The organism is Mesorhizobium sp. M0771 (assembly GCF_040320155.1).
Classification (GTDB): Bacteria; Pseudomonadota; Alphaproteobacteria; order Rhizobiales; family Rhizobiaceae; genus Mesorhizobium.
In genome coordinates this window covers 1-57,135 of record NZ_JAMYPC010000028.1, presented here as the reverse complement: position 1 = coordinate 57,135, position 57,135 = coordinate 1, and the positions used below count along the sequence as shown (strand labels likewise).

Annotated in this window: 49 protein-coding genes, 1 tRNA gene, 1 other RNA gene and 1 pseudogene (1 of these 52 only partly in view); 28 read left to right on the top strand and 24 right to left on the bottom strand. The window is 62.8% G+C overall.

The features are described from left to right. The 3 genes from NKI05_RS29035 to NKI05_RS29025 all read left to right on the top strand — a co-directional run. On the top strand, positions 1–14 hold the end of the coding sequence (locus NKI05_RS29035; protein WP_023806313.1) for an IlvD/Edd family dehydratase. 1,792 nt of this gene lie to the left of the window's left edge; only the last 14 of its 1,806 coding nucleotides appear in the window; its start codon lies beyond the left edge, outside the window; it ends in the stop codon at positions 12–14. Between the two features lie 331 nt (positions 15–345). Beyond that, positions 346–1,827, top strand: coding sequence for a flavin monoamine oxidase family protein (locus tag NKI05_RS29030; protein WP_023745243.1), 1,482 nt, complete (start codon positions 346–348; stop codon positions 1,825–1,827). A gap of 110 nt (positions 1,828–1,937) precedes the next feature. Further along, positions 1,938–2,300 (top strand): hypothetical protein, encoded by a 363-nt coding sequence (locus NKI05_RS29025; RefSeq protein WP_081727415.1) that lies wholly within the window; start codon positions 1,938–1,940, stop codon positions 2,298–2,300. A gap of 17 nt (positions 2,301–2,317) precedes the next feature. On the opposite strand, the gene NKI05_RS29020 is transcribed toward NKI05_RS29025, so the two are convergent. Next, positions 2,318–3,937 (bottom strand): trimethylamine methyltransferase family protein, encoded by a 1,620-nt coding sequence (locus NKI05_RS29020; RefSeq protein WP_023816158.1) that lies wholly within the window; start codon positions 3,935–3,937, stop codon positions 2,318–2,320. A gap of 206 nt (positions 3,938–4,143) precedes the next feature. Continuing rightward, on the bottom strand, positions 4,144–5,637 hold the full coding sequence (pdxR, locus tag NKI05_RS29015; RefSeq protein WP_023669484.1) for a MocR-like pyridoxine biosynthesis transcription factor PdxR: 1,494 nt from the start codon (positions 5,635–5,637) through the stop codon (positions 4,144–4,146). Between the two features lie 391 nt (positions 5,638–6,028). Between pdxR and pgi the strand changes: the two genes are divergently transcribed. Both pgi and NKI05_RS29005 read left to right on the top strand, forming a co-directional pair. Further along, positions 6,029–7,672, top strand: a complete 1,644-nt coding sequence (gene pgi, locus NKI05_RS29010; protein WP_502898773.1) for a glucose-6-phosphate isomerase — start codon at positions 6,029–6,031, stop codon at positions 7,670–7,672. Next, the gene (locus tag NKI05_RS29005; RefSeq protein WP_023816160.1) at positions 7,669–8,400 is read left to right on the top strand and encodes an HAD family hydrolase; all 732 of its coding nucleotides are present in this window, start codon (positions 7,669–7,671) and stop codon (positions 8,398–8,400) included. The genes pgi and NKI05_RS29005 overlap by 4 nt, the downstream gene beginning before the upstream one ends. Positions 8,401–8,536: 136 nt before the next feature. Here NKI05_RS29005 and NKI05_RS29000 read toward each other — a convergent pair whose 3' ends face one another. The 3 genes from NKI05_RS29000 to NKI05_RS28990 form a co-directional block, all read right to left on the bottom strand. Next, positions 8,537–8,842, bottom strand: a complete 306-nt coding sequence (locus tag NKI05_RS29000) for a hypothetical protein (RefSeq protein WP_023669488.1) — start codon at positions 8,840–8,842, stop codon at positions 8,537–8,539. Between the two features lie 262 nt (positions 8,843–9,104). After that, the gene (locus NKI05_RS28995; protein ID WP_032894559.1) at positions 9,105–9,812 is read right to left on the bottom strand and encodes a class I SAM-dependent methyltransferase; all 708 of its coding nucleotides are present in this window, start codon (positions 9,810–9,812) and stop codon (positions 9,105–9,107) included. Positions 9,813–9,840: 28 nt separating this feature from the next. Further along, positions 9,841–11,829, bottom strand: a complete 1,989-nt coding sequence (locus tag NKI05_RS28990) for a long-chain fatty acid--CoA ligase (RefSeq protein ID WP_023696765.1) — start codon at positions 11,827–11,829, stop codon at positions 9,841–9,843. Positions 11,830–12,304: 475 nt separating this feature from the next. On the opposite strand from NKI05_RS28990, the gene NKI05_RS28985 reads away from it, so the two are divergent. Genes NKI05_RS28985 through NKI05_RS28965 form a run of 5 tightly spaced genes read left to right on the top strand, consistent with a single transcriptional unit; the run spans position 12,305 to position 17,544 of the window. Then, positions 12,305–13,903, top strand: a complete 1,599-nt coding sequence (locus tag NKI05_RS28985) for an ABC transporter substrate-binding protein (RefSeq protein ID WP_023669491.1) — start codon at positions 12,305–12,307, stop codon at positions 13,901–13,903. Between the two features lie 47 nt (positions 13,904–13,950). After that, positions 13,951–14,958, top strand: a complete 1,008-nt coding sequence (locus NKI05_RS28980) for an ABC transporter permease subunit (protein WP_023669492.1) — start codon at positions 13,951–13,953, stop codon at positions 14,956–14,958. Positions 14,959–14,984: 26 nt separating this feature from the next. Beyond that, positions 14,985–15,869, top strand: coding sequence for an ABC transporter permease subunit (locus NKI05_RS28975; RefSeq protein WP_050485757.1), 885 nt, complete (start codon positions 14,985–14,987; stop codon positions 15,867–15,869). Then, positions 15,869–16,714 (top strand): ABC transporter ATP-binding protein, encoded by an 846-nt coding sequence (locus NKI05_RS28970; RefSeq protein ID WP_023696764.1) that lies wholly within the window; start codon positions 15,869–15,871, stop codon positions 16,712–16,714. The genes NKI05_RS28975 and NKI05_RS28970 overlap by 1 nt, the downstream gene beginning before the upstream one ends. After that, the gene (locus NKI05_RS28965; RefSeq protein WP_023669495.1) at positions 16,714–17,544 is read left to right on the top strand and encodes a dipeptide ABC transporter ATP-binding protein; all 831 of its coding nucleotides are present in this window, start codon (positions 16,714–16,716) and stop codon (positions 17,542–17,544) included. Before NKI05_RS28970 ends, NKI05_RS28965 begins: the two co-directional genes overlap by 1 nt. Before the next feature lie 123 nt (positions 17,545–17,667). Here NKI05_RS28965 and NKI05_RS28960 read toward each other — a convergent pair whose 3' ends face one another. The 6 genes from NKI05_RS28960 to NKI05_RS28935 all read right to left on the bottom strand — a co-directional run bounded on the left by NKI05_RS28960 (position 17,668) and on the right by NKI05_RS28935 (position 23,551). Beyond that, positions 17,668–19,464 carry an ABC transporter ATP-binding protein gene (locus NKI05_RS28960; RefSeq protein WP_027049321.1) on the bottom strand — a complete coding sequence of 599 codons (1,797 nt, stop codon included), beginning with the start codon at positions 19,462–19,464 and terminating at the stop codon, positions 17,668–17,670. Continuing rightward, on the bottom strand, positions 19,464–20,510 hold the full coding sequence (locus tag NKI05_RS28955; protein WP_023682048.1) for a glycosyltransferase family 2 protein: 1,047 nt from the start codon (positions 20,508–20,510) through the stop codon (positions 19,464–19,466). Before NKI05_RS28955 ends, NKI05_RS28960 begins: the two co-directional genes overlap by 1 nt. Continuing rightward, positions 20,507–21,619 (bottom strand): glycosyltransferase family 2 protein, encoded by a 1,113-nt coding sequence (locus NKI05_RS28950; protein WP_023669498.1) that lies wholly within the window; start codon positions 21,617–21,619, stop codon positions 20,507–20,509. The genes NKI05_RS28955 and NKI05_RS28950 overlap by 4 nt, the downstream gene beginning before the upstream one ends. Further along, the gene (locus NKI05_RS28945; protein WP_023669499.1) at positions 21,616–22,797 is read right to left on the bottom strand and encodes an acyltransferase family protein; all 1,182 of its coding nucleotides are present in this window, start codon (positions 22,795–22,797) and stop codon (positions 21,616–21,618) included. The genes NKI05_RS28950 and NKI05_RS28945 overlap by 4 nt, the downstream gene beginning before the upstream one ends. Continuing rightward, the gene (locus NKI05_RS28940) at positions 22,797–22,985 is read right to left on the bottom strand and encodes a hypothetical protein (RefSeq protein WP_023682045.1); all 189 of its coding nucleotides are present in this window, start codon (positions 22,983–22,985) and stop codon (positions 22,797–22,799) included. Before NKI05_RS28940 ends, NKI05_RS28945 begins: the two co-directional genes overlap by 1 nt. Before the next feature lie 490 nt (positions 22,986–23,475). Beyond that, positions 23,476–23,551 (bottom strand) — tRNA-Thr (locus NKI05_RS28935). Between the two features lie 351 nt (positions 23,552–23,902). Between NKI05_RS28935 and NKI05_RS28930 the strand changes: the two genes are divergently transcribed. Next, the gene (locus NKI05_RS28930) at positions 23,903–25,126 is read left to right on the top strand and encodes a hypothetical protein (protein WP_023816162.1); all 1,224 of its coding nucleotides are present in this window, start codon (positions 23,903–23,905) and stop codon (positions 25,124–25,126) included. A 7-nt stretch (positions 25,127–25,133) separates the two neighbouring features. Here the strand turns inward: NKI05_RS28930 and NKI05_RS28925 are convergent, their stop codons facing one another. After that, positions 25,134–26,732, bottom strand: coding sequence for a cisplatin damage response ATP-dependent DNA ligase (locus tag NKI05_RS28925; protein ID WP_023816163.1), 1,599 nt, complete (start codon positions 26,730–26,732; stop codon positions 25,134–25,136). Positions 26,733–26,976: 244 nt separating this feature from the next. After that, positions 26,977–27,987, bottom strand: coding sequence for a ligase-associated DNA damage response exonuclease (locus NKI05_RS28920; protein ID WP_023816164.1), 1,011 nt, complete (start codon positions 27,985–27,987; stop codon positions 26,977–26,979). Between the two features lie 105 nt (positions 27,988–28,092). Between NKI05_RS28920 and NKI05_RS28915 the strand changes: the two genes are divergently transcribed. Further along, entirely contained in the window at positions 28,093–29,025 is a 933-nt protein-coding gene (locus tag NKI05_RS28915) for a class I SAM-dependent DNA methyltransferase (protein ID WP_023816165.1), read from the top strand. Positions 29,026–29,129: 104 nt separating this feature from the next. Further along, the gene (locus NKI05_RS28910) at positions 29,130–29,489 is read left to right on the top strand and encodes a hypothetical protein (RefSeq protein WP_023669505.1); all 360 of its coding nucleotides are present in this window, start codon (positions 29,130–29,132) and stop codon (positions 29,487–29,489) included. A gap of 12 nt (positions 29,490–29,501) precedes the next feature. On the opposite strand, the gene NKI05_RS28905 is transcribed toward NKI05_RS28910, so the two are convergent. From NKI05_RS28905 to NKI05_RS28875, 7 genes are all read right to left on the bottom strand, one after another. Beyond that, on the bottom strand, positions 29,502–30,443 hold the full coding sequence (locus NKI05_RS28905; protein WP_023696755.1) for a 2-hydroxyacid dehydrogenase: 942 nt from the start codon (positions 30,441–30,443) through the stop codon (positions 29,502–29,504). Between the two features lie 19 nt (positions 30,444–30,462). Further along, positions 30,463–32,091 carry an ABC transporter ATP-binding protein gene (locus NKI05_RS28900; protein WP_023669507.1) on the bottom strand — a complete coding sequence of 543 codons (1,629 nt, stop codon included), beginning with the start codon at positions 32,089–32,091 and terminating at the stop codon, positions 30,463–30,465. Beyond that, positions 32,088–33,227, bottom strand: a complete 1,140-nt coding sequence (locus NKI05_RS28895; RefSeq protein ID WP_023669508.1) for an ABC transporter permease — start codon at positions 33,225–33,227, stop codon at positions 32,088–32,090. The genes NKI05_RS28900 and NKI05_RS28895 overlap by 4 nt, the downstream gene beginning before the upstream one ends. After that, entirely contained in the window at positions 33,227–34,324 is a 1,098-nt protein-coding gene (locus NKI05_RS28890) for a microcin C ABC transporter permease YejB (RefSeq protein WP_023669509.1), read from the bottom strand. The genes NKI05_RS28895 and NKI05_RS28890 overlap by 1 nt, the downstream gene beginning before the upstream one ends. A gap of 172 nt (positions 34,325–34,496) precedes the next feature. Continuing rightward, positions 34,497–36,365, bottom strand: a complete 1,869-nt coding sequence (locus NKI05_RS28885) for an extracellular solute-binding protein (protein ID WP_023806304.1) — start codon at positions 36,363–36,365, stop codon at positions 34,497–34,499. Continuing rightward, positions 36,365–38,242 (bottom strand): extracellular solute-binding protein, encoded by a 1,878-nt coding sequence (locus NKI05_RS28880; RefSeq protein ID WP_023669511.1) that lies wholly within the window; start codon positions 38,240–38,242, stop codon positions 36,365–36,367. Before NKI05_RS28880 ends, NKI05_RS28885 begins: the two co-directional genes overlap by 1 nt. Before the next feature lie 151 nt (positions 38,243–38,393). Then, positions 38,394–39,059 (bottom strand): c-type cytochrome, encoded by a 666-nt coding sequence (locus tag NKI05_RS28875; protein ID WP_023669512.1) that lies wholly within the window; start codon positions 39,057–39,059, stop codon positions 38,394–38,396. 193 nt (positions 39,060–39,252) lie between these two features. Between NKI05_RS28875 and NKI05_RS28870 the strand changes: the two genes are divergently transcribed. Both NKI05_RS28870 and NKI05_RS28865 read left to right on the top strand, forming a co-directional pair. Further along, complete coding sequence (locus NKI05_RS28870; RefSeq protein ID WP_023669513.1) at positions 39,253–39,978, top strand: 3-deoxy-manno-octulosonate cytidylyltransferase; 726 nt, start codon at positions 39,253–39,255, stop codon at positions 39,976–39,978. Positions 39,979–40,001: 23 nt separating this feature from the next. Continuing rightward, positions 40,002–40,865, top strand: coding sequence for a prephenate dehydratase (locus NKI05_RS28865; RefSeq protein ID WP_023682034.1), 864 nt, complete (start codon positions 40,002–40,004; stop codon positions 40,863–40,865). 7 nt (positions 40,866–40,872) lie between these two features. On the opposite strand, the gene NKI05_RS28860 is transcribed toward NKI05_RS28865, so the two are convergent. The 3 genes from NKI05_RS28860 to NKI05_RS28850 form a co-directional block, all read right to left on the bottom strand. Next, positions 40,873–41,178 (bottom strand): Dabb family protein, encoded by a 306-nt coding sequence (locus tag NKI05_RS28860; protein ID WP_023669515.1) that lies wholly within the window; start codon positions 41,176–41,178, stop codon positions 40,873–40,875. Positions 41,179–41,253: 75 nt separating this feature from the next. Next, positions 41,254–42,195: an NAD(+) diphosphatase gene (nudC, locus tag NKI05_RS28855; protein WP_023751922.1), complete on the bottom strand. Its 942-nt coding sequence runs from the start codon at positions 42,193–42,195 to the stop codon at positions 41,254–41,256. Positions 42,196–42,230: 35 nt separating this feature from the next. After that, entirely contained in the window at positions 42,231–42,650 is a 420-nt protein-coding gene (locus NKI05_RS28850; protein WP_023669517.1) for an HIT domain-containing protein, read from the bottom strand. 157 nt (positions 42,651–42,807) lie between these two features. Here NKI05_RS28850 and ffs point away from each other — a divergent pair. The 12 genes from ffs (at position 42,808) to NKI05_RS28790 (ending at position 54,496) form a co-directional block, all read left to right on the top strand. Then, positions 42,808–42,904: signal recognition particle sRNA small type (gene ffs / locus NKI05_RS28845), an RNA gene on the top strand. Positions 42,905–43,108: 204 nt separating this feature from the next. After that, positions 43,109–44,920: a DNA polymerase III subunit gamma/tau gene (locus tag NKI05_RS28840; protein ID WP_023669518.1), complete on the top strand. Its 1,812-nt coding sequence runs from the start codon at positions 43,109–43,111 to the stop codon at positions 44,918–44,920. A 31-nt stretch (positions 44,921–44,951) separates the two neighbouring features. Continuing rightward, on the top strand, positions 44,952–45,275 hold the full coding sequence (locus NKI05_RS28835; RefSeq protein WP_023669519.1) for a YbaB/EbfC family nucleoid-associated protein: 324 nt from the start codon (positions 44,952–44,954) through the stop codon (positions 45,273–45,275). Positions 45,276–45,490: 215 nt separating this feature from the next. Next, positions 45,491–46,459 carry a cell wall hydrolase gene (locus NKI05_RS28830; RefSeq protein ID WP_023816167.1) on the top strand — a complete coding sequence of 323 codons (969 nt, stop codon included), beginning with the start codon at positions 45,491–45,493 and terminating at the stop codon, positions 46,457–46,459. Positions 46,460–46,555: 96 nt separating this feature from the next. Further along, positions 46,556–47,161, top strand: coding sequence for a recombination mediator RecR (gene recR / locus NKI05_RS28825; protein WP_023669521.1), 606 nt, complete (start codon positions 46,556–46,558; stop codon positions 47,159–47,161). Between the two features lie 175 nt (positions 47,162–47,336). Then, positions 47,337–48,614, top strand: a complete 1,278-nt coding sequence (locus NKI05_RS28820) for a lytic murein transglycosylase (protein WP_023816168.1) — start codon at positions 47,337–47,339, stop codon at positions 48,612–48,614. A gap of 264 nt (positions 48,615–48,878) precedes the next feature. After that, on the top strand, positions 48,879–50,522 hold the full coding sequence (locus NKI05_RS28815; RefSeq protein ID WP_023725785.1) for an ABC transporter substrate-binding protein: 1,644 nt from the start codon (positions 48,879–48,881) through the stop codon (positions 50,520–50,522). Between the two features lie 19 nt (positions 50,523–50,541). Continuing rightward, positions 50,542–51,609: an ABC transporter permease gene (locus NKI05_RS28810; RefSeq protein ID WP_023669524.1), complete on the top strand. Its 1,068-nt coding sequence runs from the start codon at positions 50,542–50,544 to the stop codon at positions 51,607–51,609. Beyond that, complete coding sequence (nikC, locus tag NKI05_RS28805) at positions 51,606–52,526, top strand: nickel transporter permease (protein ID WP_023682024.1); 921 nt, start codon at positions 51,606–51,608, stop codon at positions 52,524–52,526. Before NKI05_RS28810 ends, nikC begins: the two co-directional genes overlap by 4 nt. 10 nt (positions 52,527–52,536) lie before the next feature. Further along, positions 52,537–53,373 carry an ABC transporter ATP-binding protein gene (locus NKI05_RS28800; RefSeq protein ID WP_023682023.1) on the top strand — a complete coding sequence of 279 codons (837 nt, stop codon included), beginning with the start codon at positions 52,537–52,539 and terminating at the stop codon, positions 53,371–53,373. Beyond that, positions 53,370–54,119 carry an ABC transporter ATP-binding protein gene (locus NKI05_RS28795; protein WP_023669527.1) on the top strand — a complete coding sequence of 250 codons (750 nt, stop codon included), beginning with the start codon at positions 53,370–53,372 and terminating at the stop codon, positions 54,117–54,119. The genes NKI05_RS28800 and NKI05_RS28795 overlap by 4 nt, the downstream gene beginning before the upstream one ends. A gap of 38 nt (positions 54,120–54,157) precedes the next feature. After that, on the top strand, positions 54,158–54,496 hold the full coding sequence (locus tag NKI05_RS28790; protein ID WP_023696743.1) for a DUF2185 domain-containing protein: 339 nt from the start codon (positions 54,158–54,160) through the stop codon (positions 54,494–54,496). Positions 54,497–54,508: 12 nt separating this feature from the next. Here NKI05_RS28790 and NKI05_RS28785 read toward each other — a convergent pair. Beyond that, positions 54,509–55,277: pseudogene (locus NKI05_RS28785) on the bottom strand (efflux RND transporter permease subunit); the annotation flags it as partial. A 195-nt stretch (positions 55,278–55,472) separates the two neighbouring features. Here NKI05_RS28785 and NKI05_RS28780 point away from each other — a divergent pair. Beyond that, entirely contained in the window at positions 55,473–56,750 is a 1,278-nt protein-coding gene (locus NKI05_RS28780; RefSeq protein WP_023816169.1) for a 4-aminobutyrate--2-oxoglutarate transaminase, read from the top strand. Positions 56,751–57,135: the final 385 nt, after the last annotated feature.

Below are 57,135 nucleotides of genomic sequence, written 5' to 3'. Positions count from 1 at the left end.
GGGACAACCACTGAGCACCCGCTTGATATGAAAATGCCGGCCTGATCGGGCCGGCATGAAAGCCTTGGCGTAAGCTTGTTTGGATGGCGGCCTCAGGGTGGAGGCGGGCCGGACGAAGCGGCGATGGCTGTGATGCCGGAGAGTCGTCCTGCCTTGCGGATGACTGGTGTGTGATACTGTTTCTTCATGGGACCCGTTGCCCGTTTAGATCACTGCTCGCACGCCAACTGATCCCACCTGTCAGTATGACATTGCAGTCCTCGTCAGTTTCGGGTTTTTTGACACGAAATCAAGAGGGGTCCAGAGAGTCGTCCATGATGATGGTTTTCCGCCACGGGCGTATCCTTGCCGCCTAGCCCGATCGACATTGCCCCGGTCGACATTGCTATTGTCGGCGCGGGCATGGCCGGTCTCTTCCTGGCGTGGCGCTTGTCCCAAAGTGAAAAGCCCGCAAGGATCGCTGTTTTCGAATCCGCCGGTCGCGTCGGCGGTCGGGCCTCCACGGTCTCATTTCCCGGAGAGCCGAACTTCGGCATCGATCTCGGCGCGATGATGCTGATGCCGCAACATCGGCTGCTCAAAAAACTCATGGCGACGCTGGATGTAAAGCTGTCGGGTATGGACGTCGTCACCGGCGCCAACCGGCTCCATCTGCGCGGTAGGAGCCTGCCCTACGCCGCTATATCGCGCTTTGCGCCGCGCCGCCTGTTTGCCTATGACGTGACGCGTCGGCTGCAGGAAAAAGGCCCGTCCCGCCTGCTGCGAAAGGCGGCAGCACTGATCCTGCCGGGTTCGGAGGCCTTCGGCAGCGCCGAATGGAACGGCGCCGCAGGCTTCGTTTATCGCGGCCGCAAGCTGGCGGATTGGGCGACTTGGGATGTGCTGGCGACGGTCTTGACCCCGGAGGAAATGGCTTTTGCCGAGGACGCGGTGGGCTATTCGTTGCTCCTGCGTGGACCAAACGCCGCCGAGACGTTCAGGCTTGCGCTCGGCGAGCTGAGCGGCGGCCGCTCCTATTGTTCCCCCGATGGCGGGTTCCAGCCGGTTGCGGAGCGAATGGCCGGGCGGATCGCTGTCAGCGGCGGCGCCGTCCATCTCGATCACACCGTGACCGCCATCGCCCGCTCGGCGCAAGGGATGGTCTTGTCTGTCGAGGGGCAGGGCGGGACGGTCGAGGCGCGCAAGGTCGTGCTGGCGTTACCGGTCCGCCCCCTGCGGACCCTGCTGGAAAAGTCCGGCATCGAGCAGCCCAGCGATCTGCCGGCACCGGAACCCTGGCCGATGCTCACGCTGGCCGCCTGCTATGCCAGCCCGTGGTGGGCTCGAAACGGCATCGCGGCCGGCCACAGCGTGACCGATCTGCCGGCTCGCCAGATATGGCAGTTCACAAAAGCGGACGCTCGCGACGCGACGATTCGTCGGAGCGTCGCCATGGCCTATTGCGATGGCAAGCACATGGTATTCTGGCGCTCACTGCTGCCTGAGCTCGCTCGGCGCCACGGCTTTGCGGTTTTGGCCGAGGGACATTCCGCGCTCGAGGCCTTTCACGGCCAGATGGTCGAAGTCCATGGCAAACACGGCGCCATCTCGAAACCCATCGGCGGGTTTGCGCAGGATTGGGGTGCGCCGGCCTATGGCGGCGCGTCGCATGTCTGGGACCGTGGCATAGATATCTCCGGTATAAAACTGGCGAGCCATACGCTCGCTCCGGGCATTCATGTCTGTGGCGAAGCGTGGTCCAACAATCACGGCTGGATCGAGGGCGCGCTGGAAAGTGCGGAAGACCTGTTGCAGCGGGAATTCGGGCTCGACGCCTGGTTTGCCTGAGACTCCGGAAAGGCGATGAAAAACGATCCTACATTCCCATATGAGTGGTCGGCTATCGGACGGAAAGTATCAACGTGACTAAACGGCGCTCTTCCCTCGGTTTCCTCGGCATGTTCGGCCGCTCGGGTGACTTGCGGGAACTGGACAACGCGCTGCGCGGCGCCGACCTTCACCCGGCACTGGTGCCAGAGGGAGTAAAGCTCACCATCGTCAATCTGATGAAGGATCACTGGCCGGACGAGCCCCCGCCAGAGGCTTATCGGTCCGTGGCGCAGCTGTTTGGTTATTGCATCGCAGGCCCACAAACCTTTGAGCAGGCCAATGGGCCGGAGCGGGGGCTGGACGCTGAGCGCCGCATCGAGGCAGCGCTTGAAACCGGCGACAGCCTGGATGCCCAGATCGTGCTGATGGCGCTGCATGGCAAGCTGATCAGCGCCGAAGTCGTCGAGCGCTTTGGGCTAAGTGCGGACTGACCTTCGTAAGGTGAAGCTTACCCGCCCATGCCGCTGCGTGGCAGCTTGATCATCTCGCCGAAGCGGGCGCGCAATTTGTCGTCTAGCAGCTTCGGCACATGGCGCGGGAAGCGCTCGGCAAGCACGCGCTTCTTTTCGATGATCGCCCGCTGCAAGATGTCGGGCCGGCCCTTCTCGTTCCATTCCTTGGGCGAAAAGCGGTCGCCGACGGCCGGATAAAAATACTCGGTCTGCATCAGGCGCAGCGTCTGCTCGTTGCCGAGATAGTGGCCTGGGCCATTCATGCAGACTTCGGTGATGGTGTCGATCGACAGCGCTTCGTCGGTCACTTCGATGCCCCGCACGCAGCGCAGGCAGTGGCCCAGCATGTCATTGTCTATGATCAGGCTCTCCAGGCAAAAGCCGAGCAGCGAGGCGTGCATGCCCGCCGATTCATAGACCAGATTGAGGCCGGCAAGACCGGCCATCACGTCGGTGATCCCCTTTTCATAGCCGGACTGGATGTCGGGCAGTTTCGAATCCGTCATGCCGGCGGCCGAGCCGCCCGGCAGGTCGTAGAACTGCGCCATCTGCGCGCAGGCCGAAGTCAGTACTGCCTGCTCGGCCGAGCCGCCCGACATGGCGCCGGTCCTCAGGTCGGAGACGAACGGCCAGGTGCCGAAGATCGCCGGATGCCCGGGCTTGATGGCGTTGACGTAGATGAGGCCGACCAGCACTTCGGCCACCGCTTGCACCACAGCGCCGGCAATCGCCGCGGGAGCGGTGGCGCCGGCCTGGCCGGCCGATAGAAGCAGGATCGGGATGCCGCCGTCGACACAGGCTTCGAGCACGCCGCAGGCGTCCTCGGCAAACTTCATCGGCGGCACGACGAAGCAATTGGAGTTTGACACGAACGGCCGGGCGCGAAAGTTCTCCTCGCCGCCGGCGATCGCATAAAGCATTTCCAGCGCCGGCTGCACGTTCTCGCGCACCGTGAACGAGGTGCCGACATGCTTCGACGTGCCCATCACGCAGGCGTAGAGCGTGTTGAAGTCCATTTCGAGCGGATCGGGAATGTCGCGCGGCACCATCGGCCGCTGGAAGAAATGGATGTTGTCGAGCCCTTCGACGAGGCGAGCGGCATCATAAATGTCCTGCACCAGCGACTCGCGGTATTCGCGCTTTTCGACATCGACCAGATGCACCGCCGCACCCGCCGTGCCGTAATGCACGCGCTTGCCCTGGATCAGCATGTCATGCCTGGGGTCCTGGCCGTGCAGCGTAAAATTTCGCGCGGCTCGTCTGATCGTGTCCATCACAAGCCCGCGTGGGAAACGGACGCGGCCGTCATCGCCGTAAACGGCGCCGACCCCGGTCAGCGCCTCGACGCAGGAGGGAATGGCATTGGCGAAGCCGACGGTCTCCAGCAGCGTCAGCACCGCTTCATGGATGCGCTCCTGGTCGTTCCGGTTGAGCGGGCCGTAACTGCCGCCTTCAAGCCCGGCACGTACCGGCCTGATGTCGTCGGCCAAAGGTGCTGCCCGCATGGCGCGGCGCGCTTCGCGCCCGCCGGATCGTCGCGAACGCTGGTCGGCTGATGTATCTTTAGGAGCCGCATCCTTAAGAGCCGCATCCTGCTGCTCAACAGCCGCTGACATGGGGGGCACTCCACCTTTAGCTTGCGAAACACGACGCGGTGATTGGTCCACCGTCGGCCTGCTTCGTCCCTCTGTCAGCCGACTATGCCGTTGCCATTGGCCCAGCCTATGGGCCAGTCAACGCAGCCGAGTATGCCAGAGAGCTAATGCAGAATGTTGGTGATCATGCCAAGGGCCGGGCTGTTCAAAGCCCCGGCACAGGCAAATCAGGCTGCAGCGGGCCTGCGTCCGGCTGCGGTCGCGAGCTCGCGAATACCCGGCTCGATGTGCTGCAGTGCGATCGAGGAAATGCCCAAGCGCATGAAACGCGACGGCTTTTCGGTGCGATCGAAGAAGCGATCGCCCGGCTCGATGATGACGCTGCGCGAGGCCGCGGCCTCGGCCAGTCCACGTGAATCGGTGCCGCGCGGGCCTTCCAGCCAGAGCGATGTGCCGCCGGCCGAATCGGTCGAGCGCCATTCCGGCAGGAATGCGGAAATCGCATGGACCAGACGCTTGCGCCGCTCGTCGAAGGCCGACGACAGCCGCCGCACCAGGGCTTCGTGATGGCCGAGCGACAGGAACAGCGCGACCGCGCGCTGGTTGTTGGCCGGCGGGTGCCTGAGCATGAAGCGACGCAGCGCCCTGAGCTCGGAGATTAGTCCAGCCGAAGCGACGATGTAGCCAAGCCGCAGGCCCGGAGCCAGCGTCTTCGACATCGAGCCGACATAGACGACGCGACCCGAGCGATCGAGGCTCTTCAGCGCCTGCTGCGGCGCCTCGTCGAGAAGCTGGCTGTCATAGCCGTCCTCGATGATGATCTGGTTGTGGCGGTTGGCGCGCGCCAGAAGGTCCTGCCGCCGCTCCGCCGACAGCGGCACCATGGTCGGGCAGTGGTGGCTGGGGGTGACGAAGACAAAGCCGGAATCGTTGGGAATGGACGAGGTGACGATGCCGGACTGATCGACCGGAACCGGCTGGATTTCCGCGCCTGCCAAGCGGAAGATCGAGCGCGCGTCGGGGTATCCCGGGTCTTCCATCGCGACCTTGGAGCCCTTTGTCATCAGCAGTGTCGCCAGCATATAGAGCGCGTTCTGGGCGCCCAGCGTGACGATGATCTCGTCCGGATTGGCGAAGATGCCGCGCCGCGGCAACAGCCGCGCCTGGATCTGCTCGATCAAGAGCGGATCGTCACGATCGACCATGTCGGAGGCCCAGTTGCGGATTTCGAGCACGGCCAGCGCCATGCGGTTGCACTCGCGCCATTCGGCTGTCGGGAACAGCGCCGGGTCGAACTGGCCGTAGACGAAGGGGTAGGAGGACTTGATCCAGTTGTCGTGCTTGGCCGGTGGCGGCATGTCGCTGGCGGCGATCTGCCGGCGTGCCTTCCAGTCGATCTCGTTCTGCTGGTCGGGCGCCTTCTGGTGCGGCTTGGCGGGGGTGGCCAGCACATCCGGATTGACGAAATGGCCGCGCCGTTCGCGCGCCACCAGGAAACCTTGGTCGACCAATTGCTGGAACGCCAGCACCACAGTGCCGCGCGCGACGCCGAGTTTTTCAGCCAGGATGCGGCAGGACGGAAGCGGCATCGAAGCGGCGATCTGCCGGTCGAGAATGGCGGCGACGATCGCCTGACGGATCTGCGCCTGCAGGGTCTGGCCCGATTCCGCCGAAATCCGGAACAGGCCGGACCATATGGCCGTGTCGTTACGCTGTGGCATGGAAGGTGTTCCTCGATGGCCAGTCTTTTTTGCTTGGCTGGACCAGCGGAAGGTAACCGTGGCACAAGGGGTTGCGCCAATCAATTTTTCTGATCGCTGGGATTTATGCCAGTGATCTATGCGCGACGCGCAGCGTCGTCGCATCCCCGGGTGACGCTTGCGTCATCCCGCAGCGCGGACGCCCGCGCGATGCGAAGCGTCGTCGCTACTCCCATCAAATCATCCAGGGCGGCGCGCAGCGTCATAGCTCCATCACATCGCACTATGCTGCACTGCGTCATCCCCACGCATTGAAACATGCGGAATTCGGCTCGATAACGTCACCCCGACGACACGCGCCGGAAACATCCGGTCTGATAAGATGTCGTGAAAAAACTATCAGGAGCCGGCAGTGGATCATTCCTCCTTCGACAAACAGCTTGTCGCCTTGCGTGCTGCGCGCGCGGCGGCATCGGGCACGATGCGCGAGGCTTTTGCCGCCGACCCCAAGCGCTTCGAGACATTTTCGGCCAGCGACGGCGACCTTTTGCTCGACTGGTCGAAATGCGCGGTCGACCGGCGCACGATGGAACTGCTCGAGAAGCTCGCCGCCGCCGCCGATCTCGAAGGTCGCCGGGCCGCAATGTTTTCCGGCAAGAAGATCAACATCACCGAAGACCGCGCCGTGCTGCACACGGCGCTACGCAACCTCGCGGGCAAGGGCGTCACGGTCGACGGCCAGGACGTCAAGGCGGATGTGCTGTCCGTGCTCGACGCCATGGGCGCTTTCGCCGATGCCATTCGCTCCGGCAAGGCCGCCGGCGCCACCGGCAAGAAAATCACCGATATCGTCAACATCGGCATTGGCGGCTCCGATCTCGGCCCGGCCATGGCGACGCTGGCGCTGGCGCCCTATCACGACGGCCCGCGCGCGCACTACGTCTCCAACATCGACGGCGCCCATATCCACGACACGCTGAAGGGCCTGTCGGCCGAAACCACCCTGTTCATCATCGCCTCGAAGACCTTCACCACGGTCGAGACGATGACCAATGCCGAGACGGCGCGCGAATGGGTGCAGAAGGCGCTCGGCAAGGAAGCCGTCGGCAAGCATTTCGCCGCCGTCTCGACCGCGCTCGACCTGGTTTCCAAGTTCGGCATCGAAGCGGATCGCGTGTTCGGCTTCTGGGACTGGGTCGGCGGCCGCTATTCGCTGTGGGGCGCCATCGGCCTGCCGGTGATGATCGCCATCGGCCCGCGCAATTTCCGCGCCTTCCTGGGCGGCGCGCATGAGATGGACGAGCACTTCCGCACCGCACCCCTGCAGAAGAACCTGCCTGCGCTGCTTGGGCTGGTCGGCTGGTGGCATCGCGTGATCTGCGGTTATCCGGCGCGTGCCGTCATCCCCTATGACCAGCGACTGTCCAGGTTGCCGGCCTATCTACAGCAGCTCGACATGGAATCGAACGGCAAGGGCGTCACCCTCGACGGCACGCCGGTGACGACGCCGACCGGACCGCTGGTCTGGGGCGAGCCCGGCACCAATGGCCAGCACGCCTTCTTCCAGCTGCTGCACCAGGGCACCGATTTCATCCCGGTCGAGTTCCTTGCCGCTGCCGTCGGCCATGAGCCTGATCTCAAGCACCAGCACGATCTACTGCTTGCCAATTGCCTGGCCCAATCGGAAGCGTTGATGAAGGGCCGCACGCTGGACGAGGCGCGCGCGCAGATGCTGGCCAAGGGCATGAAGCCGGCCGATGTCGACAGAATAGCCCCGCACCGCGTCTTCTCCGGCAACCGCCCATCGGTGACGATCCTCTACCGCAAGCTCGACCCGCGCACCTTCGGCCGGCTGATCGCGCTTTACGAGCACCGCGTCTTCGTCGAAGGCACTCTGTTCAACATCAATTCCTTCGACCAATGGGGCGTCGAGCTCGGCAAGGAGCTGGCGACCGGCCTGTTGCCAGTCGTGGAAGGCAAGGAGAGCGCCGACAAGCGCGACGCATCGACCGCCGGGCTGGTGGCGCGCATCCAGCAACTGCGGGGGGCTCAATGAAAAATCCGGCCGACATCAAGGGCATCTTGTTCGACAAGGACGGCACGCTTGTCGATTTCAACGCGACCTGGCTCGGCATCGCCGATTTCATGGCCATGGATGCCGCCGAGGGCGATCGCTGGAAAGCCGACAGGCTGCTTTCAGCGGCGGGCTTCGATTTTGTCGCCAAGCGCTTCAAGCCGGATTCCATCTTCGCCTCGGGCACCAATATGGATGTCGTCGAACTGTGGTTCCCGCGCCTGTCCGACGAGGACCAGATGCTGGCCGTCGCCCGCTTCAACGAGATCACCTCGGTGCAAGGCTCGTCGATGGCGGTGGCCTTGCCCGGCGTCGTCGCGGCGCTGACGGCTCTGCACAAGCGTGCCTACCGGCTCGGCGTCGCCACCAACGATTCGACCGCCGGTGCCGAAAAGACCATGGTCACGCTCGGCGTCGCCCAGCTGTTCACCGCCGCCTATGGCTATGACGCGGTCGCCAATCCGAAACCGGCGCCGGACACGATCGTCGCCTTTTGCGACCTGACCGGGCTGAGGCCGTCAGAGATCGCCATGGTCGGCGACAACCGCCACGACCTGGAGATGGCGCGTGCCGGCGGCTGCGGCCAGGCGGTCGGCGTGCTCTCCGGCACCGGCACGCGTGAATCGCTGTCCTCGATCGCCGATGTCGTTCTCGATTCTGTTGCCGACCTGCCGGACTTTCTGTCGGCGCGGGTCAAGGAGGCGATCTGACGGGGGAAGTTAGGGCAAGGCGAAAGTCAGCTGGGCTTTCCCGCCAATGGCCGAGATTGGTGGAAAGCGGAACGGCCGATTTCGGATTGGTTAAAGAAGAAGCAGTCTTCAGTAGCTCAACGCTTTCCCGGTTCCCCTAGCGGCGGCGTCCGCGCTCCGAATGCTTGTCGAAGGTTTCTTTGAATTCACGGTATTGGTGATAGAGCTTCGCAACGTATTTCTCATGGTGGCGCAGCAGGTAGAGCACAAAGAGACAGAACGCGACCGAGCCCGCCCAGAGCAAAATGCCAGTCGAATAGCACCAAAAGGCCTCGCATGTCCTCCAGCTAGTGAACCTGCCTTTCCATCGGCCGGTTGTGACAAGCAATATGAGCCGCCAGCTGGAGAAGGCGAGAACCACCAGAACCACGGCGTAGGAGATGATCTTCGCTCTCTTGGTCATCCGACTGCCCCCTCTATAGTATGGCCCCGAAAGCAATTGCCAAGGCCGGGCTCCGGTTCATGACATAGCCCGGGCCGAAGACGGCGGCGAGGGCGTCGGGATCGACACAGCGCACACTGGTACAGGAACCACCTCGCGAAACCGTAAAGATCGCAGTCGGAATCCGAGTTATCAGCGGCGGCGTGCGGCCTCCGGCCATGAACGGCAGAGATGGGGGCGAACTCACTCATTTCGACTGATCTGTTTTTGATCCTGGCGCTAGCTAGCAGTCTTCCTGCTCGAACGAAAACACCCCGCTCGGCCTGGTCACAGCACCCCTCACGTCGCCGAAATCCAGCACCTGATATTCGGCCAGCAACCGCAGCCGGGCTAGCGGCAGGTCGGCGCGGCGGGGATCGCCGACCAGCACCTCGATGCCGGCTGCCAGGCAGCGGTCGAGGAACGGGATCACCCGCAGAGCAACCTCGCGGCCGTAGAACACGTCGCCGGCAAGCACGAGGTCGACGGCCGGCGGCGGGCCTGTGGTGATGTCCTTGTCGACAATGGTGATCTCGACGCCGTTGGCCGCGGCATTGATGCCGATCGCGGCGACGCCGTTGCGGTCGATCTCGGCCGCGATCACCGCGCTGGCGCCGGCCTTGGCGGCGGCGATGCCGACAAGGCCCGAGCCGGCGCCGAGGTCGAGCACGCGGCGGCCGGCCACGCTTTGCGGATGGTCGAGTATATAGCGCGCAAGCACGGCGCCGCCGGCCCAGGCATAGGCCCAGTAGGGCGGCTGCGGCTCAGCTTCGTGCTCCTTGGTTTGGCTGCCGTCTTCCGGTCCATGAGCTCGCCACTCGACAAGCCGCCTCAGGCCGCTGCCGGGATGAGCCGTATAGAGCTGGATTTCACGAAGGGCGGGAACGGGCGCAAGCCGCAGGTTCGCCTTGATGAACACTACTGCATCGGGACGCCGACTATCGTCCGCCATCCCGCCGTCGCCAGGCTCGCCGTTCAAACTATTCCCGCAGCGCCCGGCGCAAAATCTTGCCCACCGGCGTCTTCGGCAGCTCGGTCCTGAACTCGATGTATTTGGGTCGCTTGTAGCCGGTCAGGTTCTCGCGGCAATAGGCGGTCAGTGCCTCGACGGTCAGCGCCGGGTCCTTCTTGACCACGAACAGCTTCGGCACCTCGCCCGAATGCTCGTCCGGCACGCCGACCGCCGCCACTTCGAGCACGCCCGGATGCTGGGCGACGACTTCCTCGAGTTCGTTGGGATAGACGTTGAAGCCGGAGACCAGGATCATGTCCTTCTTGCGGTCGACGATCTTGGTGTAGCCGCGCTCGTCCATGAAGCCCATGTCGCCGGATTTGAAAAACCCGTCCTTGGTCATCACCTTGGCGGTCTCGTCCGGCCGGTTCCAGTAACCGGCCATGACCTGCGGCCCGCGAATGCAGATCTCGCCGACCTCGCCGAGCGGCAGGTTGTTGCCGTCATCGTCGCGGATGACGATCTCGGTCGACGGCAGCGGCAGGCCGATCGTGCCGGTGAAATTGCTGTCGCTGAACTTGTTGGCGGTCGCCACCGGCGAGGTCTCCGACAGCCCGTAGCCCTCGGTGATCGAATTGCCGGTCAGCGCCTTCCAGCGCTCGGCAACCCCCTTCTGCACCGCCATGCCACCACCCAGCGTCATGATCAGCGGCTTGAAGTCGAGCTTGCGGAAATCCTCGTTGTTGAGCAGCGCGTTGAACAGCGTGTTGAGGCCGGGGAAAATGTGCATCGGGTATTTCTGCAGCTCCTTGACGAAGCCGGGAATGTCGCGCGGGTTGGGAACGAGCACGTTCTGGGCGCCCTGCTGCATGCCCATCAGCGCGTTCACCGTCAGCGCGAAGATATGGTAGAGCGGCAGTGCGCAAATGAAGTTGAGATGCGCCGGTTTCGGCTTGATCGCATAGGCGTCCTGCAGCCACAGCGTGTTCTGCGCGACATTGGACAGCACATTGGAGTGCAGCAGCACAGCACCTTTGGAAATCCCCGTGGTGCCGCCTGTATATTGCAGGAAGGCGACGTCGCTGGCTTCCATCTTGGCCGGCTTGAAGGCGATGCCGGCGCCGGCCTTCACCGCCGCATTGAACTTGACATGGCCGGGCAGCGACCAGGCCGGCACCATCTTCTTCACCCGGCGCACGACGAGGTTGACGATCGTGCCCTTGAGGCCGAGCATGTCGCCCATCGCCGCGACCACCACATGCTTGACCGCCGTCCTGGCAATCACCGCGTCCAGGGTGCTGGCGAAATTCTCCAGAATGACGATCGCCTGCGCGCCGGAATCCTTGAGCTGATGTTCGAGCTCGCGTGGCGTGTAGAGCGGATTGATGTTCACCACGACATAGCCGGCGCGAAGCACGGCCATCATCGCCACCGGATATTGCAGCACATTCGGCATCATCAGCGCCACGCGTTCGCCCTTCTGCAGGCCCTTCGATTGCAAATAGGCGCCGAAGGCGGCCGATTGCCGCTCGAGTTCGGCATAGGAGATCGACTTGCCCATGCAGACGTATGCCGGCTGGCCGGAAAACTGCTTGCAGGCGCCGACGAGGAAGTCGCCGATCGAACTGTAGGGCAGGGCGCCGATCTCCGCCGGCACGACTTTCGAATAGCTTTTTAGCCATGGCTTTTCCGGCAAGCCCGCGGCAAGCGCCGTCAGCGTATTCGGCAGTTTTTTGGCCACGCCCGTCGACGGCTTCGAGGCGGGCTTCGCCGCGGCTGTCTTGGCGGCTGGCGGCTGGGCGGGCTTTGCAGCGGGTGCTGTCTTCGCAGCGCGGTTGACCGCAGGTTTCGCTGCCGGCTTGGCGCTTGCCTTCGCCGGCGTCGAGGTTGCCGTTGGCTTGACGGCGGGAGTGGCTTTGGCCGGTGGCGCTTTCGACTTGGCGGCAGCGGCGGCCGGTTTTGAAGCTTTCGCCGCTTTTGCTTTCGCCGGGGCCGTTGACTTTGTTGCTTTCGCCACCTCTAGCCTCCCTAAGTCGTTCTGTTGCCTGCTCCATGCTGCGCCGCCTCGATGTGGTGAGGCGTCCTCCGCTGCAGCGATGTCGCGGATCCCGGAAAATCCAGCGTGTCATCTATCTATTGCGACTATCGGCGGCCGTGCAAGTCTTGCCCCAGCGGCAGGACGGCAAAGATTTGCCGTCGAAATCCTTCCCGCGACGCCGGCTCGGCAATGCCGTCCTGTCGTGTCGGTGGCGAAACCCAGGCTTGTGGATTTTTGGCTTACGATTGCTGCGATCAATGAAAAAATGCGGTCGTTAACAATCCCGTGATTAGCAGATTTTGCTATTTGTTTCTGCAGTTCGTCAAAGACCGAGAAATATTTTCTGCTTACGGTGGGGTAGGCAAACAGGGTGTTCCAAAGCCGGAAAAACGGTGCTTATATGCGCGCTTCGCGAGCCTATAGAGGGGCTTGGAAGAACATCAGGGAGTGCTCAATGAAAAAGAAACTGACTTTTGCAGCCGCGTTGCTGGCTGCAAGCGTCCTCGGCGGTGTGGCCAATGCCAAGACGCTGGTCTATTGCTCGGAGGCCTCGCCGGCCAACTTCGACCCGGGTACCACGACGGGCGGCAACGACTTCGACGCCTCGTCGCGCACCGTCTATTCGCGCCTGGTCGAGTTCAAGCATGGCGGCACCGAAGTTGTGCCCGGTCTCGCCGACAAATGGGAGATTTCGGACGACGGCCTGGTCTATACTTTCCACCTGCATCCGGGCGTGAAGTTCCAGACGACAGATTTCTTCAAGCCGACGCGTGATTTCAATGCCGACGACGTCGTCTTTTCGTTCGATCGCCAGTTCAACAAGGAAAACCCCTGGAACGGCGAGAAGTACCTGCCGAACCTGACCTGGGACTACTACACCGGCATGGACATGCCGAAATACGTCGCCAAGTGGGAAAAGGTCGATGACCTGACCGTGAAGCTGACGCTGACCGAGCCGAACGCGCCGATGCTGGCCAATCTCGGCATGGACTTCGCCTCGATCGTGTCGAAGGAATATGCCGACCAGCTGGAAAAAGACGGCAAGATGGCCGACTTCTCGACCAAGCCGGTCGGTACAGGTCCGTTCCAGTTCGTCGACTACCAGCTGGATTCGGTCATCCGCTATGCGGCCAACCCGGACTACTTCAAGGGCAAGGAAAAGATCGACGATCTCGTCTTCGCGATCACGCCTGATGCCACCGCCCGCATCCAGAAGGTGCTCGCCGGCGAATGCGATATCGCGCCCTATCCGAATCCTGCCGACATCGGCACGATCAAGGCCAACGCCGACGTGACCCTGATGGATCAGGCTGGCCTCAACATCGGCTATATGAGCTACAACACCACCATCCCGCCGCTCGACAAGCCTGAAGTGCGCCATGCGCTCAACCAGGCGATCGATCGGGAATCGCTCATCAAGTCGCTGTTCCAGGACGCCGGCGCCACGCCGGCCGTAAACCTGATCCCGCCGACCATGTGGTCGTGGAACAAGGACGTGAAGTCCGACGCTTATGATCCGGAAGCAGCCAAGAAGGTGCTGGCCGATGCCGGATTGAAGGAGATCCAGCTTTGGGCCTCCGACCGCGTCCGTCCCTACAACCCGAACTTCCAGCGCGCCGCGGAACTGATCCAGGCTGACTGGGCCAAGGTCGGCGTCAAGGCGGAGATCGTCAGCTACGAGTGGACGAAGTACCGCGAAGAAGGCAAGAAGAAGGAGCGCCCGGGCGCCTTCCAGATCGGCTGGACCGGTGACAATGGCGATCCGGACAATTTCTTCGCCACGCTGTTCGCCTGCTCGGCCATCGGCGTGTCGAACTACTCCAGCTGGTGCGACAAGGACTTCGAGGATCTGATCCAGAAGGCCAAGAAGACCAGCGACCAGGCCGAACGCACCAAGCTCTATGAAGAGGCGCAGGTTGTCTTCCAGAAGCAGGCTCCGGCCTTCCTCATGGCACACAGCCAAGTCTACGCAGTCGTGCGCAAGAATGTCAGCGGCTTCATGATGGACCCGCTCGGCATTCATCGCTTCGACGGCGTCGACAAGGCCGAATAGAACTGTTAGGCGGGCGGCGCGCAATCAGGCGCCGCCCGCTTTTCAAGATGCTCCGATATCTCCTAAACAAAATCGTCTTGGTGCTGCCGACGCTGATCGGCATCACCATCTGCGCCTTCGCTTTCGTCAGGCTGCTGCCCGGCGATCCCATTCTTGCCATGGCCGGCGAGCATGGCGTGTCGCCCGAGCGTTACGCGGAACTGAAGGAACAGTTCGGCTACAATTTGCCGATCTGGCAGCAATACGCGCATTATGTTCGCGATGCCGCGACCGGTAATTTCGGCGTGTCGATTTCGTCCAAGCGGCCGGTCATCGAAGATTTCATGACGCTCTTCCCGGCAACCATCGAGCTCTCAGTCTTCGCCATGATCTTCGCCATGGTGCTGGCCATCCCGGCCGGCATCATTGCTGCGGTCAAACGCGGCTCCTGGTTCGACCAGGGGCTTATGGGCACCGCCCTCGTCGGCTATTCCATGCCGATCTTCTGGTGGGGCCTGCTGCTGATCATCTTTTTCTCCGGCTATCTCGGCTGGACCCCGGTTTCAGGCCGCATCGGCCTTCAGTTCTTTATCAAGCCGATCACCGGCTTCTTGACCCTCGACAGCCTGCTCTACGGCAAGTGGGATGCTTTCCGCTCGGCATTGAGTCACCTGGTGCTGCCGACAATTGTGCTCGGCACCATCCCGCTGGCGGTGATCGCGCGCCAGACGCGCTCGGCCATGCTCGAAGTGCTGGGCGAAGACTATGTGCGGACCGCCCGCGCCAAGGGCCTGTCGTCGTCCCGCGTCATCGGCGTGCATGCGCTGCGCAATGCGCTGATCCCGGTGGTCACCACCATCGGCCTGCAGGTCAGTACCCTGCTCGCCGGCGCCATTCTCACAGAAACCATCTTCGCCTGGCCGGGCATCGGCAAGTGGATGGTCGAATCCATATCCAAGCGCGACTATGTCGTCGTGCAGTCAGGCTTGCTGTTGATCGCCCTTATCGTCATGGCGGTGAACCTGATTGTCGACGTGCTTTATGCCGTCATCAACCCGCGCATCAGGGCGGCGTGATGAGCCAGTCGACCGAAATCGCCCCGATGGCCGCCGGCAACCCTGACCGTCTGACCGGCTTCAGGACCTTCTGGCACTATTTCTCGGTAAACCGCGGCGCCGTCATCGGCCTGTTCGTCTTCATCCTTTTGGTGCTGGCCGCGCTCTTTGCACCGCTGCTGGCACCCTATGCGCCCGACATCCAGGACAAGACAGCTTTCCTGCGTCCGCCGGCCTGGCAGGCAGGCGGCAGCATGGAATATCTGCTTGGCACCGACGCCGTCGGCCGCGACATGCTCTCGCGCCTGCTCTATGGCGCGCGTTTCTCGCTGCTCATCGGCGCCGTCGTGGTCACGCTGGCGCTTGTCGGCGGCATCACGCTGGGCCTTTTGGCCGGCTATTTCCGGGGCTGGGTCGACGTGGCGATCATGCGGGTCATGGATCTGATCCTGTCCTTCCCGTCGCTGCTCTTGGCGCTGGTTCTGGTCACCATCCTCGGCCCCGGCCTGTTCAACGCCATGCTGGCCATCGCGCTTGTCCTGCAACCCCACTTTGCCCGTCTGGTGCGCGCTGCCGTCATGGCCGAAAAGAGCCGCGAATATGTGGTCGCCGCCAAGGTCGCCGGCGCCGGCCATATAAGGCTTATGCTGCGCACCATCCTGCCCAACTGCTTGGCGCCGCTGATCGTCCAGGGCACGCTGTCCTTCTCCAACGCCATCCTGGAGGCGGCCGCTCTCGGCTTTCTCGGCCTTGGCGCCCAGCCGCCGACACCGGAATGGGGAACCATGCTCGCCTCGGCGCGTGAATTCATCCTGCGCGCCTGGTGGGTGGTGACCTTCCCCGGTCTGGCCATCCTCATCACCGTGCTTGCCATCAACCTGATCGGCGACGGTCTGCGCGATGCGCTCGATCCGAAGCTGAGGAGGTCGTAATGGCGCTGCTCGACATCCGCAATCTCGTCGTCGAGTTCCAGACCGCATCCGGCCCGTTCCGCGCGGTCGATGGCGTCTCGCTCCATGTGAACGAACGTGAAGTGCTGGCCATCGTCGGCGAATCCGGCTCCGGCAAGTCGGTGTCGATGTTGGCTGTGATGGGGCTGTTGCCGTGGACGGCGACGGTCACTGCCGACGAGATGAGCTTCAACGGCCGCGATCTCCTGAAGATGAGCCCGGCCGACCGGCGCAAGATCGTCGGCAAGGACATGTCGATGATCTTCCAGGAGCCGATGGCCAGTCTCAATCCGTGCTTCACCGTCGGCTTTCAGATCGAGGAGGTGCTGCGCTTCCATATGGGCATGGACAAGGCCCAGCGTCGCGAGCGCGCCATCGAATTGCTGACGCAGGTCGGCATTGCCGAGCCGGCCGAACGGCTGAACTCGTTTCCGCACCAGATGTCGGGCGGCCAGTGCCAGCGCGTGATGATCGCCATCGCCATCGCCTGCAATCCGAAGCTTCTGATCGCCGACGAGCCGACCACCGCGCTCGACGTCACCATCCAGAAGCAGATCCTCGACCTGCTCGTGTCGCTGCAGGTTAAATACGGCATGGGCCTGATCATGATCACCCACAATATGGGCGTGGTCGCCGAGACGGCCGACCGCGTCATCGTCCAGTACAAGGGCCGCAAGATGGAAGAGGCCGACGTGCTGTCGCTGTTTGAATCGCCGAAGAGCAATTACACCCGCGCGCTGTTGTCGGCGCTGCCGGATAATGCCGTCGGCGACCGGCTGCCGACCGTCTCGGACATGCTGTTCGAACCAGCTGCCGGGGGCGTCTGATGAGCATCAAGGTCGTCGAAGGCAAGGACATCGTGCGCGACTATCACGTCGGCGGCGGCCTGTTTCGCGGCGCGCGCACCTTGCATGCGGTCAAGGGCGTCTCGTTCAGCGTCGACAAGGGCAAGACGCTGGCCATCGTCGGTGAATCGGGCTGCGGCAAGTCAACGCTGGCGCGCATCATCACGCTGATCGATCCGGCAACGTCGGGCGAACTGTTCATCGACGGCAACAAGGTCGACATCGCAAGGAACGGCCTGACCAGGGAGATGCGCCGCAAGGTGCAGATCGTCTTCCAGAACCCTTACGGATCGCTCAATCCGCGCCAAAAGATCGGCGATGTGCTGGGCGAGCCGCTGCTCATCAACACCGACAAGCCGGCCGAAGAGCGGCGCGACCTCGCCATGAGGATGCTGAAGAAAGTCGGCCTCGGAACCGAGCACTACAATCGCTATCCTCACATGTTCTCGGGCGGCCAGCGCCAGCGCATCGCCATTGCCCGCGCGCTGATGCTGAACCCGAGCCTGCTGGTGCTTGACGAACCGGTCTCCGCGCTCGATCTTTCGGTGCAGGCGCAGGTGCTCAACCTGCTCGCCGACCTGCAGGACGAATTCCAGCTGACCTATGTCTTCATCAGCCACGATCTGTCGGTCGTGCGCTACATCGCCGACGATGTGATGGTGATGTATTTCGGCGAAGCCGTCGAATACGGCTCGCGCGAGGAGGTCTTCGCCGACCCCAAGCACAACTACACCAGGACGCTGTTCGCCGCGACGCCGCGCGCCGACGTCGCCTCGATCAAGGCGCGGCTGGCGAAGAAGAAGGCCGCCTGACCTCTCACCGAGAATTGTTTTTGAACAATCGGAAATGCGTCGCGGCGGTGGTTTGCCGGCAGGATTGATCGCGATCTGCGAGCTGCCGGGCGCAAGCCGCGTCGCAGGTTGGGGTGCGCCCCATCACTCACCCGCTCCGTGCTGGTAAAGCTCGTCCATGCTGAGCATTGCCAGGGTTGCGAAGGGGGCCTGTTTTTTCACCCGACCGCGGCTCAAGATCACCACGTCGTCGCAGAACGATATGGTGCTGTAATGATGACTGATGACAATGGTGGTGCGGCGGCCGGCCCGCGATTTCAGCGTCTCGACAATAGCGGCTTCTGACAACCCATCCACCGCACTGGTGGCTTCGTCGAGGATGAGAATATCGGGATCGCGCACCAGCGCCCGCGCCAGGGCGATCCTTTGCCTTTGTCCGGCTGACAGGTTGATGCCCCGGTATCCGACCAGTGTCGCGTAGCCCTGCGGCAGGTGCTCGATGAATTGATGTGCCTCGGCCAGCCTTGCGGCGCGCATGGCGTCGCTGGCCGACGCCGTGTCGTAGCCGTAGATAATGTTTTCAAAAATGGTGCCATCGACCAGTTCCAGCTCCTGACTGGCCAAGGCAATGTTCCGCCGCCATTGGCTTGGGTCCACTTCATCGAGCGGTGCCCCATCGACGAGGATCCTGCCGCTGTCGGGTTTGACGAAGCGGCACAGGAGATTGACGATCGTCGTCTTGCCGGCGCCCGAGCGGCCGATCAGCGCCGTCGAGCGGCCGCTGCGGATGTCGAACACCGCCTTATGCAGCACCGCCTCGCGCGCGTCGGGGCCTGACAGGGGACCGGAATAGGCGAAGCTCACATCATCGAAGCTGATCCCTTGGCGCAAGCCGTCGAACGGCAGGCTGCCCTGCGGCGCCTCGGGCTTGTCGGAAGGATCGAGCAGCCATTGTACCTCCTCCAGCGAGCCGCTCATGCCTTGCAACTGACTCCAGGACATCTGCAAGGCCCGCATATGCGGCTGCAGTCGGTAGAGCAGGATGAGGAAGGCGACGGTCAGCGGGAAGCTTACATTCGCCAGCCAGGCTCCGATCACCACCGCCAGGAACAGCATCGCGTGCAATACCTCGGTCAGTGGCGGCAAGACGCCCTGGCGGATTGAAAGCACGAAAGCCGCCCGCCGCACCCCGTCGGACGCTTTGGCGAAGACCGCCTTTTCACGGTTCTCCTGCCCGAAGATGCGAATCAGGCGCCCGGCATGCACCAGATGCAGCATCTGCGACGCCAGTGCGCTGTTGCGCGAGACGACGCTGCGGCTCGGCGCCTTCAGATTGGACGACAAAACCCCGTGCGCCAGCTGGACAAGCGCCAGCCCTAGAGTCACCAGCAGCGTCATCTGCCAAGAGAGGAGCAGGAGGAAGGCGAGCAGGATGACGGCGGCCGAGGCACTGACGATCGCGCCGAGCAGGGCCTGGATAGCGTCGGATGCTCGCCAGGATTCGTTGGAGATGATGTTGAGCAGCCGCCCGGGGCTTTGCTGCAGGAAAAAGGGGTAGCCGACCCTGAGCAACTGCTCCGACAGTGCGCTACGGATCGAATAACCTGCCTTGCCGTAGATGTAGCTGGTCAGCAGAGTGTTGGCGAAGGCAAAGACATTTTTCAGTACGATCGAACCGAGGATCGCGGCCGAAATGGCGATCAGCCGCTGGCGCTCGCCGAGGTCCGCTCCAACCTGCTGGAGGAGGGCGGAGAAACCGGCCATGCCTGATGTTTCGCCACGTCCCATAATGATGCCGAGCAGCGGAATGATGAGACCGATGCCGAGGCCTTCCAGCGCGGCGCCCGCAAGCCCGAGCCCCACCACGACGGGAACGAGCCGCAACAGCCTGCCACCAAGCGCGCGGCGCAGCATTGGCAGGGCTGACGGAATCAGTGACATTATCGCGCTCTGGCCTCCGCATTGGCTTCGCTGGCTTCTCGGTCGTGGCGCAGCGGCAGCCGTTTTGGCCATCCCATCATGACGAGCAGCGCAAATCTGGCGGCACCTGCCAGATTCATTACGACAATAGGCCAGTGCGACAGATCGAGGTCGCGGTCAAAGCGAGGACGGCCCGCCAGTTCCCTGAACGCGGCCCGCGCGGACCAATAGACATGGCGAAGCAGCCAAGGGGCGTGGCGGACATGTTTCAGGCACAGCGCACCATTACCGAGGCTATAGTCGCGGTGCAGCCTGTCGATCGATTTGCGGTCTCGCCGGCCGTGATGATGCAAGACCGTCATGTCGGGCACATACTCGACCGGCATGCCGAGCAGCATCGCCCGCACGAGATAATCAGTATCTTCAGCCGAGCGTAGCGGGCCGCCAGCGCCGAAGCGTTCGTCGAACGACCCGATGCGGGCCGCGACGTCGCGGTGCATGGTCATGTTGCAGCCGAGCACGAAGCCGCCGGGGTGGACCGCCGGGGTCAGCCGCTCGCTTGCCTCGCAGAGCTTTATGGTGAAGGGCAGGTCCCGGGCATCACCGAGTTCGACCCGGCCGCCGCGGATCAGCCACTTCTCGCCACTCCGGTAGTGCCGCTCCAGGTCGCGGAGATAGTCGCGGTCGAGCTTGCAGTCGTCGTCGACGAAGACCAGCACGCGGCCTCGCGCTCGCGCCAATCCGGCATTGCGGGCAGCGGCTAGTCCGGGGCGAGTCTCCGAGACGGCTGTGACTGGGATGTCGGAAGTTTCGGCGATAGCGGCCAGCCGCTTTGACGTGCCGTCCCGTGAACCATTATCGACCACCACCAACTCTGCCGCGAAGGTGGCGTGCACCCGGCATGCGGCCTGGATCGAGGCTATGCAAGCCTCCAGCACAGCGGCGCGGTCGCGCGTGCAGACGATGAAACTGACCTCGAGCGACGGCCGCTCCGATCGGGGAGATGTCGGGACCGGCGCACTCGCAAACTGGTGATCGCGCAGGAGCGGGTGGGGCCTGTCGGTCATACCAGTCCCCGCTGATAACGCGCAAGCACCGCTTCGGCCGGCGTGGTTTTGAAGAAGTAGGCCACCGCGTCCGCCCGCTTTCCGGCCCTTATCGAGAGCAGGCTGAGCCAAGGCGCCCAGACGCCGGGACGCAGCGCATATTGTTCGCGGCGCCGGATGAAATTCCATCTCGCCGTCCGCGTGAGCAATTCGTGGGTCAGCGGCGGTTCTCCTTCGTCGCCGACGAGTTGGTAGAGGAAATAGAACAGGTTCAGCGCGCCTGCCTCGAAGCTTGGCCGTGTGTCGGTCGGCAGCTCGGAAATCCGCTCTTCGAGCGCACGGATGAAATCGGCTGCGCGCGAAACCGTGTCGAAAGAGACGGCCTCGCCGATGTCGCGCAGATCCGCTGTGGTTTCCGCAAGCCCCTCACGCTCGAGATTTTCGGCCACGATCCGCAAATGCGTCCTGCGCATTTCCTTGGCATGCCGCATGGTTACGCTTCCCGCATGGATGCGATAGACGAGCAGGCTATCGGGCAATATGGTCGCCGGGAAACGGCCGGCAAGCCGTCTGAAGAGATCAAAATCCTCGGCATGTCTATATTTGGGATCGTAATAGAGATCGTTGTTCCCAATGACATTCCTGTTGTAGATCACCGTCGGATGTAAGAATATCGTAAAGAACATCGACAATATGTCGAGCCGGCCGAGCCGGAACACCGGGTCTAGCCTGCCTTTGGCGATACGGCCGTGAAGCAAGGTATCAACGCAGGCGCCGCAGAAGCCGAGATCGGGCCGCCGCTCGAACAGTGCGACCTGGCGCGAGAGGCGCCGGGGATAGGCGACATCGTCCGCATCCATTCGCGCAACAAGCTCGCCCTGGGCCAGTCGTAGCCCTTCATTGAGGGTGGCGACGAGGCCGCGGTTCTCACGCGAGATGACAGAAACGCGATTGTCTGCCCGGCGGTATCGTTCGAGAATCTCGAGCGAGTTGTCAGTCGATCCGTCATCGATAGCGATGACCTCCAGGCGATCGTAGTCTTGCCGCAGAATGCTCTCCAGCGCAGCGGTGAGATAAGGCCCGGCATTGTAGACCGGCAGCAGGACGGAGACGAGCGGCGCGGTGGTCATCTCTGCGCATCCGTTCGCCGGAGTTCGAGTGCGGCGCGGCCATCGGGGGATCCGCCGGGATAGGCGTCCGCCGCCCTGCCGAGCCAGCCGGCATCGCCAGAGCGTGCCTGGGAGCGGCGGCGCGCTACATAGGGGAAGCGGCGCTTGAGGCCGTTGAGCGGCTTTTCGAAAGCCGTCCACGAGATCGAAGCGACGGCGATCGTGGCGGCGCTCGCGACCAGGAAACGCCCTGGCCCCTGCTCCGAGACATTGAGCGGGATCCAGGGCTGTGACTTGACGGCGAGCGACAGAAGGATCGGATGGTAAAGATAGACGCCGTAGCTGATGCGGCCCAGTGACAGCAGCGGTGGCAGTTCGAAAACCCTGCCGAGGACGCCGCCAAGGCCGGCTGAACAGGCGGCGACAACGGCCACCAGCGGCACCAGGGGCAGGATCTGCAGCAACGCCCAGCGGGCCCATTCCAGCATAGGATCGGCCGGCGCAGGGATAAGCCACTCAATCGCCAGGAAGACAGCCGCAAGGGCTGGCCAGCCTAGCCGCATCCATTGCGGCAGGCCGGCGCCTCTGGTCCGCCGGCAGGCAAGCAAAGCACCAAACGCCAGCGCGTCCATCGATGCTGGCGGCAGCAGGTCGCGCGCTAGCGCCGGGGTGGCGGTGATCGGCCAGTAGAAGCGATAGGCCAGCGACAACAGGATGACGCCGATAGTGATCGCTTCCACCCGCCGGCGGGGTGCGAGAAGCACGACCAGCGGCCAGGCGATATAGAACTGCTCCTCGATGCTCAGGCTCCAGAAATGGCAGAGTAGCCAGGGCGTCCATTCGTTGCGCAGCGCGTACCAAAAATTCGACAGGTAAAGCGCATGCCAGACGAGCGATCCACTGGACTGCTCCAGATCGGTCAGCCAGACGAACCCAAGCACGGCGAAATAGGGCGGGAATATGCGCAGCGCGCGCCTGATGTAGAAGGAACTCAATGCAGGGCCGGCTTTGAATTCGGCCGCGGCGCGCGCTTCGAGCAGCAGTCGTGTGATCAGGAAGCCGCTCAGCACAAAAAAAAGCCGCACCCCGATGTGGCCCCAAAAGGAGGACCCGTTGGGTGCAAGGAAATGGGAATAGAGAACCATCGTGACAGCGATGGCGCGCAGAGCGTCCAACTGATTGTCACGCGCGACCGCCATCAGCCATTTCCGCCGGTCTGAAATCTCCGATGAAGCCAGCGGCCCTGCATTCCGGGCCTCAGGTCGAGGCCTGCCAGCGTCGAGAGTGCGCCGACAACATCAAACCCGCGCCTTGTGCGCGGGGCAGCCTCGAAATCGGTGCTGGCCAGCGAAAAATTCAAGCTGATCAACTTGGCGGAATCCTCCACGGCGCACTTCCCAGTACCAATCCCCCAAGAAATGGTGCAACCGGGCAATGGTGCAGTGCAACACAAAATATCTATCGAGCTGTAATATTTGTGTGAGTTAGGGCTAAAAATGGGTATGATTTGCGAGTGCGTTGCGTCGCTGAGGGTTTTTCACGTCCGCAATGCTGCATGAGCAGTAGTACCATGTCAGAAAGGCACGGTTTAATTACACAACTATAATCCGGAGTGTCTGATATAGGTCAAAATTGACGAAGATTATTCTAAGATAGTGGTTTTGTATCTTATAAATCATGCTTGTATTGTCGGGTTCTCTAGGCTGTCGATCTTGCGCGATGCAGCATAGTCGATGGTCAAGCGTCTGACGACGCAATCCTGTGGCGGCGGCCATATGGCGCATGTCGACGAGGCAGACAGGAAGTGCCGGTGTTGGCGTAGGGAGTGACGTGCATTAGCCTTGCACCTGCCGTCACGCTTGCGTCGGATGGAGAACTGGTGCCGCTTAGGTGACTCGAACACCTGACCCCATCATTACGAATGATGTGCTCTACCAACTGAGCTAAAGCGGCCCAGGAAGCGCGAAGCCTCCAGGATCGGCTGGGTGATAGACTCAACCGGCCGCTAATTCAAGATGGGCAACCGTGATTTCAAGGCTGGATCCGGCAATTCGTCCCGTCATTTTCCATTGGCGCGGAATAAGCCATCGCCTCGTTTGCTTTTTCGATTACGCGGAGACGTCGCGCCGGACTGCGCGCAAATCGCCCGGCAAGGCGGCAAACGGACTGATTTTATTGCTAAAAGGCATCGAAATGAGCGTTGAACAGGCCTGTAAGGCAGAATGCGGGCGCTCGCCCGTTGATTGATTGGTCGCCTGCGGCTAACGATCATGGCAATGTAAGCGAACGGACAGGGGAATTCGCTTGGACGCGATCGAAAAAGCGATCCGCAACGCCTTCGAGAAAGGCAACGCCGAGGACCGGGCATTTCGCGAGCGGGTCTATCGGTCGGCTTTCGCGGCGCTCGACCGCGTGCTCCAGGCCAATCCCGGCGTGACGGTGGAAGCCGCCATCAAGCGCCGCAAGGCGGTGCAGGAAAAGATCGCCGAGATCGAATCCGAATTCCTGCCCGCGGTCCCCGATGTCGCCGCGCAGACGCAGAGCGCTGCGCAGACGCAGAGCGCTGCGCAGACACAAGATACCGCGCTGACGCAACGCGTTGCGCAGCCGCAAGACGCCGTACAGGGCGCCGCCGAAGCGCCCGCGGTCGATGCCCCGACAGGTGTCGCGGCCGGACCGTCGCCGGCGATCGTCGTTGATGAACCGGTTCAGCCCGAGGCATCCGACGCGCCGCGTTCGCGCGTGCTGCCGGTCGTCCCCGACATCATGCCTGACGCCACGCTGCCCGGCGCCCCGGCGATCGATATGGCCGATTCCGCGCCGGCCGAGGCCGCGGCGGAAGTGGCGCCTGACCGTGATGAAAGGCGGATAAGGGGCCGCCGCCTGCCGCTGACGGCGATCTTCTTTGGCGTGACGTTGCTCGCCGCCGCCGGCATCGGCCTCTATTTCGCCGTGCAGACCGGGGTCTTCAAGACGCCGGCGCAGCTCGACACGGCGCCGCCCGAAGCGCCGCCGACCGTCGACGATGACGACTTCACGCCGCCTGCCGATACAACTGAGCCGCAGCAGCCTGGTGTCGCCGAACAGACGCGCGACTGGATCAACGTGTTTACACCCACCGATCCAACGCATGTGGCGACCCCGTCCGACGCCAAGGCCGATGTCGTGCAGGACGACACCGGCTCCTTCCTGCGCATCCGCTCCGGTGCTTCCGGCTCGGCCATCAGCTTCGATGTCGGGCAGGGCGTGCTGGAGAAGCTTGCCGGCAAACATGCCGTGTTCGACATCGTCGCCCGCGCCGAGGACGGCAAGGACACGCAGATCTCCGTCGACTGCAATTTCGGCGATCTCGGCGACTGCGGCCGCAAGCGCTATGCGGTCGGCCAGCAGCGTAACGAATATCTGTTCGACGTGAAATTCCCCGACAAGCCCCCGGGCGCGGCCGGCAGCATCGCCATCAACTCCGACTTCGACAAGCAGGGCAAGGCGGTCGACATCTACGAGATCCGCGTTTCGATCGAACCGTAAGCGCCGCCTAGCGATCAAGCAGCGCCTGCAGCGTCTCGATGCGGTCGGCTTCGGCGGTCGGCTTGTCCCAGCGCAGCCGTGAGATGCGGGGAAATCGCATCGCAACGCCGGATTTGTGGCGGGTCGAACGGTTGAGACCTTCGAACGCCACCTCCAGCACCAGGCCTTGGCTGCGGTCGGCGCGCACCGAGCGCACCGGGCCGAAACGCTCGACCGTATTGTCGCGGACAAATTTGTCGATCTGCTTCAACTCCTCGTCGGTGAAGCCGAAATAGGCCTTGCCGACCGGCACCAATTCCTCCGCGCCTTCCGGCCCCGACCAGACGCCGAACGTATAGTCGGAATAAAAGCTCGACCGCTTGCCATGGCCGCGCTGCGCATACATCAGCACAGCATCGACCGTGTGCGGATCGCGCTTCCACTTGAACCACGGCCCTTTCGGCCGTCCCGCGAGATAGGGCGAATCCCAGCGCTTCAGCATCACGCCTTCGATAATCGGGTGCGGCGGCGCGCGGCGCAGTTCCTCCAGCGTTTGCCAATCCCGGAATTCGACGAATGGCGACAGATCGAAACGGTGCGGGTCCAGCGTTGTGATGAAGGCCTCAAGACGGGCCCGCCGCTCGCGGAAAGGTAGCGCGCGCAAATCTTCGCCGTTGATCTGCAGCGCATCGTAGCAGCGCATGAAGGCCGGGTATTGCTGCTGTATCTTCGGGGCCACGCTCTTGCGATTGAGCCGCTGTTGCAGGTCCGAAAACGTGCCGGTCGCCGCGGGCTCGCCGACCAGCAATTCGCCGTCGAGCGCGGCGGAAAAATTCATCGCCTGGGCGAGATCGGGGAATGCGCCGGACACATCGTCGCCGGTGCGCGAATAGAGCCGGCGCACGCCGCGCTCGCACACCGCCTGAACGCGGATGCCGTCCCATTTCCATTCCGCGGCATAGGCGGCCGGATCGAGCTTTTCGAGGTCGCCGTCGCCGACTGGGTTCGACAGCATCACCGGACTGAACAGGGCAAGTGCGGTCCGCTTCGGCTTCTCGGCCTTGCCTTCCAGCCACGCGAACAGCGAGATATAGGGCGGCGTCAGCCCGTGCCACAGCTCCTCGATCTCGGCGACATCGACCTTGCCGAAATCGGCCAGCGCCTGTTTGGCCAGCCGCGCCGAAACGCCGATGCGCAAGCCGCCGGTGACCAGCTTGATGATGGCAAAGCGCGCCGAAATGCCGGCGCTGTCGAGCAGCCCGGCCAGCACCTTGGGTCCGTCCGAGCGGCTCGCCGCCTGCAGCTTTGTCACGACGTCGCCAAGCGTCGGCTCCCGGTTGGGGATATGTCCCGGCGTTTGCGGCCAGACCAGCGACACGGTTTCAGCGAGGTCGCCGACATAGTCGTAGGAATAGCCGAACAGCACCGGATCCATGCGCTCGGTGACCAGCGTGCGCAGCATCGCCGGCTTGACCGCCGCAATGTTGAGGTCGCCGGTGATCGCCGCCAGCGCCAGCCCGCGGTCGGGGTCCTCGACGCTGCGGAAATAGTCGACGAGCAGCGTCAGCTTGCCATTGCGCGACGGCGTCAGCACCAAGCGGTCGAGGAGTTCGGCAAAGCGGTTCATGGATGCAAGGACCGCGTTGACGGCAGAGGTTTGCGCTCTGGCACACCCCCCTCTGTCCTGCTGGACATCTCCCCCGCAAGGGGGGAGATTGGCAGCCTTGATCTTGCCGCCCATCTTGCGAGGTTGGCGATTGGCGAAAGCGGAGGTGACATCTGATCTCCCCCCTTGCGGGGGAGATGGCCGGCAGGCCAGAGGGGGGTGGGAAGGATCGCCGCGCCGGCGATTTCTGGATCAAAAATCACCATCAATCGCCCTCGTCCTCATAGCCCACAAGGTGCAGTGGCCTGGCGGCGATGCCTTCCAGCTCGCACCAGCGCACCAGCGCTTCCTCGCGGCCGTGCGTCACCCAGATTTCGCCGGCGCCCGTCTCCTTGACGGTAGCGGTCAGTTCATCCCAGTCGGCATGGTCGGAAATGATCAGCGGCAGTTCGACGCCGCCTTGCTTGGCGCGCTGGCGGATGCGCATCCAGCCCGAGGCGAAGCATGAGATCGGGTCGGGAAAGCGCCGCGCCCAGCGGTCGGCGAAGGCCGATGGAGGGCCGACAACGATGGCCCCGGTGAAATCCTGCTTGCCGCCGCTGTCGACGGTTGCCGGCTCCAGCGTGCCGAGGTCGATGCCCTGGCTCTGGTAATATTCGCTGAGCTTGGCCAGCGCGCCGTGGATATAGATCGGTCTGTCATAACCGGCATCGCGCAGCAGCCGCATCACCCGCTGTGCCTTGCCCAGCGCATAGGCGCCGACCAGATGCGATCGCTCGGGAAACTGCGCCGCCGATTTGAGCAGCCGGGCGATCTCCTCCGTGTCGGGCGGATGGTGAAACACCGGCAGGCCGAAGGTCGCCTCGGTGATGAACACATCGCATTGGACCGGTTCGAACGGTGCGCAGGTCGCGTCCTTCTGGCGCTTGTAGTCGCCGGAGGCGACGATGCGCCTGCCCTTGTGCTCGACCGCGATCTGCGCCGAGCCCAGCACATGGCCGGCCGGATGGAAGGTGACGCTGACATCGTTCAGCGCCATAGCTTCGCCAAGCACGGCCGCTTGCGTTGTCCCGGCAAAATCCTCGCCATAACGCAACCCCATAATGTCGAGCGTCTGCTGCGTCGCCAGCACCGAACGATGGCCGGAGCGGGCATGGTCGGAATGGCCATGCGTGATCAACGCCCGGTCGACTGGCCGCACCGGGTCGATGAAGAAATCGCCGGATGGGCAATAAAGGCCTTCAGGCCGGGGATGAAGCAGTTCGCTGGCGCGCATCCACTCAAGATAGTGGCTAATTCCAGCGCGGGAAGCCTGTTGCAAGAGACTGCTGACTCGGCCTACAGCCAGCCACCGGCCGCATCAGCCGGCGGGGCCATCGCCATGCAACCGCTGAAAATCTCGTCCGGCGACCTGACCGCCGACCGTCGCGCCGACTATGCCGAGATGCTTTTCGGCTCGGGCGAGCACGCGGCAGCGGCGGAGCTGCTGCTCGGCGCGCTGGAACTGGCGCCGCAATGGGCGGCGGGCTGGTTCCGCCTGGGCGAGATGCAGGAGGCAACGGGGCTGCTCGACCTGGCGACGCAGGCCTGGGCGACGGCGCTGAAACTGGACCCGGCGGATCGCCTTGGCGCTGCGCTGAAGCTGCAACTGATCGGCAAGGCGCCGGCTGCCGCGGCGCCACCCAGCGCCTTCGTCGAAACGCTGTTCGACCACTATGCCGAAACTTTCGAAGATTCGCTGGTCGGCAAGCTCGGCTACCGGCTGCCGGAGTTTCTCGATCGCGCCATTCGAGCGGCAAGGGCGGGCCGCTTTTCGCTGGCGCTCGACCTTGGTTGCGGCACCGGTCTGATGGGCGAGAAACTGCGGCCGGTCGCCGAACGGCTGGAGGGCTACGACATCTCCGCCGCCATGCTGAAAAAGGCCCGCGCCAAAGGCGTCTACGACCTGCTCGCCAAGGCCGACCTGCAGGATTTCGCCTATGCCGGACCGAAAGCCGATCTGGTGGTGGCGGCCGACGTGTTCATCTATGTCGGCGCGCTCGATCGCGTGATGAAGACCGTCGCGGGCATTCTGGCCACCAATGGCCTGTTTGCCTTTTCCGTCGAAAAGCCAGCCAAGGGCGGGGCGGGCGGCGACGCCGGTTTCGCGCTGCAGCCGTCTCGTCGCTACGCCCATTCTCAAGCCTATGTCGAGCGGGTGCTTGCCGCAAACGGCCTGTCGGTGCTGTCGATGCAGCCGACCGTCATCCGCTGGGATCGCCGCCAGCCGGTCGACGGGCTTGCCGCGCTGGCGGTGCCCTCGTCCAAGGGTTGATGTCTCGTCTTGTTCGAAAACGTGAATAGGATTTTTGCGGCTGGCGCGGCATCAGGTAGGATACAAGCCGGGAAAAGCCCTCGGCAGGCATTGAGGAGGAACACATGCGCTGGAACATGATGGTCTTGGTGTCTTGCCTGGCAATGACCGGCTGCATGGGCAGTTCGATGTCGGAGCGGCAGGACCAGGACGTGCAATCGTCGCTGCAATATGACAACGTGCCTTGCGACCAGTTGCTGGCGCAACGCAACGAACTGGCGCAGCAATACCATCTGTCGACGGACGCCAAGCCGAGCTTCTCCAATCCGGCGATGGGCTTCGGCCCGTTCACGCCGGATATGCGCTCCAAAAGCAAGCGCGATACTGATCTGGCAAGTGGCAAGATCGACGCCATGAACCGCTCGATCGTCCGCCGCGACTGCGGCAAGCCCAACAAACAGAAGAAGTTCACCCTGCCGAGCTGAACCTGAACTTCCTCAGTACCCCGCCTTGCGGTCGACCACGTTATCAAGCTTTTCGCCGCGCTCGAAGGCATCCATCTGCCGCAACATGCTCGGCGCCAGGTGGACAGGGTCGGAGGTCGCCGCTGCGTGCGGCGTCACGAACACTTTCGGGTGACTCCAAAGCGGACTGGTCTTCGGCAGCGGCTCGACCTCGAACACGTCGAGGCTCGCCTCCTTCAGCGTGCCGTCGTCCAGCGCTCGCAAGATGTCGGCGTCCTTCTGCAGCCGGCCGCGCCCGGCATTGATCAGCACCGAGCCGCCGAGGCCGTTTCGCTTGCGCAATTCCTTCAGCACGCCGTAATTGATGATGCCGTGCGTGTCCGGCGTCAGCGGCAACAGCACCACCAGTATGTCGGTGGCGTTGAGGAAGGGGATCAGCCCGGCCTCTCCGGCATAGGTCGCAACGCCTTTCATGGCCTTGTCGCTGCGCGACCAGCCATTGACGGCAAAGCCGAGCGACAACAGCACCGATGCCGCCGCGCGGCCGAGATTGCCGAGCCCCATAATGCCGACCGAGATGTCACCGGCCGGCCGCTGCGGCGGTTCGTGCCAGGTCTTCTTCGGCTGCTGCGCACGATAGAGCATGCCCTGGCGGTGATGGTCGAGCACGCGCCAGACGACATATTCGGTCATGTACTGCGTCAGGTTCTCGGCGACCACTTTGACGATCGGCACATCGGGCAGGCCGGGATCGGCGAAGATGTGGTCGACGCCGGCGCCGATCGAGAAGATTGCGCGCAGATTGGGCAGCGATTTCAGTAGGTTCGGCTTCTGCTTCCACACCACCGCATAGGTGATCGACGGATCCGAAGCGCCGTCCGGCTCCAGCACCACTTCGCGCTCGGCCGACAGCAGCTCGCGCCAGCGCTGCGGATGAAAGCCGGTGACGGCAAGCAGGATTTTGCCTTTTTCCATTTGCGGATTGTATTCCCTGTTATTCGCTGACGATACCGACCGGCGCCGTCTCGATCTTGAACGCGGCCGAGATCAGCGCCTTCGTATAGTCGGTCTGCGGCCGCTCGAAAATCTGTTCGGAAGGGCCGGCTTCGACGATCTTGCCATTGCGCATGACGATGACGTCATTGGCAAGGGCGCGAATGACTTTCAGATCGTGGCTGATGAACAGATAGGCAAGGTCGTGCTTGGCCTGCAGATTGCGTAAGAGGTCGACCACTTGCGCCTGCACGCTCATGTCGAGCGCCGAGGTCGGTTCGTCCAGCATGACGAAGCGTGGATTGAGCACCATGGCGCGCGCAATGGCGACGCGCTGGCGCTGGCCGCCGGAGAATTCATGCGGATAGCGGTTCCTGGTCGCCGGATCGAGCCCGACCTCCTTCAGCACGGCGACGACCTTGTCGTCGCGTTGGTCGGGCGACAGCTTCGGCTCGTGGATCTTCAAGCCTTCCTCGATGATCTCCGAGACCGACATGCGCGGGCTGAGCGAGCCGAACGGGTCCTGGAAAACGATCTGCAACTCGCGGCGCAGCGGCCGCATGGCGTTGAAGGAAAGCTGGTTGATGTCGCTGCCATTGAACTGGATGGTGCCGGTCGATGAGATCATCCGCGCCAGCGCCAGGCCGAGCGTCGTTTTGCCGGAGCCGGATTCGCCGACGACGCCGAGGGTCTGGCCGGCGCGCACGGTGACGTCGATGCCGTCCACCGCCTTCACATTGTCGACGGTGGTGCGAAAGAAACCCTTCTTGATCGGGAACCAAACCTTGATGTCCTTGCCGGTCATAACCGGCTTGGCGGCGTCGTTGGCGGCCGGCGGCTTGCCTTTCGGCTCGGCGGCGAGCAGGTGCTTGGTATAAGCGTGCTGCGGGTTGGCGAAGATGTCCTTCGTCGGTCCGGTCTCGACGATCTTGCCCTTGGTCATCACGCAGACGCGGTCGGCGATCTTGCGGACGATGCCGAGATCATGGGTGATGAACAGCATCGACATGCCCTTACGGCTCTTCAACTCCGCCAGCAATTCGAGGATCTGCGCCTGCACGGTGACGTCGAGCGCCGTCGTCGGTTCGTCGGCGATCAGCAGTTCCGGTTCGTTGGCCAGCGCCATGGCGATCATGACGCGCTGCCGCTGGCCGCCGGACAATTGGTGCGGATAGGCGTCGAGCCGCTTTTCCGGTTCGCGAATGCCGACCTCGTTGAGCAGCGCCAGCGTGCGCGCCTTGGCCTGGCGGTCGCCCATGCCCTGATGCAGCGCCAGGATCTCGACGATCTGCTGCTCGATCGTGTGCAGCGGATTGAGCGAGGTCATCGGCTCCTGGAAGATCATGGTGATCTTGTTGCCGCGCACGCTGCGCAACTGCTTTTCGTTCATCGCCAAAAGGTCGGCGCCCTGGAACAGGATCTTGCCCGAGGGATGGCTGGCCGTCGGGTAGGGCAGAAGCTTCAGCACCGACAGCGCCGAGACCGATTTGCCGGAACCGGATTCGCCCACAAGCGCCACCGTCTCGCCCTTGGCGAGATCGAAGGAGATGTGGTCGACGGCGGTCGACTCGTTGCCGCCTTGGGTGAAGGCAACGCTGAGATCGCGGACGGAGAGCAGGAGTTCGCTCATCGGAACGCCTTGCGCGGGTCGAAAGCATCGCGCGTTGCTTCACCGATGAACACCAACAGCGACAGCATCAGCGAGATGACGATGAAGCCCGATATACCGAGCCAGGGGGCATTGAGGTTACTCTGCGCCTGTTTTAGCAGTTCGCCGAGCGACGCGGTGCCGGGCGGCAGGCCGAAGCCGAGATAGTCGAGCGAGGTCAGTGTCGAGATCGAGGCGCTGACCAGGAAAGGCATGAAGGTCAGCGTCGCCACCATGGCATTAGGCAGAAGATGGCGCAGCATGATGGTGCGGTTGGACACACCAAGCGCGCGGGCCGCGTTGACATATTCGAAGTTGCGTGCACGCAGGAATTCGGCGCGCACCACGCTGACAAGCGACGTCCAGGAGAACAGCAGCATCAGCCCAAGCAAGATGAAGAAGCCCGGCGGCAGGATGGCGGCGACGATCAGCAGCAGATACAGCAGCGGTATCGCCGACCAGATTTCTATGAAGCGTTGAAAGAGAAGGTCGGTCCAGCCGCCGAAATACCCTTGCAGCGCGCCGGCGGCGACGCCGATAACCGACGAACCCGCAGTCAGGATCAACCCGAACAGCACGGAAATCCTAAACCCGTAGATGATGCGCGCCAGCACGTCGCGCGCCTGGTCGTCGGTACCCAGCCAGTTCCAGTTGCCGACAATGCAGTCAGGATCGGCAGCGCCTTGCGGATATTGGCTGCATCGCCTCTGCGCGTCATACTCCCATGACGGTTTTGCGGGAGCGGCGTCGGGGATCGCATTGTTGACGGTGCGGTAGGAATAGCGGATTGGCGGCCAGATCATCCAGCCATTGGCGTTGATCTCGTCGCGGATGACCGGGTCGCGATAGTCGGTGACGGCGTAGAAGCCGCCGAATTTTTCCTCGGGGTAGGCGACCGCCACCGGGAACAGGATCTCGCCTTTGTAGTAGGCGACGATCGGTCTGTCGTTGGCGATCAGTTCGGCAAACAGCGACAGCACGAACAGAGCGAGGAATATCCACAACGACCAGTAGCCGCGCCTGTTGGCCTTGAAGTTCTGCCAGCGCCGCTTGTTGAGCGGCGACAGCCAGGGGCGGGCGATCCTTATCGGTGTGATCTCGGCTGCAGCCTGCGTCATCAGACGTCTCTCCGCTCGAAATCGATGCGCGGATCGACCCATGTGTAGATCAGGTCGGACAACAGCGTCACGAACAGGCCAAGCAGCGAAAATATATAGAGGTTGGCGAACACGACCGGATAGTCGCGCGCCAACACGGACCTGAAACCGAGCAGCCCGAGACCGTCGAGGGAAAAGATGTTCTCGATCAAAAGCGAGCCGGTGAAAAAGGCCGAGATGAAGGCCGCTGGAAAGCCGGCAATGACGATCAGCATTGCGTTGCGGAACACATGTCCGTAAAGCACCCGCCGCTCCGACAGGCCCTTGGCACGGGCCGTCACCACATACTGTTTGCGTATCTCTTCCAGGAAGGAGTTCTTGGTCAGCAGCGTCGTCGTCGCGAAGGCCGACAGCACCAGCGCCGTCAGCGGCAAGGTCATGTGCCAGAAATAATCGACGATCTTGTCGGGCCACGACAATTGGTCCCAATTGTCGGAGACGATGCCGCGCAGTGGGAACCAGTCCCAGAAGGAACCGCCCGCGAACAGCACCATCAGCAATATGCCGAACAGGAAGGCCGGTATGGCATAGCCGACGATGATCACGCCGCTGGTCCAGACGTCGAAGGCGGAGCCGTCCTTGACCGCTTTGCGGATGCCAAGGGGGATCGAGATCAGATAGGACAACAGCGTGATCCACAGCCCAAGCGAGATCGACACCGGCATCTTCTCCAGGATCAGATCGAGAACCGAGATGTCACGGAAATAGCTGTCGCCGAAATCGAAGCGGGCATAGTTCCATAGCATCATGCCGAAGCGTTCGAGCGGTGGTTTGTCGAAGCCGAATTGCTTTTCCAGCTTCTTGATGAATTCAGGATCGAGCCCTTGCGCGCCGCGGTACTTCGAACCGACATCGCCGGCCACATCGAAATTGCCGCCGCCTCCTGCATCGCCGCCGCCGCTGCCGAGGCGGTCGCTGCCGCCCTGGTTGGTCAGGCTGGCGATGACCTGCTCGACCGGTCCACCCGGTGCGAATTGAGTGACGACGAAAGCAACAGCCATGATGCCGAACAGGGTCGGTATCATCAGCAGGATACGGCGCAGTATGTAGGCGCCCATCAGCTTTCACCCTCCCCCTTGTGGGGAGGGTCGATCCGCGAAGCGGAGCGGGGTGGGGGTAGTCTCGATCCGGCGTACGCCGTCACACCCACCCCGGTTCGCCATTCGCGCTGCGCACGAAGTGCTCACCGACCCTCCCCACGAGGGGGAGGGTAAAGTGCCGCGCAACAGCCTACCCTTTGCCAATTTTTGCCGCCTTGCCCTTGTCGACCCACCACAGCGCTTCGACCGGGAAGTCGAAATCGGGTTTCCGCTCGGGAAAACCGAACATGTCCCAATAGGCGCTTCGATGATTCGCCAGGAACCAACTTGGAATCCAATCCCTCCGTGCACGCAAGACCCGGTCGAGCGCGCGCATGGCAATTGTCAGGCTTTCGCGACCCTCGGCGGCACCTGCGGCGTCAACCAGGGCGTCGATGGCCGGGCTCGACGTTCCCGGCAGATTGCGAGAGCCCGATACGGTAGCTGCTCGCGAATGGAAAATGGTTTCGAGGTCGTCACGGGTTGGCGTCGCCGGAAACGAGGCCGCGACCGAGACGAGGTCGTAGTCGAACGAATTCTGCCGCAGCTGATATTGCGCGGCATCCACCAGCCGGATCGAGGCATCGATGCCGACCGCCTTCATGTTTTCGACCCAGGGCGAGTAGACCTGTTCGAAGACTTCGTCGTCGACAAGAAACTCTGCGGACAACCGACCACCCTTGTCGTTCACGACGAAATTGCCGGACCGTTTCCAGCCGGCCTCGGCCAGAAGCTTGGCCGCCTTGCCAAGCAACTGCCGGTCGCGGCCGGAGCCGTTCGACGCGTCCTGGATCACGGCTTCGCCAAAAGCCTCGGCGGGAATCTGCTCACGCAGCGGCTCAAGAAGAGCCAATTCTTGTGGCGACGGTCTGCCCTCGGCGCGAAATTCGGATTTCTCGAAGCAGGATTGCGAGCGCTCATAGGAACCGTAGAAGAAATTGCGCCGCGTCCATTCGAAGTCGAAGCAGAGCCCGATCGCCTGCCGCACGCGCGAGTCGCGAAACTGCTCGCGCCGCTGGTTGACGGCGGTGCCCTGCATCGAAGGCACCGTTTCGGCCGGGAATTCGTGCTTCACTACCTTGCCGGCAGTGAAGGCTGGGAAGTCGTAGCCGGTCGCCCAGACGCGCGAGGTGAATTCCTCCCTGTAGAGGATTTCTCCCTTCTTGAACGCTTCGAAGGCAACGCTACGGTCCTGATAGAACTCAACGCGGATCCGCTGAAAATTGTTCTGGCCGCGATTGACCGGCAGGTCGTTGCCCCAATAATCAGCCACACGCTCATATTCGATCCAGGCCCCGGCCGACCAGCGACCGACCTTGTAGGCGGCTGACCCCAACGGCGGGTTCATCTGCGAGGAATCGAACGGGTTGGCCGTGTAGAACGCCTTCGACAGGACCGGGAACTCGACGACGTTGAGGATGGTGCGGCTTGTCTGCTTGCCGGAAAACCTAAGCTGCAGCGTGTGGGCATCCACGGCAATCGCGTCATCCAGATGCGTTAGCGGCAGGGAATAGTACGGGTGCCCCTTGTCCTTGAGCAGCTTGAAGGTGAAGGCGCCATCCTCGGCCGTCAATGGCGTGCTGTCATGGAAGCGGGCCTGCGGGCGCAGCGAGAAGGTGAAGTCGTTGCGGTCGTCGGAAATCGTCACGCCGTCAGCGATCAGCCCGTAAACGGCGTCAGGTTCGTCGTACGCTCTCACCATCAGTGAATCGAAGCACATCTCCGTGCGCTGGGGCGAATCTCCTTTGGGGACGAACGAATTCAGCGTGTTGAAGGTCAGCGGCGTCTGGTTGGCAAGCCAGTTGCGCGGCAGGAAGTTGAAGACGCCACCTTGCGGCGCATCGACATTGACATAGTCGAAATGAGTGAAGTCCGGCTTGTATTTGAGGTCGCCGAAAGCCGACAGTCCATGCAGTTTCACGCCGGTTGGGCTGGCGGCGAAAGCCTTGCCCGGCAGCAGCGCAGCAACGGCCGCGGCGCCACTGAGGGCCAGGAAATCGCGGCGAGGGAGCCCCGCCATCAATTGCTGCCCTTGTACTTGGCGGCCAGGGCCTTTTCCTTGTCCGCATCGATCCACCAGGAATCGATATCGGCGCCACGGTAGCCGGGCTGCTTTTCCGGGATGCCGAACTTGTTCCAGTAAGCCAGCCACACAACGGCGCGATAGTATTGCGGCACCACATAGTAATTCCACAGCAGCACGCGATCGAGCGCATGGGTGGTGGCGACGAGGTCATCGCGATCCGTGGCAAAAATGATGCGGTCGACAAGGGCGTCAACGACCGGGTTCTTGATGCCGGAATAATTGCGCGATGCCGGTGTGTCGGCGGACTTGGAGCTCCAAAAATCGCGCTGCTCGTTGCCGGGCGATTCCGACTGTTGGAGCTGTCCTGTGATGACGTCGTAATCGAAATTTCTGACGCGGTTGGTGTACTGGCTCGGGTCGACGATGCGCAGTGTCGCATCGACGCCGATCTTGCGCAGATTGGCGATCCAGGGGCTGGAAATGACCTGGTCGGTTTCATTCGAGCCTAGGATTTCAAACTTGAATGGCTCGCCGGTCTTGGCGTTGACCATCTTGCCGCCCTTGATCACCCAGCCGGCCTGGGCGAACAGGTCGACCGCCTGCTTCAGATATTTGCGCTCCGCCTGCGGCGAATCGTAGACCGGCAGCTTGAATTCCTGCGTGAATACTTCCGGCGGCAGCTTGTCGCGGTACTTCTCCAGGATCTCCAGCTCCTTGCCTTGCGGCAGGCCGCTCGAGGCCAGTTCCGTGCCCTGGAAATAACTGTGGGTGCGGGTGTTGAAACCGAAGAACAGCGTGCGGTTCATCGATTCAAAATCGAAGGGATAGGTGAGCGCGGCCCTGACCAGACGATCGGCAAAGAGCTTGTGTCTCTGGTTGAGCATGAAAGCCTGCATCGGCTCGGGCGAGGTGGTCTTGAACTCCTGCTTGATCACATCGCCGGCCTTGATCGCCGCGAAATCATAAAATGTCGCCCAGCGCTTCGAGCTGTTTTCCGGCTTGATATCGTCGAGGCCACCTTTCTTGAACGCCTCCCAGGAGGCGTTGTCGTCAAGAATGTAGGTGAAGTGCTGCGTGTCGAAATTCTCCCGACCGATCTTCACAGCCAGCTTGGCGCCCCAATAGTCGGGGACGCGCTGCCAGACGATTTCCGACCCCGCCTTGAAGCTGGCGATCTTGTATGCAGCCGAGCCCAGCGGCGGCTCCAGCGTCCCCTTGGTGATGTCGCGCTTCTTGCCATTGGCGTCGGTGCCTTCCCACCAATGCTTGGGCAGCACGACAAGGTCGCCGAGGATCTTGGGCAGTTCGCGATTGCCCTTCTGGTCGAAGTGGAACTCGACCTCACGGTCCGAGACAGCGACGGCGTCGGTGACGTTTTCGAAATAGCGGCTGTACATCGGGCTGTTGGCCTTCAGCACCTGGAACGACCAGATCACGTCGTCGACTGTGATCGGCTGTCCGTCATGCCATTTCGCCCGCGGGTCGAGCCGGTAGGTGGCCGAGGAATAGTCGGTCGGGTACTTGTAGGCATCGGCGACGAGCGGGTGGCTGACGCTACCTTCGTCAGTCGCCTGGTCCATCAGCGTGTCGTAGAGCAGGCCGCCGCCAAATGGCTGCAGGCCGGCCGCCGGCGATCCCTGAACGATATAGGGATTGAAGCTGTCGAACGTGCCGGAAACGACCGAATTGTAGGTACCGCCCTTCGGTGCATCCGGATTCACATAATCGTAGCGCTGGAAGTTCTCGCCATATTTGGAGGGGCCGATCAGCGAAGAGGTGGTGTGCCATTCCTGGGGGAAGGATGCCTGCAGGCCGCCTGCGAGGGCGCCCACAACCAGAAAGGACCTCAGAAGCGTTCGGCCAACCGTCATGCGTTCTCCTCGTCGCGATGCCCGGCAATCCTAAATGATTTGACGCCGGTGAAAACCGCCATGCGGCGGCTTTGTCGCCGCATATGCGATTTTCCTAACAAAAAGCCGGGCTGAACCCGGCTTTTTTGAGGTCATGGAGATGACAATTCGGTTATTTGGCGGGCGCCGGTGCCGGCGTCGCAGGGGCTGGAGCTGCACCTTCAGCCGGCTTGGCCGGAGCGGCACCCTCGGCCGGCTTGGCCGGCGCCGTTGCATCGGCGGCGGCACCTGGCGTCGGCAGCGGCTTCGGGCTATCCGACAGCGTGCGCAGATAGGCAATGACGTTGGCGCGGTCCTCGTCCTTCGGCAGGCCGGCAAAGCCCATCGCCGTGCCCTTCACGAATTTCTTCGGCGAGGTGATGAAGTGGTTGAGATTGTCATAGGTCCACTTCTCGGCGCCGCCCTTGGAAAACTCCTTCATGCCGGCCGAATAGGCAAAGCCCTCATGCTCGGCGACGGGGCGGTCGACGATGTCCCAGAGATCCGGGCCGACCTTGTTGGGGCCGCCTTTTTCGCCGGAATGGCAGGCCTGGCATTTCTTAAAGACGGCCGCACCTTGCTCGACATTGGCGGTGGCCAAAAGGTCGGCGATCGGCTTCGCCTCTGCTGCGGGTCCGGCGGCGCCGCCTTCGGCAGGCTCCGTCGCCTCGATGGCAAAGCCGGGTTTTTCCGGCGCCGGCGAGGCAAACAGGGCGTCGGACACCAAACCGACCGAGAAGACGACGAAACAGGTTCCAAGCAACCCGGCGAGCAGTTTGTTGACTTCGTTGGAATCCATACGCCCCAGGGCTCCCTTTTCCGGCGGACCTCTCCGTCCACTCCGTCCGTCGGTATCGTGACCCACCCCGTCGAGCCGGTCAAATCGGGCGGAAACTAGGTCTTTTGCTTGGGCGTTGCAACACCTATAAGGGCGCTTCCAGTGAGACCTTTTGCCACTTTCCCCATCCTCTTTCGAACGCCTTGCAACCTCGATGTCCACGCTCATCCTGATCCCGGCCCGCATGGCCTCGACGCGCCTGCCGGGCAAGCCGCTGGCCGACATAGCCGGCGCGCCGATGATCGTCCATGTCGCCCGCCGCGCCGCTGAGGCTGGGCTTGGCCGGGTAGTGGTGGCAACCGACACGCGCAACGTGGCCGAAGCGGTGCGCGCGCACGGTTTCGAGGCGGTGATGACGCGCACCGACCACGAATCCGGTTCCGACCGTATCTTCGAGGCGCTGACCGCCCTCGACCCCGATCGCAAGGTCGAAACCATCGTCAATGTGCAGGGCGACCTGCCGACCATCGATCCCAAGATCATCGGTGCGGCGCTGAAACCGTTCGAGGACGCTGCGGTCGACATCGCCACGCTCGGCGTCGAGATCGTCCGCGACGAGGAAAAGGCCAACCCCAACGTCGTCAAGATCGTCGGTTCGCCGTTGTCGGCGACGCGGCTGAAGGCGCTCTATTTCACCCGCGCCACCGCGCCCTGGGGCGAGGGGCCGCTCTATCACCATGTCGGCCTCTACGCCTATCGGCGCTCAGCCCTCGAACGCTTCGTCGCGCTAAAACCTTCGCCGCTCGAACGGCGCGAGCGGCTGGAGCAGTTGCGGGCGGTGGAGGCCGGTATGCGCATCGATGCCGAGATCGTGCAATCGCTGCCGCTGGGCGTCGACACGCCGGAAGACCTCGAACGCGCCCGACAAATTCTTTCCTGAGACCTTCAACCTGAGATATCGGCATGCCTGACAAGACCAACAGAATAGCCTTCCAAGGCGAACCGGGCGCCAATTCCGACACCGCCAGCCGCAACATGTTCCCTTCGATGGAGCCGTTGCCGTGCCCCACCTTCGAGGATGCCTTCAACGCGGTCGAGACCAACAAGGCCGACCTCGCCATGATCCCGATCGAAAACACCATCGCCGGCCGCGTCGCCGACATTCATCATCTCTTGCCGGAATCGAAACTCCACATCGTCGGCGAGTATTTTCTGCCGATCCACTTCCAGCTGATGGTGCTGCCAGGCGTCAAACGCGAAGAGATCAAGACCGTGCACAGCCATATCCATGCGCTGGGACAGTGCCGCAAATACATCCGCAAGAACGGTTGGAAGCCGGTGATCGCCGGCGACACGGCGGGCTCTGCGAAGCTGGTCTCGGAGCTCAAGGACCGCACCATGGCCTCGCTCGCCCCGGCGCTAGCCGCAGAACTCTACGGCCTCGACATCATCGAGAAGAACGTCGAGGACACGGATTCGAATGTCACCCGCTTTGTCGTGCTGACCAAGGACAAGCGATTGGCCGAACGGCCCTCGGCCGACACCAAGATGATGACGACCTTCATGTTCCGTGTCCGCAACGTGCCGGCTGCGCTCTACAAGGCAATGGGCGGTTTCGCCACCAACGGCGTCAACATGACGAAGCTGGAGAGCTATCAGTTGGGCGCCTTCACCGCGACGCTGTTCTACGCCGATATCGAGGGCCATCCCGACGATCCACTGGTCAAGCTGGCGCTGGACGAACTGCGCTTCTTCTCGCGCGAAGTGCGCATTCTGGGTGTCTATCCCGCCAGCGAGTCGCGCGAGCAGTGGAAGGTCGCGGACTAAGGTTCCCCTAAACCAGCAGGGTCAGCGGCACATAGTCGATTTCCATGAAGGTTTCGACTTCCGGGATCCAGCGGTCGCGCACGAAGGCAACGTGGTCGGGATGCTCGTTATATCTGGTGTAGGCGGCCTGATCGACGAACTCCATCGAGAAGCCGAAGTGATAGTCGTTCTTCGGGCTGACTTGCCGCAGCGGCTCGAAATGGGTGACGCCCTTGATTGCGCTGAGAATGCGCTTGGCATCGGAGAGGAACCGCTTTTCCTCCAGCGAGTACTGCGGGTGCTTCAGGGTGAAAACCACGGTGTGACGGATCATTTTTTGCTCCCGTTAAGCAATTCCAGGAAAAGTGTGAAGCGGTTTTCCGTCCGGAATTGCGTAAAATAACAAGTCTTATTCGCTGTCGACCCAGGCGCGGATCAGATGATGCGCGATCGCGCCTTTCGGCGGCGTGACCAGATTGTCCTTGTGCGTCCTCTCCAGCATGGAACGCACCTCGTCGCGAAAAAACCAGCGGCAATCTTCCAACTCGTTGAGATCGGCCTGGATGTCGTCACTGAGCGGTTCGCCGAAACAGCCGATCATCAGCGAATAGGGGAACGGCCAGGGTTGGCTGGCATGGTAGACAACGCGGCCGAGCCGGATGCCGGCTTCCTCCAGCGTTTCGCGGCGCACCGCCGCCTCGATCGTCTCGCCCGGCTCGATGAAGCCGGCAAGCGCCGAGTACATGCCGGGCCCGAAATGCCGGCCGCGGCCGAGCAGGCATTTTTCCCGCGTCGCCGTCAGCATAATCGCCACCGGATCGGTGCGTGGAAAGTGCTCGGTGCCGCAATTTGGGCAATGGCGCTTGTAGCCGCCGGCCCGCATTTGCGATTCATGGCCGCATTTGCTGCAGAAGCGATGGGTGGCATGCCAGGCAAGCAGGGCGGCGCCTTGCGCCAGCGCGCCCGCTGCCGCCTCGTCGATCAGCCCCTGCATATAGACCGAGCGATAATCGATCGCCTTCATGGTCTCCGGCAGCTGTTCGGGATCGAGGCCGACCGGCACGGCAAGTACCGGGCCGCTCTCGGCAAAGCCAAGCAGCACGCCTTGTGCGAGTGATGGCTGCAGCTTCTGGCTCTCAGCCAGATCGAACCAAGGGTCGAAGCTGCCATCGTGCAATTTCAGATACAGCCGTCCGCCATGCATCGGCAGAAGACGTGCCGAGGGATCGGCCAACGCCCTTTCGACGGAATCGTCGGCGCGGTTCTCGGATTGCCGATCAATCGTGTTTCCGGCGAAGCCGACGAACTGGCTCGGTTCGCGCAAGGGCGCGTCAAAAAGGCGAAGGGTCATGGAAGCTCGAACGTCTAGGGATGGACACAGGCGGCTTATAGCGCCGCCTTGATCTGTTGCGCAAACTGGCGGATGCCTGAACGCTCATAGGGCTCGCGCATGCCGTGCCCCCACACCGGCCCCGGCCAGCCCGGATCGCCTTCCGAGCGGGCGATGACGTGGACATGCAATTGCCGAACGATGTTGCCGAGCGCGCCGGTGTTGATCTTGGTGCAGCTCGTGGTTCTTTTCAGCGCCTGCGCCACCATGTTGGTTTCGAAGGTCAACATCGCCTGGTCGAGCGGCGTCATGTCGTGGATTTCTTCGGCCCCCGGCCGCTGCGGCACCAGGACCAGCCATGGCCAGCGGCTATCGTTCATCACCCTGAGCTCGCACAGGCCGAGCCACATCAGCTGCTCGCTATCCGCCTCCAGCCTGGAGTCGAGCGTGAATCCGGCCTTGAGGCCCGGTAGCATTGGCGTTTCCCTTGCGCTTCTCGCATTATTCCCAAACTCATCACGCTAGAGCGGCTGCACGGGGGCTGCAAGCGATTCATTGAGCGGCGGAGTTCACGGGCATCCGATTCTCAATGCACCCTTGCATTTGATCGCTGAATTGCCGATATGGAACGCGGGAGGTTGGTGGTGGACGATCCACTCGCCAACCGGGTCAGGTCCGGAAGGAAGCAGCCCTAACGAGCCCGGAACGGGTCATTGTTCCAGCCTCCCACCTCATCGGCCCCTCTCGCGACATTGACGACGCATTGCAGCGCGGGCGAGACTATTGGAGCAATTCCAGGGAAAGTGTGAGCGGTTTCCCGTCCGGAATTGCGTTAAAGCAAAGGGTAGAGCGGTTTGCCGTTTCAGAAAACGGTGAAACGATCTAGCAGGAATCGGCTACGCTGAGACGCGGCCTTTTGGAGCTTTACGGGCGAATGAGCGAAGCCGGAAATTCGGACCCCGAAAACCTGGAGAAGCAAAAGGCCGTCGCCTATCGCGTGCTGGCGCGCAAATATCGTCCGTCGAATTTCTCCGAACTGATCGGCCAGGAGCCGATGGTCCGCACTTTGACCAACGCTTTCTCCACAGGCCGCATCGCCCAGGCCTGGATGCTGACCGGCGTGCGCGGCGTCGGTAAGACCACGACGGCGCGCATCCTGGCGCGGGCGCTCAACTACAAGACGCCGACGGTCGACCATCCCTCGGTCGACCTCGCCCTCCTGGGCGAGCACTGCCAGGCGATCATGGAAGGCCGCCATGTCGACGTCATCGAGATGGACGCCGCGTCGCATACCGGCATCGACGACATCAGGGACATTATCGAGCGCGTGCGCTATGCCCCGGTGTCGGCGCGCTACAAAGTCTACATCATCGACGAAGTGCACATGCTCTCCACCCAGGCCTTCAACGGCCTGTTGAAGACGCTGGAAGAGCCGCCGCCGCACGTCAAATTCATCTTTGCCACCACCGAAATCCGCAAAGTGCCGATCACCGTGCTGTCGCGCTGCCAGCGTTTCGACCTGAGACGCATCGATGCTGGCGCACTGGTCGCGCACCTCTCCTCGATTGCCGGCAAGGAAGGCATATCGGTCGACGACGACGCGCTGGCGATGATCGCGCGCGCCGCCGAAGGCTCGGCCCGCGATTCGCTCTCCATCCTCGACCAGGCGATCGCCCATGGCGGCGGCGCCGTCAGCGCCGAAGCGGTGCGCGCCATGCTGGGTCTCGCCGACCGCGCCCGCATCGTCGACCTGTTCGAACATGTCATGAAGGGCGATGTGGCGGCCGCCCTTGCCGAATTCCGCAACCAGTACGACACCGGCGCCGATCCGGCTGCCGTGCTGACCGATCTGGCCGAATTCAACCACCTCGTCACCCGGCTGCGCTTCGTGCCGACGGCTGCCGACGACGCTTCCCTGTCCGAGGATGAGCGCCGCCGCGGCGCCGACTTCGCCAGCACGCTGTCGGTCAAGGTTCTGTCGCGGACCTGGCAGATGCTCTTGAAAGGCATTCCCGAGGTGCAGTCGTCCAACCGCCCGGTCAGCGCCGGCGAGATGGTGCTGATCCGCCTGGCGCATGCCGCCGACCTGCCGACGCTGGACGAGGCGCTGAAATCTCTAGAGAGCGGCGCTCCGGCGTCCGGTGGTGTGTCACGCCCGAATGGTGCGCCGGTAAATGCCGGCAATGGCGGCGGCGCCAGCGCGGTAGCGCAGACCCGGATGCCGTCCGGGCCAGCCGGTGCGCAAACCATGCGATTGGTCGACGCGCCCCCGGTCGCCTTTGTCGCGCCTCCGCAGCCGGTCGTCGAGCCGCAATCGCCGCCGCTGAAATCGCTGGCCGATATTGTCGCTCTTGCCGACGCGCAGCGTGACATCGCCTTCAAGGTGCTGGTCAAGAGCTGTATTCGCCTGGTGCGCATCGAGCCCGGCCGTATCGACGTCGGCCTGACCGCCGATGCGCCCAAGATGCTGCTCAACGACTTGACGACGAAGCTGCGCGCCTGGACCGGCCGCAACTGGCTGGTGTCATTGTCGAAGGAAGAGGGCGGCCAAACGCTGGCCGAGATGGAATCGACCAGGCGCGAGACTGCTTTCTCCGACGCGAAAAGCGATCCGGCTGTGGCCGCCATCCTGGCGCGCTTTCCCGGCGCCAAGATTATCGACGTGCGCATTCCCGACGCGCCGGAAGTCGACACCGACAAGGCCGAAGCGCCGGTCGAGCCGCCATCCGACGACGACGAAACCTGACCATAGCCACGAATCCGCAAAGGACCCGACCATGAAAGATCTTCTCGGCCTGATGGGCAAGGCGAAGGAAATGCAGGCCAAGTTCCAGGCCATGCAGGACGAGATCGCGACGATTGAAGCAAGCGGGCAGGCGGGCGGCGGGCTGGTCAATGTCACGCTGACCGGCAAGTTCGAAATGAAGTCGCTGAAGATCGATCCGTCGCTGTTCAAGGAGGACGAGGTCGAGATTCTCGAAGACCTGCTGCTGGCCGCTCACAATGACGCCAAAAATAAGGTCGAGCAGATTATGCAGGAGAAGACCAAGGCGCTGACGGCAGGCTTGCCGATCCCGCCCGGAATGAAATTGCCGTTCTGAGCCGGCCCAACCAGTTAATTGATTATGAAGGGAAATCGGCTGCGGAGGCTGTTGTTAAGACTTTCTCGGGCTTTGCTCACGGACATATCCGGGCATTTATAAAGTTTTACCTATGCTGCACGAAAGCTAATCCTTTAGCCATCTTTTTGCCTTTAAGAGTCTCATTCTTGCCACATCTCGGGGCGAGCTGGCATCTGGACAATGAGGCATTTTTGTTGATCGCTACGCGATGGAAGACGCCGCTTCTGCTCGGCATTATCTTCTCTCCTGTGTTCCTGGCCGGTTGCAGCCAGACCACGTCTTCGCATGGCCTGTCGGTCGCCAGCCTGACCGACGCCATCACGCCCAGCTTCCTTTCGACGCGCGCCTACCGCAACACGCCGAAGGAGAAGGAATGCCTGGAGCGGGCGATGTTCTTCGAGTCCAACCGCTCGAGCCGTGACGGCATGATCGCCGTCGGCACGGTGGTGATGAACCGGCTGCGCTCCGGCAATCATGGCAGCACCATTTGCCAAGTGGTTGGCGAACCGGGCCAGTTCGCGCCCGGCGTGATGACGCGGGCGATGAATTCGAAAGCGATGCCCGATGTCGAGGAGGCCGCCGATGCGGTGCTCAAGGGCGAGCGCAAGGCCAAGCTGAAGAACACGATGTACTTCCACACCGCCGGACTGAGGTTCCCCTACAAGAACATGCATTACACCATGGTTGCCGGCGGCAACGCCTTCTACGAGAAGCGCGGTCGCAACTGGCAGCCGCTGCCGGATGAATCCACGACCATGGTTGCCTCGGCGCAGCCGCGCGCGCCTGAGCCTGAAGCGCCGTTGCAGGTTGCCTACGCCGAGCCGGTGGTGAAGACCATTGTCCGTCCAGATCCGGCCAAGCAGGCCGCGGCGGTTCGCGCAGCCAAGGCGACACGTGCCCCGGCCGAGCAGACCTATGTGACGGCTTCCGCGGCGCCCGCCAAGAGCGCCGGCGTCGCCGCCAAGCAGACGGAGGTGGCGATGCAGGAGCCGATGGCCGAGCCCGATGCCTCGCGTTTCGGCGGCACGCTGAACGCCCGCTACATCACCTCGGTTCCATCGGCAACGCAGGAAGCGTCGATGGGCTTCCAGTCGACGCCTGAGAACACCGACGCTATCGGCGCAATGATCGTCGATCAAACCCGGCCGCTCTCAGCCTACTGACGCCTAAAACAGTTTCCGAGCCCGCCATGGCAGCATGGCGGGCTCGGTGCGTATGCGCATGTTTCAAAGCGCGCGGAAAAATCCTAGATCAGTGCGATGTCGAAGCGAATCGCCGGTCCCGAGATCGAACGCCTGATCCAGCTCCTGGCCAAGGTCCCGGGGCTAGGGCCGCGTTCGGCCAGGCGTGCGGCACTGCACCTCATCAAGAAGAAGGAGCAGCTTTTGTCGCCGCTCGCCGCCGCCATGGCTGAAGCCGCCGACAAGGTGCGCATCTGCACGACCTGCGGCAATGTCGATACCTCCGACCCTTGCATGATCTGCACCGATCCGCGCCGCGATGCCTCGACGCTGATCGTCGTCGAGGATGTCTCCGACCTCTGGGCGCTGGAGCGGGCGGCGGCCATGAATGTGCGCTACCATGTGCTCGGCGGCACGCTGTCGCCGCTCGACGGCATCGGCCCCGACCAGCTCAATGTCCGCTCGCTGGTCGACCGCGTCGCCGGCGGCGAGGTGAAGGAGGTGATCCTCGCCGTCAACGCCACCGTCGAGGGCCAGACGACGGCGCATTATCTCACCGACCAGTTGTCGGGCTTCGAGGTCAAGGTGACACGACTTGCCCATGGCGTGCCGGTTGGCGGCGAGCTTGATTATCTGGATGAGGGTACGCTGGCAGCCGCGTTGCGATCGCGGACGGCGTTTTGACGCAATTGGCGGGGATGCTCCGGAGATGACAGCATTCCTTCGGGCCCCCCTCTGTCCTGCCGGACATCTCCCCCTCAAGGGGGGAGATCAGCAGCTTCTCGGGCGGCATTCTTCTTTCAACGCTGGTGGTTGGCGAAAACCGAAGCGACAGCCAATCTCCCCCCTTGAGGGGGAGATGTCCGGCAGGACAGAGGGGGGCGCGACAGAACGCGGATCTTTCGGATTGGCGCTCGTTGCGCTCCTCGCATCCCTTGTTGCCCTGCTTTTTGTAGCCCCCGCCTCCGCTGCCAAAATCGATGACCAGTTCCGCGCCTGGCTGCAAACCGATCTCTGGCCGCAAGCCCAGACCAAAGGCATCTCCAAATCCACTTTCGACGCCGCTTTCGACGGCGTGAAGCCGAACCTCAAATTGCCCGACCTCGTCCTGCCCGGCGAGAAACCCAAAACCCCGCAAAAACAGCATCAGGCCGAGTTCGGTTCGCCCGGCGCCTATTTCGCCGAAAAGACGGTGCGCGCCGTCACGTCAGGTGCGCGCACGCGCGAGGCGGCCAACGCCAAGACGCTGGCTGCGATCGAAAAGCGCTACGGTGTCCCGGGCGAGATACTGTTGGCGATCTGGGGCCGCGAGACCGGCTTCGGCGCGGCGAAAATGCCCTACGACGCCTTCGAGGTGCTCGGCACCAAGGCATTCATGTCGACCAAGAAGGACTTCTTCCGCACCGAGGTGCTGGCGGCGCTCGAGATCGTCGAGCATGGGTTGGCGCCGGTCGGCGCCATGAAATCGTCCTGGGCCGGCGCGCTCGGCCAGCCGCAATTCATGCCGACCTCGTTCCTGAAGCACGCCGTCGACTACGACGGTGATGGGCACCCGGACATCTGGAATTCGACGCCGGACGTGCTGGCCTCGATCGCCAACTTTCTCGTCCACTATGGCTGGGTGAAGGGGCGTGGCTGGGGTTTCGAGGTGACGGTTCCGGAAAGCGTTTCCTGCTCGCTCGAAGGTCCCGACCAGGGCAAGAAGATCTCAACCTGGGCGGCGATGGGAATCAGCCGCGTCGGCGGCAAAGCCTTTCCGGCCAACGAACTGAAGGCGGAAGGGTTCCTGTTGATGCCGGCCGGACGCAGCGGTCCGGCCTTCATCGCCACGCCGAATTTTTACGTGCTGAAGCAATACAACACCAGCGACCTCTACGCCCTGTTCATCGGCCATGGCGCTGACCGCATCGCCCATGGCGATGCTGATTTTGCCCGCAGCTGGGGTGCGGTCGGCGGCCTGCATCGTTCCGACATCGCCGCGCTGCAACGGGCGCTGGAGGCCAAGGGCTACGATGTCGGCAGCGCCGATGGTCTGCCCGGCTTCAAGACCCGCCGCTCGATCGGCTCCTGGCAGGAAAAGAACGGCCGCCCCGCCACCTGCTTCCCCGACGCCGATCTGGTTGCTGCCATCAAGTAACACCGAAAAGAGCAGATTTTTCCCCATCGGCGGCTGCAATTGGCTCGCCCATGCTTCGACGCGCACAGCATATTCCGGTCCAGTATGCCGGCTCGCAAAAATGCCCGTTGCCGGTTGGAGGGCTGCCGGATAGGGTGTTGACCAACTGGAAAAAAATCAACACGGTATGGGGTCTAACGGTCGTCCTCCGGCCGCGAAAAAGATTACTGCAGCCCTGAGCCGGGAACTCGGGGTCAACAATCAACAAAACAGGGAACAATCATCATGATGATGGAAAAGTTTGCTCTACGTTCGCGCGTCTGGCTCGCAGGTGCTGCCATGTCCGCTCTGCTCATTGGCGTCGCGCCGGCCTTTGCCGTGACCCCCGCCGACACGCTGGTCGAAGGTTTTGCCATCGACGACATCATCTCCATGGATCCGGGCGAGGCGTTCGAACTGTCGACCGCAGAGGTCACCGGCAACACCTATGATCTGCTGGTCCGCCTCGACCTCAGCGACACCTCCAAGGTCAAGGGCGACCTTGCCGAGAGCTGGACCGTTTCCGACGACGGCCTGGTCTATACGTTCAAGCTCAAGCCCGGCCTAAAGTTCGCTTCGGGCAATCCACTGACCGCGGCCGATGTCGCCTATTCCTTCGAGCGCGCCATCAAGCTGGACAAGCCGCCGGCATTCATCATCAACCAGTTCGGCATCAGCGGCGACAATGTTGCCGACAAGGCCAAGGCCGTCGACGACACCACCTTCCAGTTCACCGTCGACAAGGCCTATGCGCCGAGCTTCGTGTTAAACTGCCTGTCGGCAACGGTCGCTTCGGTCGTCGACGCAAAGCTGGTCAAGGAACATGTCGCCGCGGTGACGCCAAGTGCCGACTACAAATGGGACAACGATTTCGGCAACGCCTTCCTGAAGACCGGTTATGCCGGCTCCGGCGCCTACAAGCTGCGCGAATGGCGGGCCAATGAGGTCGTCGTGCTCGAGCGCAACGACAATTACAATGGCGAGAAGGCCAAGCTCGCCCGCGTCATCTACCGCAACATGAAGGAAAGCTCGGCACAGCGCCTGGCGCTCGAAGCAGGCGACATCGACGTTGCTCGCAACCTCGAGCCGAACGATCTCGACGCCATCGCCAAGAATGCCGATCTCACCACGACCAGCGCGCCGAAGGGCACGGTCTATTATATCAGCCTCAACCAGAAGAATCCGAACCTCGCCAAGCCCGAGGTTCGCCAGGCGTTCAAATATCTGGTCGACTACGATGCGCTGAGCACGACCATCCTCAAGGGCATTGGCGAGATTCACCAGACCTTCCTGCCCAAGGGCGTTCTGGGCGAACTGGACGAAAATCCGTTCAAGTTCGACGTCGCCAAGGCCAAGGAACTGCTGACCAAGGCCGGCCTGGCCGACGGCTTCAGCGTAACCATGGACGTACGCACGGGACAGCCGACCACCGGCATGGCGGAATCGATCCAGCAGACGCTTGGCCAAGCCGGCATCAAGCTGGAAATTATCCCCGGCGACGGCAAGCAGACGCTGACCAAATACCGCGCCCGCAATCATGACATCTATATCGGCCAGTGGGGCCAGGACTATTTCGATCCGAACTCCAACGCCCAGACCTTTGCCTCAAACCCGGACAATTCGGATGAAGGCAAGACCAAGACGCTGGCCTGGCGCAATGCCTGGGACATCCCGGACCTGACAAAGCAGACCGAAGCAGCCTTGCTGGAGAAGGATGCCGGCAAGCGCGCCGATATGTACAAGAGCCTTGAAAAGACGATCCTCGACACCAGCCCCTTCGTCATCATCCACCAGCAATTGGAAGTGGCAGGCCTGCGCAAAAACCTGAAAGGCTTTGCGCTCGGTCCGAGCTTCGACACCAACTTCGTCGGCCCGGTCTCCAAGGAATAGCGCCGGCGGACGCGCCCTGATGAGCGCGATTGAAAACCAGGCGACGGCGGGGCAGGGAAGCGCCCGCGCCGTCGCTATCTTGTTGGCGATCGGCCGCTTCCTGGTCATCGCCGTCACCACCTATCTCGGCCTGCTCGCGGTGACCTTTTTCATCGGCCGCGTCATCCCGATCGATCCGGTGCTGGCGGTGCTCGGCGACCGCGCACCGGCCAATGTCGTCGAGCGCACCCGCCGCGAGATGGGGCTCGATCTTCCGTTGATCGAGCAATTCTATATCTATCTCAAGCATGCGCTGAACGGTGATTTCGGCACCTCGGTGCTGACCACCAATCCGGTGATGACCGACATCCGCCGCGCCTTTCCGGCAACGATCGAACTGGCGACGCTGGGCACTCTGATAGGCTCGTTGATTGGCGTGCCGCTCGGCGTGCTGGCAGCGGTAAAACGCGGCAGTCTCATCGACCAGATCGTTCGCATTGTCGGCCTGATTGGCTATTCCGTGCCTATCTTCTGGATCGGGCTTCTGGGGCTTGTCCTGTTCTACGCCAAGCTCCAATGGGTAGCTTTTCCCGGCCGCCTCGACATCGTCTACGAGTACACATTCACACCGATCACCGGCTTCTACCTGCTCGACGCCGCGCTGCAGGGCCAGTGGGATGTCTTCTACGACGCTTACCGCCACATCATCCTGCCGGCAGGGCTGCTGGGCTATTTCTCGCTCGCCTATATCAGCCGAATGACGCGCTCCTTCATGCTGAACGAGCTGTCGCAGGAATACATCGTCGCCGCGCGCGCCAAGGGCCTGTCTGAAACGCGAATCATCTGGGGCCATGCGCTGCGCAACGCCGCGGTGCCGATGGTCACGGTGATCGCGCTGTCCTATGCCGGGCTGCTCGAAGGTTCGGTGCTGACCGAGACGGTGTTCTCCTGGCCCGGCATCGGCCTCTACATCACCAATTCGCTGCAGAACGCCGACATGAACGCCGTGCTCGGCGGCACCATCGTCATCGGTTCGGTGTTCATCGGCATCAATCTCCTGTCCGATGTTCTCTACAAGGTGCTCGATCCGAGGACGAAGACAGGATGAGCGCCGAAGCAATCCAAACGCGCCGCGATTGGCTGCTCAGCGATCGGCCGGCCTCGCGCATGCAGGCAAGGCTCGGCCGCGCCTATGTCGCCTGGCGGCGCTTTTCCGCCAACCGGCTGGCGTTTCTCGGCCTGCTCATCATCATCGCGCTGCTGCTGGTCGCCGCCTTTGCCGATGTGCTGGCGCCCTATTCGCCGACCATCGGCGATCTCAAGAACGCGCGGCTTTTGGCGCCGAGTGCGGCGCATTGGTTCGGCACCGACGATCTCGGCCGCGATATCTATTCGCGCATTCTTTTCGGCTCGCGCTGGACGCTCTACGTCGTCATTCTTGTCGCCGTCATCGCAGCCCCCATCGGCCTTTTGGTCGGCACCGTCGCCGGCTATGCCGGCGGCTGGACCGATGCCATTCTGATGCGCATTACCGACATCTTCCTCGCCTTTCCCAAGCTGATCCTGGCGCTGGCCTTTGTCGCGGCCCTTGGCCCCGGCATCGAAAACGCGGTGCTGGCCATCGCCATCACCTCGTGGCCGCCTTACGCCCGAATTGCGCGGGCCGAGACGATGACCGTGCGCAATTCGGATTACATCAAGGCGGTGCAATTGATGGGCGCCTCTCCGTTCCGCATCGTGCTGCGCCACATCATGCCGCTATGCATCTCTTCGCTCATCATCCGGGTGACGCTCGACATGGCCGGCATCATCCTCACCGCCGCCGGCCTCGGCTTCCTTGGCCTCGGCGCGCAGCCGCCGCTGCCGGAATGGGGCACCATGATCGCGTCCGGCCGTCGCTTCGTGCTCGACCAATGGTGGGTGGCCGGCGCGCCCGGCTTCGCCATCCTGATCGTCAGTCTCGGCTTCAACCTGCTGGGCGACGGCCTGCGCGATGCGCTCGATCCCCGGAGTGGCGACCAATGAGTGGTGACCAATGAGCGGTGCACTTCTCGATGTCGACGACCTGCGCGTCACCTTCCCGACTCGGACCGGCCTCATCCAGGCGGTGCGCGGCGTCACTTTTTCGCTTGGCCGAGAGCGGCTGGGCATTGTCGGCGAAAGCGGCTCCGGCAAGTCGCAGACCGGCCGCGCCATCATGGGGCTGACGCCGCCGCAGGCCCTTGTGTCGGCCAAGAAGCTCGCCCTCGACGGCATCGACCTTCTGGCCATACCGGCCCGTCAGCGCCGGGCGCTGCGCGGCAAACGCATCGCCATGATCCTGCAGGATCCGAAATATTCGCTCGACCCCGTGATGAGCATCGGCCGCCAGATCGTCGAGACGCTGCGCACGCATGAAAAGGTCTCCAAGGCCGAAGCGCGCGAGCGGGCGCTGGCCATGCTGGAAGCTGTGCAGATCCGCGATCCCTCGCGTGTCTTCGACCTGCATCCGCACGAGGTGTCCGGCGGGATGGGCCAGCGCGCCATGATCGCAATGATGCTGATCGCCGGACCGGAACTGATGATCGCCGACGAGCCGACCTCGGCGCTCGACGTCACCGTTCAGCTCGATGTGCTCGGCATCCTCGACCGCTTGGTCAGTGAGCGCGGCATGGGTCTGATCTTCATCTCGCACGATCTGCGGCTGGTCGCCTCCTTCTGCGACCGCGTCATCGTCATGTATGCCGGCAAGGTGGTCGAGCAGCTCAAGGCGTCGGAGCTGCGCGACGCCCAGCATCCCTACACGCGCGGCCTGCTCAACTGCATGCCCAGGATCGGTTACGAACGCCACCCGCTGCCGGTGCTCGACCGCAAGCCGGAGTGGGCGGCATGACGCCAGCCATTTCGATTGAAGGGCTGGAGGTGGTGTTCGACCGTTTTCGCGCGCTGAAAGGGGCGAACCTCGAGGTGAAGTCCGGCGAATCCTTCGGCCTGGTCGGCGAGAGCGGTTCCGGCAAGTCGACGCTGCTCAAAGCCATTGCCGGCCTGGTGCCTGTCGCATCCGGTACTATCACGGTCAATGGCAAGACGCTGGGAGCGCGCCGCGACAAGGCTTTTTATCGCGAAGTGCAGATGGTCTTCCAGGACCCCTATGGTTCGCTGCACCCGCGTCAGACCGTCGACCGCCTGCTGCAGGAGCCGCTCGCCATTCACGGCTTTGCCGATGGCGAGCAACGCATCCAGCGCGCCCTCGACGAGGTCGGATTAGGCAACGGTTTCCGTTTCCGCTACGCGCACCAGCTCTCCGGCGGTCAGCGTCAGCGCGTGGCGATCGCGCGGGCGCTCATCCTCGAACCGTCGATCCTGCTGCTCGACGAACCAACCTCGGCGCTCGACGCTTCGGTGCAGGCGGAAGTGCTCAACCTGCTGGAAGAGGTTCGCCGTCGGCGCAAGCTGACCTTCCTGATGGTCAGCCACGACCTCGCCATCATCACCCATATGTGCGAGCGCCTAATGGTGATGCAGAACGGCGAAGCGGTGGAGAACCTGACGGCGGGCCAGCTGATCGGGCACCGCGTGGAGAAGGATTACACACGCAATTTGCTTAGGGCGAGCGAGGGGTTTGTTCGGACGGCGTGAACTAGTTTCTTCCGCAGAATAATCGCTTGGGGAATTCCATGGAAGAATGGAAGTTTGCAGATCCGCCCAATGTCGCGGTGCTATCGGACAAGAGCATATTCAAACGGGGCGACTGGATCGCATACGTTGTGCATGAAGCTGACGATGACGAGAACTACAACGATGAAGGGGGCAGTTGGCAATTCTATAGCAGCGACTCTCGAGATTGGGATGAACGCGAGATAATGCTCGTTGGCCTGCAAGAGGTGGTGCAGCAGGATGAAAGCATCCTGGCATTGGCCGACTTGCCAAAAGGCTGGCATGCTTGGCGGACGTCAAAATCATCGCCATGGCAGCGAGCGAAATCGCGCCCCGAACCCTCTAACGATAACGAATGATCCGGCAAAGCCTTAAGCGGGGTCTTGCGCCAGTTCGCCGTTCTCCGGAACAGATGGTTCGTCCCCCTGCTTAGGCTCCTTGATCCTGAACCACGTCACATAAAGCGCCGGCAGGAACAGCAGCGTGATCGCCGTGCCGGCGATGATGCCGCCCATCATGGCGTAGGCCATCGGGCCCCAGAACACTTCGCGCGCGATCGGGATCAGCGCCAGGCTGGCGGCCGCGGCCGTCAGCGCGATCGGCCGCATGCGGTGCTCGGTCGCTTCGATCACGGCTTCCCAGCGGTCTTGGCCCTCGGCCACCAGATCCTCGATCTGCACGATCAGGATCATCTAGTTGCGGATCAGGATGCCGATCAGCGCCAGGACGCCCAGAATGGCGACGAAGCCGAGCGGTGCGCCGCTCGGCACCAGGGCCGCGACCACGCCGATCAGGCCGAGCGGCGCCACCGCCACCACCAGGAACAGGCGCTGAAAAGTTTGCAACTGGATCATCAGGATGGTCGCCATCACGAACAGCATCAGCGGCACCACCGCTGCGGCTTTTTGCGCTTTCTTCGACCGAGCGGCGGCTGCAACGGAATAGCGGGCGGCAGTTTGGCGATGAAGGCGTCGACCGACGGCTTCAATTCGTTGACGACGGTGGCCGGCAGCACGTCGCCAACGAGGCCTGCGCGAACGGTGATCGTCGGGATGCGGTTGCGCCGCCACACCGTCGGCTGTTCGAGGTCGTAGCGGAAGTCGCCACTGCCGCGAGCGGGATCGCTTCGCCGTTCCCGGTGACGGGTGAGCCGTCACGGACTGCCCCGTACGTGTATCGGTCGGCTGGTTAAGACCGGTCTGTCGAAGTGGCCCGCATCGACGACAGGCCCAATCGCCCGGCGGCGGTGCCAACTTGAGGAAAACGTGAAATAAGGTCAGAAGAGGCCTTGGCATTCATCTAACGAGAACGGGCGTCGGCCCGATGAGGGACGAAATGAAGAACGCAGCCATTTCCGAGCGCAAGAACCAGTCGATCTCGCGCGGCGTCGGCATGACAACGCAGATCTATGCCGACCGCGCCGAGAATTCGGAGATCTGGGATGTAGAAGGCCGCCGATACATCGATTTCTCCTCGGGCATCGCCGTCGTCAACACCGGCCACCGCCATCCCAGGGTGATCGAGGCGGTCAAGGCACAGCTCGACCGCTTCACCCATACCTGCCACCAGGTCGTGCCCTATGAGAGCTATGTGCGGCTGGCCGAACGGCTGAACGGCATGCTGCCCGGCAAGTTCGAGAAGAAGACCATCTTCGTCACCACGGGCGCTGAAGCCGTCGAGAACGCCATCAAGATCGCCCGCAACGCCACTGGCCGCCAAGCCGTCATCGCCTTTGCCGGCGGCTTCCACGGCCGCACCTTCATGGGCATGGCGCTGACCGGCAAGGTCGTGCCCTACAAGGTCGGCTTCGGCGCCATGCCGGGCGACGTCTACCACGCGCCGTTTCCGGTGCCGCTGCACGGCGTGTCTACAACCGATTCGCTGGCCGCACTCGACAAACTGTTCAAGGCCGATGTCGACCCGGCTCGCGTTGCCGCCATCATCATCGAGCCGGTCCAGGGCGAGGGCGGCTTCTACGACGCGCCGCCCGAATTCCTGACGGCGCTGCGCAAGCTCTGCGACCAGCACGGCATGCTGCTGATCGCCGATGAGGTGCAGACCGGCTTTGCCCGCACCGGCAAGATGTTCGCCATGGACCATCATGAGGTCGCGGCCGACATTACCACCATGGCGAAAAGCCTGGCCGGCGGCTTCCCGCTGGCGGCGGTCACCGGCCGCGCCGAGATCATGGATGCGCCCGGTCCTGGCGGGCTCGGCGGCACCTATGGCGGCAGCCCGATCGGTGTCGCCGCAGCACACGCCGTGCTCGACGTAATCGAGGACGAAAAGCTGTGCGACCGCGCCAATACGCTGGGCGCCCGGCTGAAACAGCGGCTGCAGTCGATCCGCGACGATGTGCCCGAGATTGTCGACATCAGGGGTCTCGGCTTCATGAACGCGGTCGAGTTCAACGACGTCAAGAAGGGCCTGCCGTCGGCCGAGATCGCCAATGCGATCCGGCTGAAGGCGCTCGACAAGGGGCTGATCCTGCTGACCTGCGGCGTCTACGGCAACGTCATCCGTTTCCTGGCTCCGATCACCATCCAGGACAATGTCATGAACGAGGCGCTCGACATTCTGGAAAGCTCGATCCGCGAAGTCTGCGCTGTCTAGCGCAAACCCTACCTCCCCCTGGTGGGCATAGGCGCTAAGATAGCTTTGGCATGGACTGAAACTTGCGCTTTCGTGGTGGTTCGCGCCAGCGATATCGCAAGGCATGGAGATTTTGGCGCAGGGCCGCCAAGGAAGGTTGAGTAAAGATGGTCGCGATCAGAGAGGCGACGATCTGGCGGGTTGCGCGCCACAGTAGCGGGCGCCCGTCGCTCAAGGGGGAGAGACACCCAACTCCTGCGAGAGGGGTTCGGTCACAAGCGCGATGAGGAAGTGTGCAAGGATCCAAGGCTTTGCGATCCTTGGGTCCTTGGCGGGAGGAGAGCGCAGCCCGATCAGGCTCTTCAGGCGCTTGAAGGCGAGTTCGATGCGCCAGCGCATGCGGTAG

Excerpts from the sequence above, each read along its gene's own strand:
- NKI05_RS29025 (WP_081727415.1), top strand. The coding sequence starts at position 1,938 with ATGTTCGGCCGCTCGGGTGACTTGCGGGAACTGGACAACGCGCTGCGC.
- NKI05_RS29020 (WP_023816158.1), bottom strand. The coding sequence starts at position 3,937 with ATGTCAGCGGCTGTTGAGCAGCAGGATGCGGCTCTTAAGGATGCGGCT.
- pdxR (WP_023669484.1), bottom strand. The coding sequence starts at position 5,637 with ATGCCACAGCGTAACGACACGGCCATATGGTCCGGCCTGTTCCGGATT.
- NKI05_RS29005 (WP_023816160.1), top strand. The coding sequence starts at position 7,669 with ATGAAAAATCCGGCCGACATCAAGGGCATCTTGTTCGACAAGGACGGC.
- NKI05_RS29000 (WP_023669488.1), bottom strand. The coding sequence starts at position 8,842 with ATGACCAAGAGAGCGAAGATCATCTCCTACGCCGTGGTTCTGGTGGTT.
- NKI05_RS28995 (WP_032894559.1), bottom strand. The coding sequence starts at position 9,812 with ATGGCGGACGATAGTCGGCGTCCCGATGCAGTAGTGTTCATCAAGGCG.
- NKI05_RS28985 (WP_023669491.1), top strand. The coding sequence starts at position 12,305 with ATGAAAAAGAAACTGACTTTTGCAGCCGCGTTGCTGGCTGCAAGCGTC.
- NKI05_RS28980 (WP_023669492.1), top strand. The coding sequence starts at position 13,951 with ATGCTCCGATATCTCCTAAACAAAATCGTCTTGGTGCTGCCGACGCTG.
- NKI05_RS28975 (WP_050485757.1), top strand. The coding sequence starts at position 14,985 with ATGGCCGCCGGCAACCCTGACCGTCTGACCGGCTTCAGGACCTTCTGG.
- NKI05_RS28970 (WP_023696764.1), top strand. The coding sequence starts at position 15,869 with ATGGCGCTGCTCGACATCCGCAATCTCGTCGTCGAGTTCCAGACCGCA.
- NKI05_RS28965 (WP_023669495.1), top strand. The coding sequence starts at position 16,714 with ATGAGCATCAAGGTCGTCGAAGGCAAGGACATCGTGCGCGACTATCAC.
- NKI05_RS28960 (WP_027049321.1), bottom strand. The coding sequence starts at position 19,464 with ATGTCACTGATTCCGTCAGCCCTGCCAATGCTGCGCCGCGCGCTTGGT.
- NKI05_RS28955 (WP_023682048.1), bottom strand. The coding sequence starts at position 20,510 with ATGACCGACAGGCCCCACCCGCTCCTGCGCGATCACCAGTTTGCGAGT.
- NKI05_RS28950 (WP_023669498.1), bottom strand. The coding sequence starts at position 21,619 with ATGACCACCGCGCCGCTCGTCTCCGTCCTGCTGCCGGTCTACAATGCC.
- NKI05_RS28945 (WP_023669499.1), bottom strand. The coding sequence starts at position 22,797 with ATGGCGGTCGCGCGTGACAATCAGTTGGACGCTCTGCGCGCCATCGCT.
- NKI05_RS28925 (WP_023816163.1), bottom strand. The coding sequence starts at position 26,732 with ATGAACCGCTTTGCCGAACTCCTCGACCGCTTGGTGCTGACGCCGTCG.
- NKI05_RS28920 (WP_023816164.1), bottom strand. The coding sequence starts at position 27,987 with ATGCGCGCCAGCGAACTGCTTCATCCCCGGCCTGAAGGCCTTTATTGC.
- NKI05_RS28915 (WP_023816165.1), top strand. The coding sequence starts at position 28,093 with ATGCAACCGCTGAAAATCTCGTCCGGCGACCTGACCGCCGACCGTCGC.
- NKI05_RS28910 (WP_023669505.1), top strand. The coding sequence starts at position 29,130 with ATGCGCTGGAACATGATGGTCTTGGTGTCTTGCCTGGCAATGACCGGC.
- NKI05_RS28905 (WP_023696755.1), bottom strand. The coding sequence starts at position 30,443 with ATGGAAAAAGGCAAAATCCTGCTTGCCGTCACCGGCTTTCATCCGCAG.
- NKI05_RS28900 (WP_023669507.1), bottom strand. The coding sequence starts at position 32,091 with ATGAGCGAACTCCTGCTCTCCGTCCGCGATCTCAGCGTTGCCTTCACC.
- NKI05_RS28895 (WP_023669508.1), bottom strand. The coding sequence starts at position 33,227 with ATGACGCAGGCTGCAGCCGAGATCACACCGATAAGGATCGCCCGCCCC.
- NKI05_RS28890 (WP_023669509.1), bottom strand. The coding sequence starts at position 34,324 with ATGGGCGCCTACATACTGCGCCGTATCCTGCTGATGATACCGACCCTG.
- NKI05_RS28885 (WP_023806304.1), bottom strand. The coding sequence starts at position 36,365 with ATGGCGGGGCTCCCTCGCCGCGATTTCCTGGCCCTCAGTGGCGCCGCG.
- NKI05_RS28880 (WP_023669511.1), bottom strand. The coding sequence starts at position 38,242 with ATGACGGTTGGCCGAACGCTTCTGAGGTCCTTTCTGGTTGTGGGCGCC.
- NKI05_RS28875 (WP_023669512.1), bottom strand. The coding sequence starts at position 39,059 with ATGGATTCCAACGAAGTCAACAAACTGCTCGCCGGGTTGCTTGGAACC.
- NKI05_RS28870 (WP_023669513.1), top strand. The coding sequence starts at position 39,253 with ATGTCCACGCTCATCCTGATCCCGGCCCGCATGGCCTCGACGCGCCTG.
- NKI05_RS28865 (WP_023682034.1), top strand. The coding sequence starts at position 40,002 with ATGCCTGACAAGACCAACAGAATAGCCTTCCAAGGCGAACCGGGCGCC.
- NKI05_RS28860 (WP_023669515.1), bottom strand. The coding sequence starts at position 41,178 with ATGATCCGTCACACCGTGGTTTTCACCCTGAAGCACCCGCAGTACTCG.
- nudC (WP_023751922.1), bottom strand. The coding sequence starts at position 42,195 with ATGACCCTTCGCCTTTTTGACGCGCCCTTGCGCGAACCGAGCCAGTTC.
- NKI05_RS28850 (WP_023669517.1), bottom strand. The coding sequence starts at position 42,650 with ATGCTACCGGGCCTCAAGGCCGGATTCACGCTCGACTCCAGGCTGGAG.
- NKI05_RS28840 (WP_023669518.1), top strand. The coding sequence starts at position 43,109 with ATGAGCGAAGCCGGAAATTCGGACCCCGAAAACCTGGAGAAGCAAAAG.
- NKI05_RS28835 (WP_023669519.1), top strand. The coding sequence starts at position 44,952 with ATGAAAGATCTTCTCGGCCTGATGGGCAAGGCGAAGGAAATGCAGGCC.
- recR (WP_023669521.1), top strand. The coding sequence starts at position 46,556 with ATGTCGAAGCGAATCGCCGGTCCCGAGATCGAACGCCTGATCCAGCTC.
- NKI05_RS28820 (WP_023816168.1), top strand. The coding sequence starts at position 47,337 with ATGTCCGGCAGGACAGAGGGGGGCGCGACAGAACGCGGATCTTTCGGA.
- NKI05_RS28815 (WP_023725785.1), top strand. The coding sequence starts at position 48,879 with ATGATGATGGAAAAGTTTGCTCTACGTTCGCGCGTCTGGCTCGCAGGT.
- NKI05_RS28810 (WP_023669524.1), top strand. The coding sequence starts at position 50,542 with ATGAGCGCGATTGAAAACCAGGCGACGGCGGGGCAGGGAAGCGCCCGC.
- nikC (WP_023682024.1), top strand. The coding sequence starts at position 51,606 with ATGAGCGCCGAAGCAATCCAAACGCGCCGCGATTGGCTGCTCAGCGAT.
- NKI05_RS28800 (WP_023682023.1), top strand. The coding sequence starts at position 52,537 with ATGAGCGGTGCACTTCTCGATGTCGACGACCTGCGCGTCACCTTCCCG.
- NKI05_RS28795 (WP_023669527.1), top strand. The coding sequence starts at position 53,370 with ATGACGCCAGCCATTTCGATTGAAGGGCTGGAGGTGGTGTTCGACCGT.
- NKI05_RS28790 (WP_023696743.1), top strand. The coding sequence starts at position 54,158 with ATGGAAGAATGGAAGTTTGCAGATCCGCCCAATGTCGCGGTGCTATCG.
- NKI05_RS28780 (WP_023816169.1), top strand. The coding sequence starts at position 55,473 with ATGAAGAACGCAGCCATTTCCGAGCGCAAGAACCAGTCGATCTCGCGC.